General features: G+C 50.9%; 59 protein-coding genes (1 of these 59 running past the window's edge). 36 read left to right on the top strand and 23 right to left on the bottom strand.

Annotated elements, in window-relative coordinates; translation table 11 throughout:
* Positions 1–552, top strand: the 3' portion of a protein-coding gene (locus PsAD13_RS24640; protein ID WP_063319758.1) for a VOC family protein. Its footprint begins 87 nt before the window's first position; the window shows 552 of its 639 coding nt (coding positions 88–639); its start codon lies off the left edge, out of view; it ends in the stop codon at positions 550–552.
* A 128-nt stretch (positions 553–680) separates the two neighbouring features.
* Here PsAD13_RS24640 and PsAD13_RS24635 read toward each other — a convergent pair whose 3' ends face one another.
* Entirely contained in the window at positions 681–1,367 is a 687-nt protein-coding gene (locus PsAD13_RS24635; protein WP_063319757.1) for a YafY family protein, read from the bottom strand.
* Between the two features lie 144 nt (positions 1,368–1,511).
* Here PsAD13_RS24635 and PsAD13_RS24630 point away from each other — a divergent pair, with 144 nt between their 5' ends.
* Entirely contained in the window at positions 1,512–2,000 is a 489-nt protein-coding gene (locus PsAD13_RS24630) for a RidA family protein (protein WP_063319772.1), read from the top strand.
* A 168-nt stretch (positions 2,001–2,168) separates the two neighbouring features.
* Positions 2,169–3,065, top strand: coding sequence for an NAD(P)/FAD-dependent oxidoreductase (locus PsAD13_RS24625; RefSeq protein ID WP_063319756.1), 897 nt, complete (start codon positions 2,169–2,171; stop codon positions 3,063–3,065).
* A gap of 7 nt (positions 3,066–3,072) precedes the next feature.
* Here PsAD13_RS24625 and PsAD13_RS24620 read toward each other — a convergent pair whose 3' ends face one another.
* Positions 3,073–3,759: a YafY family protein gene (locus PsAD13_RS24620; protein WP_063319755.1), complete on the bottom strand. Its 687-nt coding sequence runs from the start codon at positions 3,757–3,759 to the stop codon at positions 3,073–3,075.
* 104 nt (positions 3,760–3,863) lie between these two features.
* Between PsAD13_RS24620 and PsAD13_RS24615 the strand changes: the two genes are divergently transcribed.
* The 16 genes from PsAD13_RS24615 (at position 3,864) to PsAD13_RS24540 (ending at position 22,563) form a co-directional block, all read left to right on the top strand.
* Positions 3,864–4,328, top strand: coding sequence for an SRPBCC family protein (locus PsAD13_RS24615; RefSeq protein WP_208986919.1), 465 nt, complete (start codon positions 3,864–3,866; stop codon positions 4,326–4,328).
* A 167-nt stretch (positions 4,329–4,495) separates the two neighbouring features.
* Positions 4,496–5,281 (top strand): molybdate ABC transporter substrate-binding protein, encoded by a 786-nt coding sequence (gene modA, locus PsAD13_RS24610; RefSeq protein WP_063319753.1) that lies wholly within the window; start codon positions 4,496–4,498, stop codon positions 5,279–5,281.
* Entirely contained in the window at positions 5,278–5,982 is a 705-nt protein-coding gene (gene modB / locus PsAD13_RS24605) for a molybdate ABC transporter permease subunit (RefSeq protein WP_063308292.1), read from the top strand. Before modA ends, modB begins: the two co-directional genes overlap by 4 nt.
* Positions 5,975–7,042, top strand: coding sequence for a molybdenum ABC transporter ATP-binding protein (gene modC / locus PsAD13_RS24600; RefSeq protein WP_063319752.1), 1,068 nt, complete (start codon positions 5,975–5,977; stop codon positions 7,040–7,042). The genes modB and modC overlap by 8 nt, the downstream gene beginning before the upstream one ends.
* An 88-nt stretch (positions 7,043–7,130) precedes the next feature.
* Positions 7,131–8,960: an ATP-binding protein gene (locus PsAD13_RS24595; protein ID WP_063319751.1), complete on the top strand. Its 1,830-nt coding sequence runs from the start codon at positions 7,131–7,133 to the stop codon at positions 8,958–8,960.
* A gap of 1 nt (position 8,961) precedes the next feature.
* Positions 8,962–10,329, top strand: a complete 1,368-nt coding sequence (locus PsAD13_RS24590; RefSeq protein ID WP_063303915.1) for a sigma-54 dependent transcriptional regulator — start codon at positions 8,962–8,964, stop codon at positions 10,327–10,329.
* 179 nt (positions 10,330–10,508) lie between these two features.
* Positions 10,509–11,510 carry a DctP family TRAP transporter solute-binding subunit gene (locus tag PsAD13_RS24585; protein WP_063308290.1) on the top strand — a complete coding sequence of 334 codons (1,002 nt, stop codon included), beginning with the start codon at positions 10,509–10,511 and terminating at the stop codon, positions 11,508–11,510.
* 121 nt (positions 11,511–11,631) lie between these two features.
* Positions 11,632–12,264 (top strand): TRAP transporter small permease, encoded by a 633-nt coding sequence (locus tag PsAD13_RS24580; RefSeq protein ID WP_063290431.1) that lies wholly within the window; start codon positions 11,632–11,634, stop codon positions 12,262–12,264.
* Positions 12,265–12,269: 5 nt separating this feature from the next.
* Positions 12,270–13,670: a TRAP transporter large permease subunit gene (locus tag PsAD13_RS24575; protein ID WP_057460816.1), complete on the top strand. Its 1,401-nt coding sequence runs from the start codon at positions 12,270–12,272 to the stop codon at positions 13,668–13,670.
* Positions 13,671–13,822: 152 nt separating this feature from the next.
* Complete coding sequence (locus PsAD13_RS24570; protein WP_063319750.1) at positions 13,823–14,836, top strand: DctP family TRAP transporter solute-binding subunit; 1,014 nt, start codon at positions 13,823–13,825, stop codon at positions 14,834–14,836.
* Between the two features lie 82 nt (positions 14,837–14,918).
* Positions 14,919–16,103, top strand: a complete 1,185-nt coding sequence (locus PsAD13_RS24565) for a citrate synthase family protein (RefSeq protein ID WP_063319749.1) — start codon at positions 14,919–14,921, stop codon at positions 16,101–16,103.
* Positions 16,104–16,449: 346 nt separating this feature from the next.
* Positions 16,450–17,382 carry a LysR substrate-binding domain-containing protein gene (locus PsAD13_RS24560; RefSeq protein WP_063291799.1) on the top strand — a complete coding sequence of 311 codons (933 nt, stop codon included), beginning with the start codon at positions 16,450–16,452 and terminating at the stop codon, positions 17,380–17,382.
* A 331-nt stretch (positions 17,383–17,713) separates the two neighbouring features.
* Positions 17,714–19,360 (top strand): U32 family peptidase C-terminal domain-containing protein, encoded by a 1,647-nt coding sequence (locus PsAD13_RS24555; protein WP_057460812.1) that lies wholly within the window; start codon positions 17,714–17,716, stop codon positions 19,358–19,360.
* Positions 19,361–19,708: 348 nt separating this feature from the next.
* Positions 19,709–21,088, top strand: a complete 1,380-nt coding sequence (locus tag PsAD13_RS24550) for a methyl-accepting chemotaxis protein (protein WP_063290376.1) — start codon at positions 19,709–19,711, stop codon at positions 21,086–21,088.
* A 484-nt stretch (positions 21,089–21,572) separates the two neighbouring features.
* On the top strand, positions 21,573–22,121 hold the full coding sequence (locus tag PsAD13_RS24545; protein ID WP_153040965.1) for a hypothetical protein: 549 nt from the start codon (positions 21,573–21,575) through the stop codon (positions 22,119–22,121).
* A 1-nt stretch (position 22,122) separates the two neighbouring features.
* On the top strand, positions 22,123–22,563 hold the full coding sequence (locus tag PsAD13_RS24540) for a hypothetical protein (protein WP_057460809.1): 441 nt from the start codon (positions 22,123–22,125) through the stop codon (positions 22,561–22,563).
* 123 nt (positions 22,564–22,686) lie between these two features.
* Here PsAD13_RS24540 and PsAD13_RS24535 read toward each other — a convergent pair whose 3' ends face one another.
* Positions 22,687–23,769 carry a MaoC family dehydratase gene (locus tag PsAD13_RS24535; RefSeq protein ID WP_063319748.1) on the bottom strand — a complete coding sequence of 361 codons (1,083 nt, stop codon included), beginning with the start codon at positions 23,767–23,769 and terminating at the stop codon, positions 22,687–22,689.
* Positions 23,770–24,300: 531 nt separating this feature from the next.
* Here PsAD13_RS24535 and PsAD13_RS24530 point away from each other — a divergent pair.
* From PsAD13_RS24530 to PsAD13_RS24520, 3 genes are all read left to right on the top strand, one after another.
* Complete coding sequence (locus PsAD13_RS24530; RefSeq protein WP_063290372.1) at positions 24,301–24,492, top strand: hypothetical protein; 192 nt, start codon at positions 24,301–24,303, stop codon at positions 24,490–24,492.
* 109 nt (positions 24,493–24,601) lie between these two features.
* Positions 24,602–24,985 (top strand): RidA family protein, encoded by a 384-nt coding sequence (locus PsAD13_RS24525; protein WP_063290371.1) that lies wholly within the window; start codon positions 24,602–24,604, stop codon positions 24,983–24,985.
* 149 nt (positions 24,986–25,134) lie between these two features.
* A complete protein-coding gene (locus tag PsAD13_RS24520; RefSeq protein WP_063290370.1) occupies positions 25,135–25,812 on the top strand; it encodes a carbonic anhydrase in 678 nt (225 codons plus the stop codon).
* 63 nt (positions 25,813–25,875) lie between these two features.
* Here PsAD13_RS24520 and PsAD13_RS24515 read toward each other — a convergent pair whose 3' ends face one another.
* The 4 genes from PsAD13_RS24515 to PsAD13_RS24500 form a co-directional block, all read right to left on the bottom strand.
* Entirely contained in the window at positions 25,876–27,315 is a 1,440-nt protein-coding gene (locus PsAD13_RS24515) for an APC family permease (RefSeq protein ID WP_063319747.1), read from the bottom strand.
* Positions 27,315–28,745: an amino acid permease gene (locus PsAD13_RS24510; protein WP_063319746.1), complete on the bottom strand. Its 1,431-nt coding sequence runs from the start codon at positions 28,743–28,745 to the stop codon at positions 27,315–27,317. Before PsAD13_RS24510 ends, PsAD13_RS24515 begins: the two co-directional genes overlap by 1 nt.
* Before the next feature lie 119 nt (positions 28,746–28,864).
* Positions 28,865–29,200, bottom strand: a complete 336-nt coding sequence (locus PsAD13_RS24505; RefSeq protein ID WP_063319745.1) for a hypothetical protein — start codon at positions 29,198–29,200, stop codon at positions 28,865–28,867.
* Positions 29,197–29,538, bottom strand: coding sequence for a helix-turn-helix domain-containing protein (locus PsAD13_RS24500; RefSeq protein WP_063319744.1), 342 nt, complete (start codon positions 29,536–29,538; stop codon positions 29,197–29,199). Before PsAD13_RS24500 ends, PsAD13_RS24505 begins: the two co-directional genes overlap by 4 nt.
* A gap of 82 nt (positions 29,539–29,620) precedes the next feature.
* On the opposite strand from PsAD13_RS24500, the gene PsAD13_RS24495 reads away from it, so the two are divergent.
* Complete coding sequence (locus PsAD13_RS24495) at positions 29,621–30,511, top strand: DMT family transporter (RefSeq protein WP_063319743.1); 891 nt, start codon at positions 29,621–29,623, stop codon at positions 30,509–30,511.
* 47 nt (positions 30,512–30,558) lie between these two features.
* Here PsAD13_RS24495 and PsAD13_RS24490 read toward each other — a convergent pair whose 3' ends face one another.
* The 3 genes from PsAD13_RS24490 to PsAD13_RS24480 form a co-directional block, all read right to left on the bottom strand.
* Complete coding sequence (locus PsAD13_RS24490) at positions 30,559–32,376, bottom strand: hypothetical protein (protein WP_063319742.1); 1,818 nt, start codon at positions 32,374–32,376, stop codon at positions 30,559–30,561.
* Complete coding sequence (locus tag PsAD13_RS24485) at positions 32,373–32,852, bottom strand: CesT family type III secretion system chaperone (protein ID WP_063319741.1); 480 nt, start codon at positions 32,850–32,852, stop codon at positions 32,373–32,375. The genes PsAD13_RS24490 and PsAD13_RS24485 overlap by 4 nt, the downstream gene beginning before the upstream one ends.
* Before the next feature lie 201 nt (positions 32,853–33,053).
* The gene (locus PsAD13_RS24480; RefSeq protein ID WP_063319740.1) at positions 33,054–34,433 is read right to left on the bottom strand and encodes an MATE family efflux transporter; all 1,380 of its coding nucleotides are present in this window, start codon (positions 34,431–34,433) and stop codon (positions 33,054–33,056) included.
* A 305-nt stretch (positions 34,434–34,738) separates the two neighbouring features.
* Here PsAD13_RS24480 and PsAD13_RS24475 point away from each other — a divergent pair, with 305 nt between their 5' ends.
* Positions 34,739–35,134 carry a VOC family protein gene (locus PsAD13_RS24475; protein ID WP_063319739.1) on the top strand — a complete coding sequence of 132 codons (396 nt, stop codon included), beginning with the start codon at positions 34,739–34,741 and terminating at the stop codon, positions 35,132–35,134.
* Positions 35,135–35,146: 12 nt separating this feature from the next.
* Here the strand turns inward: PsAD13_RS24475 and PsAD13_RS24470 are convergent, their stop codons facing one another.
* Positions 35,147–36,070, bottom strand: a complete 924-nt coding sequence (locus tag PsAD13_RS24470; protein ID WP_084404814.1) for an NAD-dependent epimerase/dehydratase family protein — start codon at positions 36,068–36,070, stop codon at positions 35,147–35,149.
* Between the two features lie 189 nt (positions 36,071–36,259).
* Between PsAD13_RS24470 and leuB the strand changes: the two genes are divergently transcribed.
* The gene (leuB, locus tag PsAD13_RS24465; RefSeq protein ID WP_063319738.1) at positions 36,260–37,381 is read left to right on the top strand and encodes a 3-isopropylmalate dehydrogenase; all 1,122 of its coding nucleotides are present in this window, start codon (positions 36,260–36,262) and stop codon (positions 37,379–37,381) included.
* Between the two features lie 62 nt (positions 37,382–37,443).
* Here leuB and PsAD13_RS24460 read toward each other — a convergent pair whose 3' ends face one another.
* Positions 37,444–38,568 (bottom strand): choloylglycine hydrolase family protein, encoded by a 1,125-nt coding sequence (locus PsAD13_RS24460; protein WP_063319737.1) that lies wholly within the window; start codon positions 38,566–38,568, stop codon positions 37,444–37,446.
* 217 nt (positions 38,569–38,785) lie between these two features.
* Here PsAD13_RS24460 and PsAD13_RS24455 point away from each other — a divergent pair, with 217 nt between their 5' ends.
* Together PsAD13_RS24455 and PsAD13_RS24450 are read left to right on the top strand one after the other, a co-directional pair.
* The gene (locus PsAD13_RS24455) at positions 38,786–39,202 is read left to right on the top strand and encodes a hypothetical protein (RefSeq protein ID WP_063290359.1); all 417 of its coding nucleotides are present in this window, start codon (positions 38,786–38,788) and stop codon (positions 39,200–39,202) included.
* A 73-nt stretch (positions 39,203–39,275) separates the two neighbouring features.
* On the top strand, positions 39,276–39,770 hold the full coding sequence (locus PsAD13_RS24450) for a hypothetical protein (RefSeq protein ID WP_057465107.1): 495 nt from the start codon (positions 39,276–39,278) through the stop codon (positions 39,768–39,770).
* Positions 39,771–39,788: 18 nt separating this feature from the next.
* Here PsAD13_RS24450 and PsAD13_RS24445 read toward each other — a convergent pair whose 3' ends face one another.
* The 3 genes from PsAD13_RS24445 to PsAD13_RS24435 form a co-directional block, all read right to left on the bottom strand.
* Positions 39,789–40,298 carry an N-acetyltransferase gene (locus PsAD13_RS24445; protein WP_063308277.1) on the bottom strand — a complete coding sequence of 170 codons (510 nt, stop codon included), beginning with the start codon at positions 40,296–40,298 and terminating at the stop codon, positions 39,789–39,791.
* Positions 40,299–40,368: 70 nt separating this feature from the next.
* Positions 40,369–40,866, bottom strand: coding sequence for a hypothetical protein (locus PsAD13_RS24440; RefSeq protein WP_208982061.1), 498 nt, complete (start codon positions 40,864–40,866; stop codon positions 40,369–40,371).
* A 199-nt stretch (positions 40,867–41,065) separates the two neighbouring features.
* Positions 41,066–41,827 (bottom strand): murein L,D-transpeptidase family protein, encoded by a 762-nt coding sequence (locus PsAD13_RS24435; RefSeq protein WP_208986918.1) that lies wholly within the window; start codon positions 41,825–41,827, stop codon positions 41,066–41,068.
* A gap of 62 nt (positions 41,828–41,889) precedes the next feature.
* Here PsAD13_RS24435 and PsAD13_RS24430 point away from each other — a divergent pair, with 62 nt between their 5' ends.
* From PsAD13_RS24430 to PsAD13_RS24425, 3 genes are all read left to right on the top strand, one after another.
* The gene (locus PsAD13_RS24430) at positions 41,890–42,657 is read left to right on the top strand and encodes a 2-phosphosulfolactate phosphatase (RefSeq protein WP_063319736.1); all 768 of its coding nucleotides are present in this window, start codon (positions 41,890–41,892) and stop codon (positions 42,655–42,657) included.
* Between the two features lie 160 nt (positions 42,658–42,817).
* The gene (locus PsAD13_RS28535) at positions 42,818–42,952 is read left to right on the top strand and encodes a hypothetical protein (protein ID WP_275078115.1); all 135 of its coding nucleotides are present in this window, start codon (positions 42,818–42,820) and stop codon (positions 42,950–42,952) included.
* Positions 42,953–43,058: 106 nt separating this feature from the next.
* Complete coding sequence (locus PsAD13_RS24425) at positions 43,059–44,096, top strand: aspartate-semialdehyde dehydrogenase (protein ID WP_057465112.1); 1,038 nt, start codon at positions 43,059–43,061, stop codon at positions 44,094–44,096.
* Between the two features lie 51 nt (positions 44,097–44,147).
* On the opposite strand, the gene PsAD13_RS24420 is transcribed toward PsAD13_RS24425, so the two are convergent.
* Positions 44,148–44,786 (bottom strand): DUF2971 domain-containing protein, encoded by a 639-nt coding sequence (locus tag PsAD13_RS24420; protein WP_193777094.1) that lies wholly within the window; start codon positions 44,784–44,786, stop codon positions 44,148–44,150.
* 774 nt (positions 44,787–45,560) lie between these two features.
* Here PsAD13_RS24420 and PsAD13_RS24415 point away from each other — a divergent pair.
* The 5 genes from PsAD13_RS24415 (at position 45,561) to PsAD13_RS24395 (ending at position 49,627) form a co-directional block, all read left to right on the top strand.
* Positions 45,561–46,010, top strand: a complete 450-nt coding sequence (locus tag PsAD13_RS24415) for a GNAT family N-acetyltransferase (RefSeq protein WP_208986917.1) — start codon at positions 45,561–45,563, stop codon at positions 46,008–46,010.
* Between the two features lie 275 nt (positions 46,011–46,285).
* Positions 46,286–46,978 (top strand): TenA family protein, encoded by a 693-nt coding sequence (locus PsAD13_RS24410; protein ID WP_063319734.1) that lies wholly within the window; start codon positions 46,286–46,288, stop codon positions 46,976–46,978.
* Between the two features lie 371 nt (positions 46,979–47,349).
* On the top strand, positions 47,350–48,096 hold the full coding sequence (locus PsAD13_RS24405) for an amino acid ABC transporter substrate-binding protein (protein ID WP_057465114.1): 747 nt from the start codon (positions 47,350–47,352) through the stop codon (positions 48,094–48,096).
* A gap of 128 nt (positions 48,097–48,224) precedes the next feature.
* Positions 48,225–48,899, top strand: a complete 675-nt coding sequence (locus PsAD13_RS24400; protein WP_057465115.1) for an amino acid ABC transporter permease — start codon at positions 48,225–48,227, stop codon at positions 48,897–48,899.
* The gene (locus tag PsAD13_RS24395; protein ID WP_063319733.1) at positions 48,896–49,627 is read left to right on the top strand and encodes an amino acid ABC transporter ATP-binding protein; all 732 of its coding nucleotides are present in this window, start codon (positions 48,896–48,898) and stop codon (positions 49,625–49,627) included. The genes PsAD13_RS24400 and PsAD13_RS24395 overlap by 4 nt, the downstream gene beginning before the upstream one ends.
* A gap of 45 nt (positions 49,628–49,672) precedes the next feature.
* Here the strand turns inward: PsAD13_RS24395 and PsAD13_RS24390 are convergent, their stop codons facing one another.
* Positions 49,673–50,623, bottom strand: coding sequence for a threonine/serine dehydratase (locus PsAD13_RS24390; protein WP_063290349.1), 951 nt, complete (start codon positions 50,621–50,623; stop codon positions 49,673–49,675).
* 74 nt (positions 50,624–50,697) lie between these two features.
* Positions 50,698–51,870 carry a M20 aminoacylase family protein gene (locus tag PsAD13_RS24385; RefSeq protein ID WP_063319732.1) on the bottom strand — a complete coding sequence of 391 codons (1,173 nt, stop codon included), beginning with the start codon at positions 51,868–51,870 and terminating at the stop codon, positions 50,698–50,700.
* Between the two features lie 239 nt (positions 51,871–52,109).
* On the opposite strand from PsAD13_RS24385, the gene PsAD13_RS24380 reads away from it, so the two are divergent.
* Positions 52,110–52,475, top strand: a complete 366-nt coding sequence (locus tag PsAD13_RS24380) for a hypothetical protein (protein WP_063290347.1) — start codon at positions 52,110–52,112, stop codon at positions 52,473–52,475.
* 15 nt (positions 52,476–52,490) lie between these two features.
* Here PsAD13_RS24380 and PsAD13_RS24375 read toward each other — a convergent pair whose 3' ends face one another.
* The 5 genes from PsAD13_RS24375 to PsAD13_RS24355 form a co-directional block, all read right to left on the bottom strand.
* Positions 52,491–53,144: a 50S ribosomal protein L11 methyltransferase gene (locus tag PsAD13_RS24375; protein ID WP_063291781.1), complete on the bottom strand. Its 654-nt coding sequence runs from the start codon at positions 53,142–53,144 to the stop codon at positions 52,491–52,493.
* Between the two features lie 7 nt (positions 53,145–53,151).
* Entirely contained in the window at positions 53,152–53,580 is a 429-nt protein-coding gene (locus PsAD13_RS24370) for an EVE domain-containing protein (RefSeq protein WP_057461924.1), read from the bottom strand.
* Between the two features lie 83 nt (positions 53,581–53,663).
* The gene (locus tag PsAD13_RS24365) at positions 53,664–53,954 is read right to left on the bottom strand and encodes a YciI family protein (RefSeq protein WP_057461912.1); all 291 of its coding nucleotides are present in this window, start codon (positions 53,952–53,954) and stop codon (positions 53,664–53,666) included.
* 85 nt (positions 53,955–54,039) lie between these two features.
* Positions 54,040–55,050, bottom strand: a complete 1,011-nt coding sequence (locus PsAD13_RS24360) for an NAD(P)H-dependent glycerol-3-phosphate dehydrogenase (protein WP_063319731.1) — start codon at positions 55,048–55,050, stop codon at positions 54,040–54,042.
* Between the two features lie 10 nt (positions 55,051–55,060).
* Positions 55,061–55,543, bottom strand: a complete 483-nt coding sequence (locus PsAD13_RS24355; RefSeq protein ID WP_244271790.1) for an NUDIX domain-containing protein — start codon at positions 55,541–55,543, stop codon at positions 55,061–55,063.
* Between the last annotated feature and the right edge of the window lie 292 nt (positions 55,544–55,835).

The following is a 55,835-nucleotide window of genomic DNA, read 5'->3' as shown; positions in this document are numbered from 1 at the left end:
CCGTTTGGGACGCGCCACACCTATATGGGGACGCATAATCACAGGCTCCAGCTTGGAGAGAGTGTTTATCTGGAGATAGTCGCGCTTGATCCGAATGGAGTTAAGCCGCCTCGTGCACGATGGTTTGGCCTTGATGATCAGGAAAAAGTGCGAGCGGACTGGGAGGAAGGCCGACGTCTTCGGGGCTGGGTCGCAAGTTCGGAAGATATCGGCGGAATTTCATCCAAATACACTGGGATCTTTGGTGATGAAGTTTCGCTTCCTTTTGTCGATCCTGAATTTGCATTTTCGATCCCCAAGGATGGTTCCCTGCCGCTAGATGGGGCTTTGCCTTCGCTGATTGACCACCGGGGCGTGCCAACTTCCATGTCGGAAATCCCAGATATGGGTGCACGACTGCATAGTCTGACAGTAGAGCATCCTGATCCAACTGAGATCGAAAGGCTCTACGACGAATTTGCCTTAGACCGTCCACCGTTGGTCACTGATGGGCCAAAAGTGCGTTATCGGGCGCAAATCGAGACGTCTACTGGTGTTAAAGAGCTGAGTTAGCAAACAAAAGAGAAGCTGCCGGTGTTTTGGTCACCATTGGTTTTGTGCAGTGGGACACATCAGCACCAAGGTGTGAGGACCAGAAAAATGCGGTGGCAGCTTAGACGTGGTCTGACTGGGCCCTGTGGTTACTCGCATTCTTTTTCGCGCTCGAAGTAATCGCGCAGCAAGCCTACTCGTTTGGGGCGGAAGGATTCTTCCAGGAAATCGACTGACTGGATCCGGTCCAGCCGGAACATGCGGAAATCTTCTCGTAAACAACACCAGGAGATCAGAGCCTGCACTTCGCTGAAGAAGTAGATGGTGAGCGGCCAGACTTTACGTTTTGACAGGCGGTCTTTCAGGTCCAGATAATTCAGAGACACCGCCTGTTCATTCCAGATTGCTTCGCGAAGGCCGGGGAAGTCTGCCTCGGATGTGGGCGTGTTGCGCAAGATGTGGCTGCCGACGGTTGCATGCCGCAATCGCTGGCGCATGCTTTGCGGAAGGCTTGCTTCCAACTTCACCAAAGCATTTTGTGCTGCATACGTGAATTCTATGTTGCCGAGTTTGGCGACGGTATGCAGGCCAAGGGCCAGCGCTTCTACCTCGTCGGCTTCAAAATGCATTGGTGGCAAGGAGGGGTCTTCTGTCAGCGTATAGCCAAAGCCTGCTTCCCCATCAATGATTGCGCCGGAGGACCGAAGGCTTTGAATGTCGCGGTAGATGCTGCGTTCTGATACTTCCATTTCCAAAGCCAGCCTTGATGCCGTCACTGGTGAGGGCAATCGCCGTAAGACTTGCATCAGGCGAATTAGGCGGTCAGAGCGGCTCACGAACAGTCTCCAGTTTCAACATGTCTACGCATGATTGAGTTTAAGTATAACCATGCTGACAAGAATTGTCAGGAGCTCTTTCGTATTTAGGTGCAGCACAGAGCTAACACATCAAGTTCCAGGAAACCGGCCATGGAGATGGGCATGTCGCACCTAAAGAATATTTTTGTAATTGGAGGAATCCTCGCAATGTCTACTAGTTTTTCAACCAGCACTTCAGCCGCTGAAACTGCGGATAAACTTAGTATTGTCAATCCCCAGAGCCTTTATGATCCGTCTGCCCATGGCTACAGCGTATCCGTGGTTGCGCCAGCTGGTGTGCGGGTTGCTTATGTTTCCGGGCAAGGTGGGGCCGACGATAAAGGCGCTTATTCGCCAGAGTTTTCAGTACAGGTTAAACAGGCTTATGCCAATTTGGAAAAAGTGCTTGATGCGCTTGATGCCACACCAGCTCAGGTTGCCAAGCTCACCGTTTATGTGGTGGACCATGATCCATCGAAACTTGGCGTGCTGACTCAGAATGTCATGGAGATGTTTGGAGAAACGCTGCCGGCACAAACGCTGGTTCCTGTTCCTAAACTGGCAATTGACCCGATGCTGTTTGAAGTGGAAGCGGTTGTTATTCTTCCATAGTTTTTGCCAGGCACGCGTTTCCTTTGGGATGCGTGAGCAACTGCGATGAAGCTCTCTTATTCCTCTCAGAGCAGTCCCTAACTGAAGCGTTTAATGATGCCTTTGCAGAAGTTGAGGCATCATTGCCGGAGCCGAGGAACCGAACGCCAGCAGTAAAGGTCTCTGAGCATGCATGATGTGATTGTGGTTGGGGGGAGTTATGCCGGAATGGCAGCTGCTTTGCAGCTGGTGCGGGCGCGCAGGTCTGTTCTGGTGATTGATGCTGGTGAGAGGCGAAATCGATTTGCTGAGCATGCCTATGGCTTTCTTGGGCAAGATGGTGTGCCGCCTGATGAGATTTGGAGACAGGCGCAGCAGCAGCTTGAGGCTTATCCTAATCTGAGCTGGCATCACGGAACGGTTCAGGAGTTCTCTGGTGAGATTGGTGCGTTTTGCGTGCGCACGGACAAAGGCGAGGCTTTCACCGCACATCGTATTTTGCTTGCAACGGGAGTTCGTGATGAACTGCCCGATATTCCGGGTTTGGCAGAGCGGTGGGGCAAGTCGGTTTTGCATTGCCCGTATTGCTATGGTTATGAGTTGAACAATGAGCCAATCGCTGTGATTGCCTTTAATCCCGTCTCACTGCATCAGGCTGAGATTATGCCGGAATGGGGCCCAACGACCTTCTTCACGAATGGTGCGCCTTTACTTGAGGACGAGCAACGCGCACATCTGCTTCGTAGAGGCGTTACTCTCAACGATACTGAGATCAGTCGTATTGAGGGCACTGCCGATATTGTGCTTGAGGATGGCCGTAAACTTGAGTTTTCTGCCATCTTCGTTGTTTCCAACACGTATCCGTCCAACTCACTGGCTCAGTCTGCTGGCTGTGCGTTGGAGGACCATTCCATGGGGCAACAGCTTGTGACCTCTGAGTTCAAGGAGACCACCGTTCGCGGTGTTTTTGCCTGTGGTGACGTCGCCCGTGTGCCGCACTCCGTCTCATTTGCTGTTGGGGATGGTGTTTGGGCCGGAATGCAGGTGCTCCGGTCTTTGATCGATCCGCAGATGTCGAGCGTCTGAGTGAAGCTTAGTGTTTTGACGCCATTGCTTCTTCCCAGCCCTTGATGAGAGCCTTGCGGCGTCCAGGGTATTTGTCGGGTTGAACTTCCATGGAGTGAACCCTGTCTGTTCGGAAGTGCCTGTAATCCTCTCTGGTTTCGCACCAGGCGACGATGTAACGGGCTTTGTTCAGGTAGGCGATGAGCAGAGGCCAGATGATGCGCGTGGTTGGTTTGTCGCTACCATCCTTATAGGTGAGTTGCAGCTTGGTGCGGTCTCGAATAGCACGCCGCAGGATGACACCATCGAACCGCTCAATGGCGGCTGGTGTTGTTGCGATGGGTTTGAGGCCAGCATCCAAAATAATCGGGCGCAGCTCTGGTGGTACGGCAGCAGATAGTTTGGCCACTAAATCTCTTGCAGAGCGCGCAAGGGCTGGGTCTGCTTGTGTTGCGACCCATGCGGCTCCAAGAGCGGCTGCTTCCAACTCATCTGCTGTCAGCATCAAAGGTGGCATGTCGTAGCCATCATCCAGCACATAGCCGGTTCCGGCTTCTCCGGTGATAGGCACCCGCTGGGCCATGAGCTCTGCCATGTCACGGTACAACGTGCGTAGAGAGATTTCGAGTTCGTCTGCAAGAGCACGCCCCGTCACTGGAGACCGGCTTGACCGCAAAATCTGGATGATGTGGAAAAGGCGGTCCGTACGACGCATTGTGGGCTCCTGCTGTCATGCTGCTGCCATAATGGTGTCAGCAGCGCCACTGTATCAATGGTTCAGCACCAAGCAAGATGTTTGAGATGACTGAGGAGAAACCGATGATACGCTGCGAAAGAACGATGGTGATTGATGCCAGCCCGGAAGCTATTTGGAATGTGATTGGCCGGTACATGGACCTTGATGAGTTTGCCCCCCTTGTGAAGTCTGTTGAGGCGTTGACCGAAGGGGCTGATGGCGTTGGTTCTGCGCGGCGTTGCCACTTTGAGAATGGCACCTTCATCGATGAGGAAGTGATGGAATGGGAGCCTAATCACAGAATGCGGGTGCGTCTCTCTTCTATGGAAGCTTTACCGCTGAAAGAAGCGCAAGCAGAGATTTGCATCAAGCCTTATGCCGGTGGGAAATCACAGATCATCTGGTATCTGGAGTATCGCATGAAGTACGGGGCGTTGGGGTGGTTGTTGGGCCAAACGCTCGTGAAAAGCGGGACGGGTAAGGTTATTGATGGCAACCTGAAAGGACTTGCCGAGAAGGTGAAATCCCCCCGTGCAATCGCGGCGTAAAGCATTGAGCGTATCATATTTTAGAAACCGAATTCCAGTTTCTCGGGATACGCTTCAGAAAGAAAGATGCTTGACGAAACCCACGTGGGCCTTGATATGAGTCAGTGGTTCGGGTGGGTTAGGTCCTTATAGTTCAAGCCGGACTCGCGAAATGGAGTATTCTGGCTGTGACTGGTTTCTGGCGTTTTCTTTCTGCTGCTGTTGTAAGCCTCGCGCTGGTTGTTGGCGGCGGGGCTGCATCGTTTGCGCAGGAGCCGGAGCGTATTCTGGTGTTTGCAGCTTCCAGCCTGAAAGATGTGTTGGAAGATGCCGGTGCGCAGTTTGATCAGACCCACAACACCAAGACCGAGTTTTCCTTTGGTGGGTCGCAGACCATTACACGCCATGTTGTTGCCGGTGCGCCTGCTGATTTGCTGGTGACAGCAGATGATGCGTGGATGGCGTATGCCGTGAAGAATGGTGTGCTGGTGGATGACAGCGTTGTGGAGCTGGCATCCAACGGGCTTGTGCTGGTTGGTTCTGAAGCGCTGGCTTCAGAAGCTGTTGAGCTGAAGCCGCAAGCGTTGCAAGCCGCGTTAACGGATGGGCGTTTGGCGATGGGGGAGCCGGAGACAGTGCCTGCCGGGCGCTATGGCAAAGAGGCGCTGATTAATCTTGGTTTGTGGGAGAGTGTTGCTCAGCGTGTGGCGCCAATGGAGAATGTACGCATTGCTCTGGCTGCTGCTGCGCGGGGGGAAGTGCCTTTGGCGCTGGTGTATTCTTCTGACGCAAAAGTGGAGCAAGGTGTGCGGGTGCTTGCGGAAATACCGCAGGACAGTCATCGTGCTATTGTGATTCCGGGAGCCTTGACCTTAGCGCACTCCAAGAGTAGCGGAGAGTTCATGGCGTTTTTGAAGAGTGCTGAGGGGCGCAAGATCTTTCAGGCTCATGGTTTCAAAGTGAGCGGCGATTGAGCTTTTATCTGACGGATGCAGAATGGGCAGCTATCCAGCTGTCGCTGCAGGTTGCGAGCCTTGCAATTGCGATTGCGCTGCCGCCTGCGGTTCTGCTCGGCTATGCTCTCGCGCGCTGGAAGTTTCCCGGTTATACGCTGGTGAATGCCTTGGTGCATTTGCCGATTGTGCTGCCGCCTGTGGTGACAGGTTATGTGCTGCTGGTGCTGTTTGGGCGGCAAGGCATGCTGGGCAGCTTTTTTGCGGATGTTTTCGGCATTGTGTTTGCCTTCCGCTGGACAGGGGCCGCGCTGGCGGCTGGGATCATGGCGTTTCCGCTGATCATCCGTCCGGTAAAGCTTTCCTTTGAGCTGTCAGATGGCCAGCTGGAAGAAGCGGCGCATTCGCTGGGTACGTCTCGGCTCAAAACCTTTCTGCTGATTACGCTGCCGCTGGCACTGCCGGGTATTCTGAGCGGTGCGATCCTCGGGTTTGCCAAGGCGATGGGTGAATTTGGGGCGACGATTACGTTTGTTTCCAACATTCCCGGAGAGACACGGACGCTGTCACTTGCGCTTTATACCGAGATGCAGAGCCTTTCCGGTGATGCGGGGGCTATCCGTCTGACTGTGATTGCGGTTGTGGTTTCCATCGGTGCTTTGGTGTTTTCCGAGGTGATCTCGCGGCGGCTTTCCCGCAAGTTGGGAGGTCAACATGATTGAGGTTGATGTTGCCAGCCGGTTGGGTGATTTCTCGCTTTCCGCCAAGTTTGCGGTGAACAGTGGGATAACGGCGATCTTCGGCAAGTCCGGTGCTGGCAAGTCCTCGTTGATCCGCATGATTGCGGGCTTGAGCGCGCCGGATAGTGGACGCATTGCGCTGGGCGAGCGTGTTGTGTTTGATCGGGCAGCTTCCATCAACATGCCAATTCAGCAGCGCGGTGTGGGCATGGTGTTTCAGGATTCCCTCCTGTTTCCGCATATGAATGTGGAGCGGAACCTGCTCTATAGCCAATGGGCAGCGGGGCGTAAGTCTGCTGTCAGTCTGGGTGAAATTGCAGAGCTGCTGGGGATTGCTCATTTGCTGAAGCGGCGGCCTCATGGGCTTTCCGGCGGTGAAAAGCAGCGGGTGGCGATTGGGCGGGCGTTGTTATCCAATCCGCAGCTGCTTGTGCTGGATGAGCCGCTGGCCTCGCTGGATGCTTCGCGTAAAGCGGAGATCCTGCCGTATCTTCTTAAGCTGAAGAACGAGTTCGGCATTCCTATGCTGTATGTGAGCCATAGCCTGGGTGAGATTGAACAACTGGCGGATACGCTGGTGTTGCTGGATGCAGGTAAAGTGGTTGCGCATGGACCGATTGCGCAGATGCTGAGCAATCTGGAACTACCTCAACTGGCAAGCGGGCCGGATGCTGGCTCGCTGCTGTTTGCCACGCTGAACCATTATGATGAGCAATGGCAGATCACCGAGTTTGGTTTAGAAGGGCAGACTCTGCAACTTCCGGGGTTGCTCGGCCAGGTGGGGCAGGATGCGCGTGTTCGCATCAAGGCCAAGGATGTTGCTCTTGCGCGTAAAACGCCAGATGAAGCTTCCATCCGCAATGTACTTTCTGTCGTGATTGAAGGCATTACGGAGACCTCCGGCCCATATGCCGAGGTGGACTGCCGTGTTGGAGAGCAGCATTTGCGGGCGCGGCTGACACGCCATTCTGTGCATGAGTTGCAGTTGGCTGCCGGACAACAGGTATTTGCTTTGATCAAAAGTGTTGCGCTAGACCAGTGAACGAACACGGGTTACACCGTAAGTGATTAGGCGCATTTGGTGATGTCTCGGGAGGCATCACGACGATATTCAAAACCGGATAAGCGACGTGAACAGGACAAGCAGATCTGAGCGATGGCAGCGGGTCTCCAGTGTTGCACTGGTGACGTTTGCTGTGTTTGCGCTTGTGGTGGCCTGGGTCGCGATGCAGTTGAGCAGCCAGTTTTATCTGGCAGACTTGCAAACGCGTGGGCAGGCGACTTTGTCTGTGCAGGCGGCAGGGCTTGAGAAATACCTCGATAAATATCGCTTGCTGCCACCGTTGTTGGCGCGGCGCTCTGATATTGTGCAGATCCTTGCCAATGATGAACATGAGCGCGGGCAGAATGTTGCCAAGGTAATTGCAGGGATGTCTGGCGCGCAGGAGGTCTGGTTTCAAAAGCCTGACGGCCAGATTGTTGCGTCCAACCTGATCGACAACGCCAGTATGGCGGAACAGGGCATGTCCTCTTATGCGGATGCGTTGCAAGCTGCGCGGCAGGGGCGTCTTGGGCGGCAACTGGTTCTTTCCCGCAGTGGTGGGCCTGCCAGCTATGTGTTCATCGCTCCGGTTCGGCAAGGGGAGCACGACTACGGCTTTATTGCGGTTCGTGTGAGCCTTGAAGGGGTTGAGCAATCCTGGGCGCTTTCAAAAGATCGCCTTGTTGCTGTTGATCAAAACGGCATTGTGGTTGCCACCAACCAATCCACTTGGCGCGGAGAGCGGTTGTTTGCACAGCGCACAACGCGACGTGGGCGTGTGTCCGATACTCTCAATGGTGTGATTGAGCAGCGTTGGTATGATCTGGACTTCCAACTTGTGCGATTAAGCCCGCCTTTCAACAAACCCAACTTCCAGATGATTGAGCAGGAGCTGCCTGTGCTGAACTGGAAGGTGGTGTTGTTTGCCGATACCTCTCAGGTTCGGCAACAGTCCATCTGGGCGGCGCTGGTGGCTTTGCTGCTGTGTGTTGTGAGTGGTGGTCTGTTCTGGATGGCGGGTGAGCGGCGGCGGCGTTTGCTGGAGCGTATCCGGCAGGACAAGGTTTATGCGGCGCGGCTGGAAGAGCGTGTGCATGAGCGTACCCGTGAGCTTTCCACCATGAATGCTTTGCTGGCACAGGAAGTGAAAGAACGTGAGGCCGCAGAAAAAGGCTTGCAACAGGCGCAGGCCAGTCTGGTGCAGTCTGCCAAATTGGCAACACTGGGCGAAATGTCTGCTGCGCTTTCTCATGAGTTCAACCAGCCGCTGGGTGCGATCCGCACGCACTCCGAAAACGCTCAGGTGTTGATTGAGACAGGCAAGTCAGACCGCGCACTGAAGAGCCTGGGCAAGATTGTTGCTATGGTGGAGCGGATGGCGGCGATCAGTCAGATCCTGAAAGGGTTCACCCGTAAAGCGGGACGTGACCTTGTTCCGGTGAAGGTTTCTGCCGTTGTTGGTGAAGTGCTGATGCTGACGGGGCCACGCTGCAAGCAGATGGGCGTGCACACTGAGGTGGTGCAGGACGACAAGTCCATTGAGGTTCTGGCTGGGCAGGTTCGGCTTGCGCAGGTGCTGATGAACCTGATGAGCAATGCGCTGGATGCCATGAAAGCGCAGGCTGAACCATGCATCCGGATTTCGGTTACTCATCATGAGCAGCAGGTGGTCATTCGCTTTGAAGACAATGGACCAGGCGTGCCAGAGGATGTTGTTGCGAGCATTTTCGACCCGTTCTTCACTACAAAGGATGTGGGTGAAGGATTGGGGCTTGGCCTTTCCATTGCCTATAAGATAATCGAGGATTTGGAAGGGCAGCTGCGCTATGAGCAGTCTGAGCTTGGCGGCGCATGCTTTGTGATTGTGCTGAAGGATGCCACGGAGACTTCCGGCGATCTTGAGGAAGAAGAAGTTTAGTATGGACGTATGGGCAATCGATAAAGCCACCATTCTTCTGGTCGATGACGACGAAGATATGCGTGAAGCGCTGGTGGAGGGGCTGGAACTGGCCGACTATCACGTGGTGTCGTTTTCTCGCGCTGAAGAAGCGTTGGAGCACATCACGCATGAGTTCTATGGCGTTCTGGTCAGCGATATCCGTATGCCCAAAATGGGCGGCTTTGACCTGATGAAAGCTGCCTTCGAGATCGACAGTGCGTTGCCTGTAGTGTTGATCACCGGCCATGGTGATGTACCGCTGGCGGTGGAAGCCATGCGCGCCGGGGCCTATGATTTTAAAGAGAAGCCGTTTCCGGTTAGTGGGCTGGTTGCCGTTGTTGAGCGTGGGCTGGAAAAGCGCCGTTTGACGCTGGAAAACCGCGTGCTGCGTGAGGAGCTGGGCAAGCTCTCAGGTCTGGAAGAGCGCATTGTTGGCAAGTCCCCGTCCATGGAAGAGCTGCGGAGTACGATTACCGCACTGTCTGGCACGGATGCGGATGTGCTTATTCTGGGTGAGACTGGTTCTGGTAAAGAAGTCGTCGCGCGTGCTTTGCATGAGGAAGGTCTGCGCAAAGACGGGCCATTTGTGGCGCTGAATTGTGGGGCGCTGCCTGCTGATATTATCGAAAGCGAGTTGTTTGGGCACGAGAAAGGCGCCTTTACCGGTGCAAGTGGCCTGCGGATTGGCAAGCTGGAGCATGCGCATGGCGGGACGGTGTTTCTGGATGAGATTGAGTCCATGCCACTGGACTTGCAGGTGAAATTGCTGCGGGTTTTTGAGACGCGGACGATTGAGCGCCTAGGGTCGAACAAATCCATTCCGCTGGACCTGCGTTTTGTGGCAGCGACCAAGGAAGATCTGGAAGCGGCCTCCAACCAAGGGCGGTTCCGGAAGGATTTGTTTTACCGCCTTAACGTGATCACACTGGCTATTCCGCCGCTACGAGAACGGCTGGAGGATATTCCGGTGTTGTTCCATTACCTCACCCGTGGGGCTCGTGCACGTTACCGGAAAGAAGTGCCGGAGATTTCGCGAGAGTTTCTCGGTGAACTGATGCAGCGGGAGTGGCCGGGTAATGTGCGCGAACTGCGCAACGTGGCAGACCGGTTTGTGCTGGGGCTGGAAGGTCAGCCAAAGGCAGCTGGTGCGGCGGCTGCCGTTTCGGGCTCGCAGAGCGGTACTCTGGCTGAGCGCGTAAGCACCTATGAGCGCGATATTATTGCTGCCGAGCTTGAGAAGAACGACGGTAAGATTAAACCGACCTATGAAGCGCTGTCAGTCTCCCGCAAGGCGCTTTATGAGAAGATGAAGAAATATGGGCTTGGGAAGGATGAGATTGGTGAATAGAAATGTGTCGAATTCGACACATCTTTGAGTAGTCAATGTTACTTATTCGTAACAAATGTAAATCGAATAATTAGGTAAATATTCGTAAGTAGCTGAAAATACTAATAGTATTAAAACTGGCACGCAGATTGCTTTTAGTATCGTGAGGAGCTTCGCTCCGTTCCATCTGGGAGGATACTATGAAGAAATTGGTTACTGCTGCCACAGTTGCAGCTGGCATGTTCACCGCTACTCAAGCCGTTGCTGCTGAAGCGTGTGATCCGGGTGAAGTTGTTATCAAGTTCAGTCACGTTGTGTCTGCGACCGGCCACCCAAAGGGTGACTTTGCGACTGCATTGGCAGAGCGTATCAACACTGAGATGAATGGTAAGGCCTGTATGCAGGTTTTCCCAAGCTCCCAGCTGTTTGATGATGACAAAGTGATGGAAGCTCTGCTGCTCGGCGACGTTCAGATCGCTGCGCCTTCTCTTGCTAAGTTTGAAGCTTACACACTCAAGTACCGTGTGTTTGACCTTCCGTTCCTGTTCTCTGACATGGATGCAGTGAACAACTTCACGCAGGGTGAAAAAGGTCAGGAACTGCTGGGCGCGATGTCAGACATCGGCTTTGTTGGTCTCGGCTACGTTTACAACGGCATTAAGCACTTCTCCGCCAACAAGCCTTTGCTGACACCTGCTGATGCTGCTGGCCTGAAGTTCCGTGTTCAGACCTCTGACGTTGCTGTTGCGATGATTGAAGCAATGGAAGCAAACGCGCAGAAGCTTGCGTTTAAAGAAGTATACGGCGCGCTGCAGACCGGCGTTGTTGATGGTCAGGAAAACACCTGGTCCAACATCTACACCAAGAAGTTCTTTGAAGTTCAGGACGGTATTACAGAAACCAGCCACCAGCTGCTGTCTTACCTTGCTGTGACCTCTCAGGAATGGCTTGATAGCCTTGATCCAGAAGTTCGCGACCAGTTCATCACTATCTTCACTGAAGTGACCAACGATGCGAACGCTCGCTCTTCCGCTATCAACGAAGCGAACAAGCAGAAGATCATTGAATCTGGTGTAGAAGTTCGCAGTTTGACACCTGAGCAGCGTCAGCAGTGGGTTGACGTGATGAAGCCTGTATGGGGCAAGTTTGCTGATGACATCGGTCAGGATGTGATCGACGCTGCCGTCGCAGCAAACAACTAATCCAATACATCTTGATAGGTCTGTCCGGCTATTGGTCGGGCAGACCCTGAAAAACCACAATGGTTTCTTTTTCGGTGCCGCAACACACTGAGAAATGAGAGTGCTGTTGGGGGAGGGCGCTTTGTCTCGACTAAATAAAATAATAGATGCTTTCGAAGAAGGCTTTATCGCCACCATCCTTGCGGTGATGACGCTGGTCACCTTCTGGCAGGTCGTCATGCGGTACGGCTTTAACTCGGGTTGGGGTGGCGCGCTACAGTTCACCCGCGTGCTGTTTGCATGGCTTATTCTCTTCGGCATGAGCTATGGCCTGAAAATTGGCTCGCACCTTGGCGTTGATGCTTTCATCCGCCTGTTTCCGAAACCGGTCTTCCGCACCTTCGGGCTGATTGGTGCGCTGGTGACGTTGCTGTATGCGGCGCTGCTGTTTGATGCAGACTGGTTTGGCTGGTTGCTTGGGCTTGATAACCGCGGGTCTTCCGGCGGTGCGTTTGATTACGTTGCCAAGTACTACAAGCTTCCAATCGGCATGGAAGATCTGAAGTTTCCTGAGTGGTATCAGGAGATGTTTGGCGTGAAAGAGCGTGTTCCGCGGTGGTGGGGCTATGTCATCTTGCCAATCGGTCTTGCCCTTCTGGCTTTCCGGTCGCTGCAGATGTGCTGGTTCATTCTGACTGGCCAACGCGACACGATGATTGCCGCGCACGAAGCTGAAGAGCTCGTTGAAGAAAACAAAGACGTGCTGAAGGACTAAGCCCAATGGAAACCGCTGTTCTCTTTTTGCTGCTCTTTGGGCTGCTTCTTATCGGGGCACCAATCGCGATTGCGCTTGGCTTGTCTTCCGTTCTCTATATCGCATTGTTCTCTCATGACTCTATGAGCTCTGTGACCATTCAGATGTTCAATGCGTCGCAGAACTTTACACTGCTCGCGATCCCGTTCTTCATTCTGGCTTCCAGCTTCATGTCTACTGGCGGCGTTGCCCGCCGTATTGTGAACTTTGCTGTGGCAACTGTTGGCTGGGTGCGTGGTGGTCTGGCTATGGCTGGCGTGCTGGCCTGTATGATCTTTGCTGCGCTTTCTGGTTCGTCTCCAGCGACCGTGGTTGCGATTGGTACCATCGCGATTGCTGCGATGCGTCAGGCTGGTTACTCCAAGGAATTTGCTGCAGGCATCATCGCCAATGCTGGTACGCTGGGAATTCTGATCCCGCCTTCCATCGTGATGGTTGTTTATGCGGCTGCAACCAACGTTTCTGTTGGACGCATGTTCCTGGCGGGTGTCATCCCGGGCATTGTTGCTGGTCTGATGCTGATGGTGACGATCTACATTATCGCCCGCAAGAAAAACCTGCCTGCGCAACCGTTCCCAAGCATCAGGGTGCTGTGGTCCACGTTTGCTGAAGCTGCGTTTGGTATGTTCCTGATTGTGATCATCCTTGGCGGTATTTACGCAGGTGTGTTTACTCCAACAGAAGCTGCGGCTGTGGCAGCTGTGTATGCGTGTCTGATTGCTCTGTTCATCTATCGTGACATGGGGCCGCTGAAGGACAAGAAATGGCGTAAGTCTGGTGAAGGACTGCTTGAGGCAATTGTCCGTAACATTGGATTGAGTGTTCTTTACTTCTTCCCTGCCTTCTTCCACCGGGATACCCGCAAGGTGCTGGTTGAGAGTAGTAAGACCACGATTATGTTGATGTTCATCATCGTGAATGCGCTGCTCTTTGCTCACACACTCACTGCTGAACGTATCCCGCAGGTCATTACCGACTGGATGTTAGGTGCGGGTTTCAACTGGTTCACCTTCCTGATTGCCGTCAATATTATCCTGCTGATTGGTGGTCAGTTCATGGAACCATCCGGTTTGCTGTTGATTGTGGCGCCTGTGGTGTTCCCGATTGCTGTGGAGCTGGGCGTTGATCCAATTCACCTGGGTATCATCATGGTGGTGAACATGGAGATTGGCATGATCACACCGCCTATCGGGCTCAATCTGTTTGTGACCTCGGGCATAACGGGTATGAGTCTGGTGCAGGTGGTGCGTGCCGCTGCACCGTTTGTGATGGTTCTGCTGGTGTTCCTGGTATTGGTTACGTACTTGCCATGGCTCTCCACGGCGCTGCCGACCTATATGATGGGGCCAGAGGTTATCGTCAGGTAGCTGGAACCAAGATATGTTTTGAAAGGCCGGGGCATTTGCTCCGGCTTTTTTGTTGCTGCTTATTCGAGGCAAATGCAGAGCAATAGCTTAGGCGGATTTTGGGGGGAAACTGCGATAATAGGCAGGTCTCATAATGTTGCCGTGAGGAGCTGATGAGGAGAGCGATCACCGCTGTAATTCTTGCTTTGGGCGTTGCTTTCGCCACACCTGCGTTCGCCCAGATTGACTGTAAGCCTGGCGAAGTTGTTATCAAGTTCAGCCATGTTGTGCCGCCGAGAGGCCATCCCAAAGGGGATTTCGCGCGCATGCTGGCCGAGCGGGTGAACACCGAGATGAACGGTGTGGCCTGTATGCAGGTGTTTCCCTTCTCCCAGCTTTATGATGATGAGAAGGTGATGGAAGCCCTGATACTGGGTGATGTGCAGCTGGCGGCGCCTTCTCTTTCAAAACTGGAAGTTTACACCAACAAGTTCCGACTCTTTGATCTGCCTTTCCTGTTTGAGGACATGGATGCAGTACAGCGTTTTACTGCCAGCGAGAAGGGGCAGGAACTGCTTGATGTCATGTCTGATTTCGGGGTTGTTGGACTTGGGTATCTCTATGATGGATTAAAGCACTTTTCTGCCGATAAGCCGTTGCTCGTGCCTTCTGACGGGGCAGGGCTGAAGTTTCGGGTACAGAACTCTGATGTGGCCGTTGCAATGATTGAGGCGATGGGAGCGAGTGCGCAGAAGTTGGCGTTTAAAGAGGTCTATGGGGCTTTGCAGTTGGGGGTTGTTGATGGTCAGGAAAACAGCTGGTCCAACATTTTCACCTCGCGGTTCTTTGAGGTTCAGGACGGGATTACTGAGACCAACCATCAATTGCTGGCTTATGTTGTGTTTGCGCCCAAGGAGTGGTTGGAAAACTTGAAGCCTGATGTGCGGGAGCAGTTTCTGACGATCTTCAAAGAAACGTTGGCCAAGGCCAATGCGCAAGCTGCGCAGACGAGCGACGAGAACCGGCAACGGATTGTTGATGCCGGTTACACTGTGCGTGAGTTGACGCCAGAACAGCGCCAGCAATGGGCGGATGTGATGCGACCTGTTTGGGGTGAGTTTGAAGATGAGATCGGCAAGGATCTGATTGCTGCTGCTGAGGCCTCTAATGCGACCAAGGGCAACTGACAGTCTTCTGATTGAACATCTATAGTATTGCGTGTGCCTGTCTTATTCGTATGATCAACGTTGATCATGTAATAGGTGCGCCATGTCTGAAGTTATTTATCTTTCCGCTAAAGAAGCTGCCAATGAGTTGGGGGTGCGCCCGGCCACGCTGTATGCCTATGTGAGCCGTGGGTTGGTCCGCTCGGTTCAGGGGCCGGGAAGGACGCGGCTCTATGATGCTTCAGATATCCGCTTTCTGCGAAGTCGTCGGGCTGGAGAAGGCTCTGAGGAACGGGATGGGCAGTCCCGCAATGCTGCTGCAAAGGGCGTGCTTGAGACCAAGCTGACGCTTTTGACAGATGAGGGGCATTACTACCGCGGTCAGTCTGCACTGGAACTTGCAAAGGCTGGTACGCTTGAAAGTGTCGCCACGCTGCTGTGGGATTGTGAGAATGATCCGTTTGCCCAGCCTGCGCCTCATGCCGTTGAGGTGATGAGCGGGCACCAGAGACCCGCTGAGCGGGCGATTGTGGCGCTCTGTTCCTGGCCGGAACAAGACAGCGCTGCCTACACATTGTCTCAGGAGCTACTCAAGCGGAAAGGGGCGAGCCTCATTCGCCTTGCAGCAAGTGCGTTGCTGATGCAAGCGCCGAGCACTGAGCCGATGCACAGACAGATTGCGCAGGCATGGGGTGTGAAGAATGAAAAGGCCATCGATCTGATCCGTGCAACGCTTGTTTTGTGTGCGGACCATGAGCTCAATACCAGCGCATATGCGGTGAGATGTGCTGCTTCGACTCGGGCGCCGCTGCATGCTGTTCTTGTTTCCGGACTTGGGGCGTTTATGGGGCCCAGACATGGAACAAACGCAGAGCGTGTGCTGAGTTGGCTGAAGCATATTCATGTAGTTGACGATATAGAGAAGGTGTTGCAAGAGCGATGTATGAACGGAGAATATCTGCCGGGACTTGGGCATTCCGTATACGGCGGGCCTGATCCAAGGGGCGAATTTCTATTAGACAAACTCATGCAAAGTGAGTTGGATCACCCGCTTGTTGAACTGATTCCACCGTTGCTGGAAAGATCTCGTGAGCTTTTCGGAAAGCACATGAATGTGGATTTTCCACTAGCACTTTTGGAGCAGATTTTGGGCTTACCAAAAAATTCTGCAGGAATTTTGTTTTGTATTTCAAGAATTAGCGGCTGGATTGCTCAGGCGCTCGAACAGTATCAAATGCAAGAACAAATACGTCCGCGCGCTGCATATGTTGGTATTCGTCCGACCTAAAGCAGGCGTCAGTTGAATAGTTAATTTTTTTGATCTTTAACCTAGGCGTGTATCTAGGAGCTATTCTATGATCTCCTAGCGTAAAATTGATAATGTTATGTTCTTTCTCTGTAATGAAATTTATATCGATTATTTTATCTGTATATCTAAAAGTATTCCGTAGATTATCAATAATTGAGTAGTTCATGTGTGGTGTTATCTATTGTGGAAATGTGCTCTTTTACATAATTTTTGACGTGACCTAGTTGATTTGAGGGTGTTCAAATTGGGGAGGCGCTATGTTACGTCTACATCATTAATCGGAATATTGGTTGTATCTCTCACTCTATCAAGAATAAGGCATTTCATGAATCGTTTGCCCCCTTTGAATGCTTTGGTCGCGTTTCGTGCAGTTATGGAAACTGGGAGTTTGGTTTCGGCGGCCCAAAAGCTAGCAATTACCGCTAGTGCGGTCAGTCACCGGCTCAAAGCGTTGGAAGATCACCTGGGATTGGAGCTGTTTGAGCGCCGTTCCAGAGCGGTTTTCCCGACTGCAGCGGCCTATCGATATGCCTCGGAGATTGCCGAGGCATTTGACAGAATCTCAACTGCGACGCGCACTATTGAGGCCGTCGGGAACAGAGATACCTTGAGTATCCATTGTTCCTCAAGCTTCGCCAGCAATTGGCTGCTGCGCCGCCTTCGCTCTTTTACTGCGCATAATTCAGAGATCACGGTGACTGTTTCCAGCAGTGGCTCTGATCAGAATATTGAAGGCGGGCTTTATGACCTTGTCTTCACGCGCCAGTCCAATACTCCAGAAGAGTTTCAGGAGATCTCTTTGGGACGCGAGAAGTTTCGTCCGCTGATTTCACCTGAACTGCTGGACAATCTTGGCTACCCGAAAAAGCCGAATGAGCTGTTGAAGCTGCCGATTATTCGCAGTGAAGGTGCCACGGTTTCCTGGGAGACATGGCTGTCTGAAGCTGGTGTTCCAAACCCGATCGTCAACGAGATGATGGTGTTTGAGAATGCGGCTCTTTCTCTTGACGCTGCCGAAAAGGGGTTCGGCATTGTTCTAGAGTCCAATCTGCTGAGTGCCGAAGCTGAAACCGCCGGACGCCTTGTTCCGATCTTCCCTGAATATCAGCGGGATGGTCGTGAACATAAGTTGATGTGGCGTGAGAAGCGTGGAGCTGAGCCAAAAATTCGCAGCTTCCGTGATTGGTTTGAAAATCAGTTGCGCTACGATTTCGTAGATGAAGAAGCTTATGAACCAGTGGCTGCGCTCGTCGATTAAGCGAGTGTTGCTGTTTGTAGTTGACGGCGGGGGCAATTAACCGTCAGCTTACATGAGTGTTCTTATGATTTGGGTGGGTACTTAGGTATCCGCCCATTTCTTTGTAAGCATAGTTATACGGATTTGTTGGAGTGGTGTGTTGCTGAGCAATGGAGTTGCTGGAGCCCGTCAAACTGGGTGAGACAAAATTGTTCTGTTCATCCTTGATGAAATCCCTTAGAAGCACCCCTAAATACGCGCCCTTTTGCTGTTTCCCAAAGACACTGCCGAGGCGCTGGTCAATAGCTCGACAACAGAGCTTTAGAAAACACCAGAGAATTTGGTCGCCACTATGAGAACTTCAGAACTCCTGATGCCTGCGGGCAACCTTCAGAAGCTAAAGATTGCTGTGCTTTATGGAGCAGATGCGATCTACCTTGGTACGCCAGATATGTCCCTGCGTACGAAGGCAGAGTTTACGCTTGAGCAGGTTGTTGAGGGGATTGAATTTGCGCATAAGCATGGCAAGCGTGTTTATCTGACGCTGAACCTGTTTTCTCATAACAAAGATGTTCCTAAACTGAAGGAATATGCTGAGACCATTCGCGATATTAATCCGGATGGGTTGATCATTGCTGATCCAGGTGTGTTCCAGTTTATGCGTAAAGAGCTGCCAAATGTGCCGCTGCATATTTCCACGCAGGCGAACGTTTGTTCGTGGCTTTCGGTTGATTTCTGGAAAGAGCAGGGCGCTGATCTGGTTGTGTTGGCGCGTGAAGTGTCCTTTCCTGAGCTTTCTGAAATTCGTGAGAAGTGCCCGGACATCCGTCTGGAAGCATTTGTTCATGGTGCGATGTGCATGACCTATTCTGGTCGCTGCCTGCTTTCCAACTTTATGGCAGAGCGTGGCGCGAACCAAGGGAACTGTGCAAACTCCTGTCGTTGGAATTACAAAGTGCGCATGCGCATGAAAGATGGCACGATCAATGAGCTTGAGCTGAATGAAGACAACATGGACATGTTTGAGTTCTTGCTGGAAGAGGGATGCCGCCCCGGCGAGTTGATGCCAATTCTGGAAGATGGTCGTGGTTCTTATATTCTGAACTCCAAAGACCTGTGCCTGATGCCGAAGCTGAATGACTTCCTGCGCATCGGTGTGGATTCGCTGAAGATCGAAGGCCGTGGCAAGTCCATGTACTACGTGGCGGTTGTTGCACGCGCTTACCGCATGGCGATTGATGATTACTACCGTGATCCTGAGAACTGGAACCCGCAAAAGTACATGGATGAGATGTACAGTGTTGCCAACCGTGGCTACACAACTGCGTTCCATGAAGGTCGTTTGAACAACTACGCCCACAATTATGAGGACACACACTCTATCGGTGAGTGGGAGTTTGCCGGCATTGTTGAGAAGGTGACTGACGAAGCGTTCTACATGAAAGTGAAGAACAAGATTGTTGCCGGGGAAGTGCTGGAGTTTCTGCAACCTCTGTCCGACGACAGCGTCTTGCTGCGCATCTATGAGTTTGAAAACGCTAAGTCTGGTGAGATTACAGAGGAAGTGCACGCTGGCAAGCAGCCGCTGGTGCGTATCCCGTTTTCGCTGTTCGACAAAGACGATGCAGCTGACTTTAAAGATCGCTTCCCGGTGAACACTGTGGTGCGTAAAGAGCGTCCGTTGACACCTGAGCAGTGGAGTCGCCTGAAGCTGGACCGGACAGCAGAGCGTATTGAAGCGCGTGGTGAAGCGACGAATGCGCAGCAGAACAAGTATGAAAGCCAGCGCGACCGATTGATTGATGCGATTGCTGAAGGCAGTCAGGATCGTAAACCGAAGTCTCCTCGTCTTGGCTTGGAAGGTTGTTGTGGTCGTGGCTGTAACGGTTGCATGATCTTCTGGGAAGATCCGAAGTTTGAGAAAGCTCGCGAGATCCTGAAGACCAAAAAGCAGGGTGTGATGTTGGCGCGGAATGCGTTGAAGCACGAAGTGAGCTGATAGCTTAGTTAGATTGATGTATTTGAAGCCCCGGCCCGAAAGGTCGGGGCTTTTATTTTGTCTGACCCTTATGAGAACCCATTGAATCTCAAAGCTAAAACCATGCTTATTAAGCGAATAAGCTATTATTAGTAATAATTTATGTATGTTTTAAGCATGAGTCTTTCAAGCTCATGAGTTTGACGTTGGGATAGTTGCGCTTGTTGTCTTGAATGACCTGTTGTGGGGTACGTAAATACGCTGATCTTACTTGCTCAGTCTCTCGTGACTTGGCTGGGTTGTGGTGGTGAGAGATTGGCGGCTAGGGAATTATCTGCACTGAATGTGCAGTTTGGAAGGTAATTCAAGATGAACTGGTCCGGAATGTTGAAGAGCGCACCTAAGGCTGAGGGATCACATCAAGCAGATGTGGGCGACATCAATCGTGAAGGAATTGATGCACTTCTGTCGGCTTTGATGGAAGATCGTCCACTTCCCGAAGTGGAAGGAGTTCCTGTAGATCTTTATGAGCGCTTTGAATCGCTGAAGCAGAAGCTTGATGATCAAGACGAGCGTACCCTTGGTCAAACGGTAGAGTACTCCCTGCAAGCCAGTGAATCGATGGCCGCGATCTCCCAAATCACATGGCATATCCGCAAAACGGATGAAGGTGCGCAGACAATTGCGACTGGTGTTGAAGAGCTGAACGTTTCCTTCTCTGAGATTGCCTCCAGCGCTCAAGGAGCTGCGGATGCGGTGGAATCTGCAAATGAGGCCATGCAGCAGGGAGAAACAGCAACTCGAGAATCTGCAGATGCCAGCCAGCATATTGGTCGGTTCTTTGAAAGTATGACTGCTGCTGCAAATGAGTTGACCGCTGCCGCTGTTCAGATTGGGACCTTTGTTGGTACGATTGAAGGACTGGCCAAGCAAACAAATCTGTTGGCACTGAATGCGACGATTGAAGCCGCGCGTGCTGGCGAGGCGGGCAAGGGCTTTGCTGTCGTGGCTTCCGAGGTGAAGGATCTATCCGGTCAAACACAGCAGGCAACCGATGATATTCGTTGCCGGATTGAGACCTTGCAGGCTCACGTGAACGATGTGAACTCAGCTGTGAGCGATGCACAGTCTCTGGTTGGCAAGAGTATTGATAATTCACAGAATGCCGAGAGTTTGATTTCCGAAGTGATGCGCGATGTAGGAGTTGCGAGTACGCAGATGCGTGAAATTGCACACCAGCTGACGCAGCAGGAAGAGGCAACCAGCGAAATCAATCGCGGTGTCCATGCCATTGCAGGGCATGCACGCGATGTGAATGAGCGGATTGAACATGTGATCCAAACGGTTGCTCAGTCTGAATCCATTGTGGAAGAGCAGTTTACTGAATTTGATAAGCGCGGCGTACCGAACTTTATTCTGCATCGTGCTAAGGCTGATCACATAATCTGGAAGAAGCACCTTGCCGAAATGTCAGTTGGCCTCAGTCATTTGCAGGTGAGTGAGCTTTCGGATCATCATCAGTGCCGTCTTGGTAAGTGGTATGACAAGGTAGATGATGCTCGCGTTCGCGATAGTCTGGCGTTTAAGAAACTGTTGCCTGTTCATGCTGAAGTTCACGAACAAGGCAAGGAATGCGCACGCCTGCTGGGAATAGCAGATCATGCAGGCGCAGACGCTGCTTACAAACGCATGGAAGACGCTTCTGCTGAGGTACTGCGCTATCTGGACGAGTTGTTGACCGAGCGGTGATTGGCGCCGGTCAATCCAGAAACGAGTGCGATTGCGTAATGTGACTGCCTTCGTTGCTGAGTTGAGCTAACTGACATAATGAAAATCACTGTGGTGTCAGACAAATGCTACAGTGATTTCTATTTGTGTTTGCTTCGATGAACTCAGGATCAAAAAAAGTAACTTAAATCACCACTCGTGTTCAGGGAAGAATGCGATAACATTGTAAGATGCTGATTTTTAACGTTATTTTTTCTCGAGCGTGAATGTTCGGAAATATGTGTTATGCTTCAATTTAAATGCACTCTGTGTATTGATAGTCAGTGAAATCGTGTTTCTTATCTCGTCTGCAGCAATTGCTGAATGAATGAATGAATGAATTCTGAATTCTATTTTTGGACGTGGAAATGCTACGTCATATTCAGCTAATCTCTTTTAGTAGATACTAAAATAATGAGGTGTGTATCTCAATCTAGCGAAGTTTCGTGCTGATTTGGGATCACACATGAAATCAGGATTTCATATATTAACTGGCTGTACTTTACTGCTGACAGGCGCTTGCGCGCAAATGCCTGATGATGTTTTGCAAGTGACAGAGCAGCACAAAGCCATGAAAGTGGCTCAGTCCAGAACCATCGCCACACCAAAGAAAAAAGAAGTGCTTCTGGCTGGGGCCGCGGCTCTTCAGGATATGGGCTTTTCCATTGACAAAACAGATCCAGAGTTAGGGCTTGTTGTTGGCTCGAAGCAACGTGATGCGACAGAAGGTGAGCAAGTTGCTTTAGCCGTTGTTGGTGCTGCATTGACGACATTACTTGCTGGACCGATAGCAGGGGCAAACAGTTTTAAGTATGATGATGAGCAGTTTGTACGCGCTTCTATCACCGCTGGCAGTGAGGAAAATGCGACTGACCTGCGGATCAGTGTCCAGCGTATTGTGTTGGACCAAAGGGGTGAAATTTCCAAAGCAGAAACAATTAAAGATGAGAAACTTTACAGCCAGTTTTACGAGACACTAGGCGCATCCATCCCTTGGGATGTCACAGGAGGTTAATATGATGCTAGATCGATCTAAAGCCCTTGTGAGCGTTGCTGTTCTGGTTTTGACATTTGGTGTTACTGGCTGCCAAACGTCTTCAAAAGACAACGTGTTTGACATTGCAGTCGAAGAACAGAGCGGACTGCGACAAGTTCAGTCCAGAACTTTCAAGACCAAAGATAAAGAAAATACGATCCAATCGGTTATGACAACTATGCAGGACATGGGGTTTGTTATCGGTAATGCCGATAAGGAACTAGGGACTGTAAGTGGGATGAAGTTGGATGGATACCAATTGCGAATGACGGTGAGTGTCGTTCCGAGGATGGATGGTGAGATGTTGGTGCGTGCGAACGCATCCTACAATAATGAACCGGTAGATTCAGAGGCTGCTTATACTGATTACTTTAAAGTTCTAGAGCAAGAGCTGAAGCTTCCTGCTCAGGAACTGGGATAGTAGGAAGCGTCAGAAAAGCCCGGGCAGGTGATGCGCCGGGCTTTCTTTTTGTGTTGTTTTATTTTTGTCGTTTGGCCCTATCCGTTATTGAGAGGTTTTGGCTTCTCAAGGATACGATGAAGATCAAACCGGAATGACGACCCAGTAATCCAGATCAAGGATCACGCCGTCTTGGTACTTCCCGTCTTCATTCTTGTATGGGAAATCTCCGCAAATAAGATCTTTTGTTGCAACGAGGCGCAGGCGTAGTGCTGCGATATCGCTTCTTCCTTCAATCCGTTTTTTATCCAGAACCTCAGACCATGCATAAACAGTGTCACCCGCGAAGAGCGGTGCAACGTGTCGTCCTGCATTGATGCCCGTGATATGGAAAGCATTGCCTAGTCCGTTGAAAGACAAAGCACGCGCAAGCGAGATGACATGGCCACCGTAGATCAGGCGTTTGCCAAAGCGGCTGTTTTTCTCGCTATGATGATTGAAGTGGACTTTCGCTGTGTTCTGGTAAAGACGTGTTGCGAGCTGGTGTTCAGCTTCTTCCACGGTCATACCGTCGACATGGTCGATCTTTTCACCCACTTCGTAGTCATCGAAGCGGAATGGTGAACCGGACAGGTCAAAGTCCCAATTATCGATTGAAAGCTCTGGAACGGCTTGCCCCAAGCAGTTCTCGGAAATTCCGTCTGGCAGATCCGGCAGGGTGGTTTCTGGTGCAGACGCATTTTCATCGCGCTTTTTCACCATGACCCAGCGGGTGTATTCCAGAACCTTTTCAGGATTCCCTGGCTCTTTGTGGCGATAGCCAGTAGAGCGCACGTAAACAACACCGGTTTTGCCGTTTGAATTTTCTTTTAGCCCGATGACTTCTGACGTAGCAGAGACTGTATCTCCGGCATAGACAGGCATCAGGAAACGGCAGTCGGAATACCCTAGGTTTGCGACGGCATTCAGTGAGATATCTCCCACTGTTTTACCGAAGACCACATGGAAGACTAGCAGGTCGTCCAACGGGTAATACGGGTATCCAATGGTTTCTGCAAAAGCAGTTCCCGACTGTACCGCAAATCGAGATCCGTATAATGCAGTATAAAGAGCTGTATCTCCTTCGTTTATTGTCTTTGGTGTTCCATGCCTTATGACCTGGCCCACGTGAAAATCTTCAAAAAAGTTACCGCAAGACGTTTTTGTCTTAACCGCAGTTAACGTCATGTATGTAGTCCCCCAACAACAACACGGCAGGCATTGAATAAGAAGTATTTTTAGTTATCAAGCAACACCTTAGAAGGTTGACACTTCGCATAGTATGTGTCGCTTTTGATCTTTTTCTCGTGCCTTTGTATTTTCCTTGGTTGTCCAATTGACTTGTTTAATTGAACAAATTCAATAGGTTGACGGATAATGTGGTGGTTTCCGCAATCCGTGCTCCAGATGATCGACAAAAATACTCGAGAGAAACAAGCAAGCTTTCTGTCCGTTTGAGACCCTTTATATCTCAGAATCAGTAGGAATGAGCAAATTAAATGTAGATTATGATTAGGTAATTGTGTCCTGTTTTTAGCTAAAGCTACATCCTGACGTTGAAATTGTAGGATTGTGCAAGCGAATCAGTAAAAATGTTAGCAAATCTCGACTGATTCACTTTGAATGAGTGTGCTGAGTTGTTCACTGTTTGGCCCCCTAAAACCGTAGGTTTTTCTTCAAGATCAAACCGTTACTATGGGTGGTAGGAGGTTTTCGCCCATGGTGAGCTTTTTCTGGCGGATTGTAGGTGTTGTTTTGCTGTCGTGGGTCGCGTGGGATCTCTATGCAGGATACACGCTTCTTTATGATGTCATCTACCGGACAGAAGACCCGCTGATGTACTGGATTGGTATCGCTTTATGGACCGCACTTGGGCTGAGCTGCTTTTTCTCATCAAGTCGTCAGGAATAAGGCGCCAATTTCTCAATTGATCTGAGCTGTCCCGGTTGTATCCTACAAACAATAAATGCTGTTGGTGGTTCTGCCACAGCGTGTTGAGTTGTAGTCGAGGGAGGTTGTTATGTCGGAGAGAAGCCTAATTTCTTCAGGATCACCCTTTGAAAAGGCCGCTGGATATTCTCGCGCAGTTGTAGATGGCGACTTAGTCCATGTTTCTGGCACAACCGGATATGATTATTCGACGATGAAAATGCCAGAGGATGTGGGCGCACAGGCCGTTAATGCGTTGGAAACAATCAAAAGTGCGCTTAGTGAAGCCGGATGTTCACTCGAGGATGTGGTTCGTGCACGTTATTATGTGACTGACCGGAGTAACGTTGAGGCGGTTTTTGCTGTACTTGGTGAGTATTTTGGTGAAATCCGTCCTGCTGCAACCATGGTTATTTGCGCTCTCATCAAGGAGGAGATGAAGGTCGAAATAGAAGTTATGGCTCGAAGGAGCTAATCTGGCTTTTGGCTTTCGAGAAACTGGCAAGGTACATTGTGGGCGTATATGCTGAGAGACTTTTAAGTTTCTGGTCTTTTCGCCAGTTGAAAGATCGTTTGCCTTAGCTATATAGGCAGACAATACCGACACTAACGAGATGGCGACGCATGACTGATTTTCCGAAAGAACTGCTGACTGGATACGGCCTTTATAAAGAGCGGATTTATCGCCAGTTTGAAGAGGAATATCAAAACCTCGCCATCTATGGCCAAGAACCTGAAGTGATGGTGATTTCCTGCTGTGATAGCCGGGTTACACCTGAAGGTATCTTCCATGCGCAGCCGGGTGAACTTTTTGTAGTTCGTAACGTGGCAAACCTGGTGCCTCCATTTATCCAAGGCGGTGGCACGCACGGTACCAGTGCAGCGCTTGAGTATGCAGTGACTGGCCTGAAGGTGAAGCATCTTGTTGTGCTGGGCCATTGCAAGTGTGGTGGTGTTCAGGCTTTCCGCGAAAGTAATGGCAAACTCAGTAAGACTGGTCAGTTTGTTGGACCGTGGATCAAGATGTTGGAACCAGCTGCGATCACGCTGGCTTGTACTCCTGTCGATAAACATGAAGATCCGCAACTTGCGCTGGAATATGCTGGTATTCGTCAGAGCCTGAAGAATCTGATGACGTTCCCGTTTATTGAAAAGCTTGTCACACAGGGGAACCTGGACATTCACGGTGCGTGGTTTGATATTGGCTCGGGTTCTTTGCGGGTTATGAATAAGGAAACCGAAATCTTTGAAGACGCACAGGATCTGCGCGCGCGTTTGAAAGAGCAGGAAACAGAGGACTAAGCCTTTGTAGGGTAAGAGAGCCAATCTGAGTGTTGGTTTGATAGAGTTTTGGAGGGTCGCGTTCTATGGTGTAGGGCGCGGCTTTTTTGTTTGTTTACTGGCTTTCCAGTTAGGGCGGCGTACCTTCCAGAGAATGAACGGAATACTGAGTGTGAGGAACACGCCGGGGATGATGATTGCCAGGTAAGTTGTTGCCGGAAAGTCGGGTTCGTCGGGAGGTCGGAAGCCGATCATGAAGGCAATGAGTGAGATGCTGAAGCCGATACTGCCCAACACCCAGATGCCCCAGTTGCCGAACGGGACCTTATAGGTCCGCGGAACATTGGGGTATTTGTATCGGAGCCGGATTGCAGTGCTGTAGAGCAGCAAATACATGACGGAGTAAAGCAGGACGGCTGTTGAGGTGAGGTACAAAAACACTTCGTTGGTCTTCACGTGAAGTAGGAAAGCGGTTGCTATGAGTGTGGCGATGGTAGCCTGCACCAACATGAGTGGTACAGGCATATCGTGGGTGTTTGAGCTATGTAGGAATTTGGGAAGCATGCCATCGCGTCCGGCGACTGCGAGGCTTTTCACTGGTCCTGCAATCCAAGTGCTGACTTGTCCGGCGGCGCCAACAGCGATGAACACGGCCGCAATGGGTAAGATGTTCGACACACCATAATGATCCAGCAGTATTGTGAAGGTCTGCAGGACGCCAAGGGTGTTCGAGATTTCTGTTACCGGGATGATCATAGCGATGGTCAAACCACCCAGAAGAGAAATTGAAAAGCCGATGAATGCTGCGATGAGGATTGCGATTGGGTAGGTGCGCCGAACGTTCTGAACTTCTGTCGCGTGGCCCGCTGAAACTTCCATTCCAATAAAGCCAAAGAGGAAACTGAGGAAGAGGAACAAGGTTGAGGTTTGAGAGAGGGATGGGATGGTATTGGCTGTGGTGAGGCTGATATCAATAGCGGGTTGTGCTGGTCCAGTCACATAAAGCAGGCCCAGTGTGATCATGGTGAGGGATGGAAAGATGGTTCCCGCCAACAAGCAAATGCCAGCAATACGTTTTGTGATGCGAGTGCCTTTGAAGTTTGCGAAGGTTGCACCCCAGTAGATGATGATGACACCCGTGAACATGAGCCATGGGTTTTCATCAAGTGGACGGTCAAACACAAATGCGAGGGCTGCGGTGGTGTAGGCAACGGTTGCGACCATGGCGAAAATGGCCTGAAACCACTGCAGGAAGATTGCCATGAACCCGAATGGGGCGCCGAAGGCTTCCTGCACCCAGGTGTAGACACCATGTTTGGGCCAACCTGTTGCCAATTCTGCTGAAATGAGGGCGACTGGCAGGATGTAGCAGAGGATCACTGCTGTGTTGAAGAACAGGATCTTCATGCCGGTTTGTGCCATGAGCGGCATATTCAGCATGGTCATGAAGAGCGCTGTGGTCATAAACACCAAGTGCCAAAGGGTTATGTGGTGCTTTGGCTGATTGCGTGGTGTTTTGGCCATCACTCTTGTCCTCTACTTTTCGAGGCGTGCGAGATTTTCTTGCGGCGCAGGAACCATATGCTGAGTGGAACCAGCAGGGCGAGAATAACAGCCACAACCATGAGGCCTTCAAAGCTCTTTATTGAGAATGGCAGGGATGGTGGGGGAATGAAGCCGATCGCAAAGCAGCTTATGGCAGTCAACATGCCGATGATACCGAGCAGCCAGATGCCCCAATTGCCGCCGGGCACTTTGTAAGGGCGCGGGATATGCGGATGAGTGTAACGCAGGCGAATGGCTGCTACGAACATCAGCAGGTACATCAGTGAGTAAAGCAGTACTGCTGTTGAGGTGAGGACGAGGAACACCAGATTGACGTTCTCGAAGAGGATGAAGCTCAGGGCAATGAATGAAATGAGAGAGGCTTGCAGAATCAGCAGTGCTGTAGGGACGTTGTTTTTGTTGGCTTTAGCGAAATGTGCTGGCAGTAGCCCCTTTCTGCTGGCGGCCCACATGCCTTTTACCGGACCAACTATCCAGGTGCTGACCTGACCGGCTGCCCCGACTGCGACCAGCAGTGCGATGAAGGGTGTTAGAATGGAAAGGCCGTAGGCATTCAGATAAGCGGAGAAAGCCTGAAGGGCGCCGTTGATGTTGGAGATATTGCCTTTTTCGAGGATGAGTGAGACGGCAAGTCCACCCGCAAGGGTGATAACAAAGCCTGCGATCGCTGCTGTGAAAATTGCACGCGGATAGTTCTTTTGCGGGTTTTCTACTTCGTTTGCATGGCAGGCGGAGACTTCGATACCGACAAAGCCGAACACGAAGCTCATGAAGAAGACGAGGCTGGTGGTGTCGGAGAGTGATGGAACCCAGTTTGAGAGTGTTGCTGAGGTGTCGAGTGCAATGGTTTCGCCAAAAAGCAGATAGTAGATGCCAAAAAGGATCAGCAGGGCTGAGGGAAAGAAGACGCCGATGGAGACAGCGTAACCTGAGATCTTCTCTGAAGTTTCTGTTCCTCTGAAATTGATTAGTGTTGCAGCCCAATAGAGGGCGAGCACCGAGAAAGTGATGTAGTAGCGATTTGAGCCCAGCTCCGGATCAAAGGCATATGTGAGTGTAGCTGTGGCATAGGCGACGATTGATGTGACGCCGAAGATGGACTGTATCCATTGCAGGAACACTGCCACGAAGCCGACGGGCGTGCCGAAAGCTGCTTCGACCCAATGGAACACACCGTTTTGCGGCCAGCCTGTTGCAAGTTCTGCTGAGATTAATGCTGTTGGAATGAGGAAAGCAAACACGGTGATGGCGTTGAGCAGGACCATTTGCATACCGGTCTCTGCCATCATTGGCATGTTTCGCAGAGTCATAAACAGTGCTGTGGTGATCAGCACCAAAGGGATGAATGCGATTTTGTGTTCAGCGCTGGGCGGTTTTTCCTGCTGCATGGGCCACCGGCATAGTCTTTGATGCTCTAAACTTTAAATTGAGGGCCTGAAAAAAGACTGAGAGTGCAGGTGGTAAGCGACTTGGTGGCATTAAGTTGCTGTTAGGTGTGAGCGCTGGGCTAGATGTCTTCTTTGCAGACGGTACGATCAACTTCCATCAGCTCAACAGGTGCCCCATTTACCTCGATAAAGGCCACGGTTAGTCCGAGGATGGGGGAGTTGGGTTCTATGATAACCTTCTGGTCTTTCAGCGCCTCTTCCAAATCGTCAACTTCAAAGGCCACATGTGCCACTGTCTTCACGATCTCGGGGTAGGGGGCACCTTCGTCATAGCGTTGCCATTGAATACCGAAGGGATTGTTTTTGTGGTCGCTGACGGTCATGTGCAGGTGAGGCAGCGGAATCTCTTCCTTGAAGTATCCCTTGGTTGGAATGCCGATATGGTTGAATTTCATTGGTCATCTTTCAGTTTGGCTGCATGGGACCATGTTTGAGACCAGTGGCCTAAGGGTTGCAGGTAGGTGAACAGATCTTCGCCTTCTGCTGTCAGTTCGTAGCCGTTTTCTCCATTCATGACGATCCCGCATTCTCTTAGTTCTTTCAAGCGGGTATTGAGCACAGTCGGTGAAACAGAGTCGCAGTTGGACTGGAGGGCGCGGAAGGTTTGCGGGCCGGTTGAAAGGTTCCAGATGATGCCAAGAGCCCATCGTCTGCCCAGCAAATCAAAGAGAACCATGATTGGTTTGCCGGACTTTGAGCCGCGAACCGGGGTTCCTGCCTTAGGTATTTTCACAGATATAGGGCTTTCCTTTTTGCTAGGTTTGTTATAGCGATATGTTGCTACAGATATTGTAGCATATTTGGAGAGTTTTGCTATGGTTGTTTTCGCGGTGTCGTCTGCTCTGGCGGCATCATTAGGGTGGGCATGTGGATCAATGTTGGCCCACCGACCGCTACAACGTGTTGGCGTTTTTGAATTTACGCGCATTCAACTGCTAACATCCGGCGCTATCCTGTGTGTGCTTTGCTCTGTGTTGGGGTACTGGCAAACAGTTGATTGGAGCCAATGGCCTGCCTTTGTGGTGAGCGTTGTTGTCAGTGTGATCATTGGCAATTTGGCTTTGATGGCGTGTTTGCGTCGAGCTGGGCCACGGCAAACAGAGTTGTTGCTCTCTCTCAAAACGCCGATCGTTGCTGTGCTTGCCTTTGCGTTTCTTGGTGAGGAGCTGAGCTTTACCGAAGTTGTTGGCATCGCAATCGCTCTGTTCGGCATTTGCCTGGCGATTTTGTTTGGAAGTTCTGATCAGGAAACAGAAGCTACTCGTCGCAGTGGTGGGTTGGTTGTGATTGTGCTGCTGGCGCTTGTTGCAGCTGCTTCGCAAGGGATTGGAATGCTTGTCCTGAAACCATTGCTTGTTGCTGGGACTGAGCCGCTGGCAGCATCTGCTGTGCGGGTTACCGGCGCTGCGTTTATTGTGGCGCTGGTTGGATTGATGCCTGTCTCTGCGGTGCAGGCTTCAACTGAGATGAGCTGGATGCTGTTGTTTCGCGTCGTGCTGCCCGGGTTTATTGGATATGGCATATCTGTTTCGCTGCTGCTTTATGCCTACGCTCATTATGATGCAGCAGTTGCCAGCATTCTTGGTTCGCTGTCGCCTGTCTTTATTCTGCCATTGCTCTGGATGCGAACAGGAAACATGCCAAGACCTCTGGCCTGGGGCGGTGCTCTGCTATCGCTCGGCGGAACAGCAGTGATTTTGCTGTAACAGGACTGGTGCCAGCAGTTGGATGTTTGCTGGCACACTTTGCTAGATCAGAAGCTGAGCTGAAGGTTGTGCTTCTCAAAGAGATTATGGAAGCTCTTTACAAGACCGTTTGCAATTTCAGCTGCGTCTTCCGGCGGATCACTCGGGAAGAAGAAGGCATCTGTTACTGCCTGCTTTTGCTCCAGGAATTCGCCTTCTGAGACTGTGTTTTCATCAGGGGAATCTAGCGAGTCCAGTAAAGGTGCAAACAACTGAACGAATGGGCCTTTCAGTGTGGATGAGATCACTGAAGCGGTTGCATAAGCTTCTGTCGGGTGTTTGCCTGCCTGCTGAAGACGGTTGACCAGTTGATTCTCGACCTTTTTCGTGATGAGCTCGATAGCCTCGCTCACCACCTGAGAGTTCTCTTTGAGCTTTTCGGAGCGGAAAGCGGTGTTCAACTGTTGCTGGATCTCCGGGCGCTCATTGAAAATCTTCGTGAAGTGACGTTCTGCGGCAAACTTGTTGTCGTCACCGCCCAAACCATCCGCGTTGTTGGAGTGCTTTGCTATGAACTCGGTCAGCAGTTCTGGATTGATTTCATCAGCCGTCAGGTGTTCTACAAAGCCCTTGATGATTTCATTGGTGCTTTGAGCTGTCTCTATCTGCTTGCCAAGCTCAGCCTTTGCTGCATTGACGATTCCGCCTTGCTCCTGAAAGTCATTGTCGTCTTTTATTGAGCGTACAATTTCTTTGGCAGCCAGATCAGGCAACCATTTCTGCGCGGCTTTTATTTCTTTTGGGGTTCCTTCAGGAATAAACGGGGCAATCTGGGAGCTGAACTCATCTGTTTGGGCTGCTTCTCTCAGTGTCGATTTCAACACGTCCTGAACAGCGCTGTTGATGATGCTTTTCTGAAGAATATCATCGATTTGATCTGTAATGTCGTTCGTGCCTTCAGGACCGGAAACCGTGTTGAAGACGCCATTCAATACGGTTGCGATTTCACCAAATGCCGCTGCGCTCACCTTCTCTGCTGGCAGGCCCAACTCTGAGAAGACGCTTTCTAGTGCAGCTCCGCCTGCGCTTATTGACTGCAGCGCTTCGATGGCGCGCAGCTGATTACTTACTGCCTGTTGTACCTGTTCATCTTTCAAACTGCCGCGAATAGATGAGTTTGATTTGTCTGGTCTGGACTGCTCTTCCAGTTTGATTTTCGTGTTTCCCTGCAGTTTTGTGATCTGCTCAGGGGAGACATTGTCCCAGTCGATCTGGATGCCAGCCTCTGAAGCAGCTGCTGCCAGGTGTTCACGGTCGCCCAGTTTCTCAATGTGCTGAGTGATGCTGGCGTCTATTGCTTCCAAATTCTTCGCAACATCTTCTGCAATCTGTGAGACAATTGGCTTTATTTGCTCAGGATTTTCGCCAGCCTTTGCAAACTCGCTTGAGCCTTCCAGCAATTTGGTGACATTGGCTGCGACCTCTGCTCCATGCGTATTGGTGATGCTTGCGAGGATAGCCGTTTGTGTAGTTACATTGAGCTCTTCGGCTTTATTTTCCTGAGTTGTGAGTGCTAACTCAACTGTGTCCAGTACCTGTGCTTTGGTCAAGCTGTGGGCTTTCCCATCACCTGGTGCGAAAGCCTTGTAAGCGGCTTCACCGACTTCTTTGCCGAATTCTGATTTCAATGCTTCCTGAAAACGGGTCTGATCTGCAGATTTCTGGCCATCTCCAGTGATATGGAGCTTGGCCCAGGAGAGTACCTTTCCGCCAACCGATGTATGAGAGGTGCGTTGTGTAACGGCCTCTTGCGTGGTGTGCAGTTTGTCCAGACCGTTGTCGAATTGGGCTGCAGTTACAAAACTGGAGAGTTCAATGGTGCTCATACTCTTGCTCCAAAATCTGCGAAGTTATCGGTCTGGCAGGGGTTGGCGTGGCTTGGGTTATCCCAATTCGGGCTGAGCCCTTCTGGATTTTTGAGGCGCTCGTGCCAGGAGGCAGCTGTGCGGATGAACATGTCCAGCTTGTTGTGCAGGGCAAAGGAGGATCTGTCGGAGATTGTCACCACCATGGAGAGATTTATGCAGCTTGCTTTTGGGTTGATGTTAAACGCCATGGCATGACTGTCTGCAAACACGCAATTGGCCTGCATCAAAGCCTGAAGGACTTGCGGGTTGTTGGTGTTGCGCTTGCTGACAACAGCATTGAAAAGGAGGGTCTGGCTTTCATCTCGCCAGACGATGCTCATGGCGAGGTCCTGATCAAGACCGAGGAAAATCTGGTCGTCTTCGTTCAGGGAGAAGTTGTCAAAGCCAATTCTGTTGCCGAGTTCGATCAGCAGTGCGTTTACCAAATCAGTCATGCAGTCTCGCGCGCCTCACCATAGAACGTGTATGCCGTTGATGCTGTTTCTTGCAATAAAGACGGTTCGTCTGTTGCAAGGGGATGCATCCATGAGACTAGATTTAGTGGAGGTGAGGAGAGGCTGCTGTCTTGTTTGGTACAGGTTGCCAACAAACTTGTGCCCCTCGCATACCGTGAAGAGTGTGCGAGGGGGTGGTGGTTATGTGTTCGCGAGAACTGTGGCTGGAGTCGCAGCTCGTTTATGAGCCAGCACGACGACAAAGGTGAGGCCCAGCAGCAGAACTTCTGAGAACACACTGGCGTACCAAATACCGGCTTCTCCCATTGCATAAGGTAGGATGAGGGTAAGCGGGACTGCGAACAGGTAGGTTTTGGCCAGCATCAGAATGCCTGCGCGGGCGGCATCGCCGATCGCCTGAAAGAACGTGCCCACCATCATCAACGGACCAGAGAGGAAGAACATCATGGACACGATTGGTATGATGCGCTCTACGTCTGCGATTGTGGCTGCGTCATCGACAAAGATAGCGCCCAGCTGGGAGCTGAACAGGAAGTAGATTGCCTGAACACCGCCACAGTAGATGAGCGAGATTATGATCGCGATCTTCAAGGTTTGTGCGGTTCTGTCGTGCTTTTGGGCGCCGTAGTTGTTTCCTGAAATGGATTGTAGCGCCATGCTGAGACCTAGCAGAGGCAGGAATGTGAAGGTCATCATTCTGGTGATGATGCCATAGGCACCAGCGGTGACTTCATAGTTGCTTCCGGCCCAAAGCTGAATTGCAAACAAAGTGACGGCAGCTGCCAGCGAGACGCCCGTGTAGCCAAGGCTTTGGGGAACGCCAAGAGCGATGAGAGACTTCCATTGGAAGCTCACTGGCCGCCAATTCAGGAAGGAAAGTTCTCTGCGCTTGGATGTGTAATAGACGATCAGCGCCACCAATGAGATCAGCTGTGCTGTCAATGTTCCATAAGCAGAGCCTGCCACGCCCCAGCCGAACTGCACCACATAAAGCCAATCGAAGAAGATGTTCAGGAATGCGGAGCTCAGAGTGATGACTGTCATCAGAGGCAGTAATCCCTCACAACGCAGCCTGTCGATGTTGATGGATAGAACAAACCCCAGCGGCGAGCCCAAAATGAGGATCGCCATGTATTGATAGCCAATTCCAGCTAGCTCGTCAGAGCCGTTGGTCAGGAACAGGGCAAGCTGAAATCCTGCTATCAGAAACCCCAGAATGAGGATGCCGCAGACGATCAGGGCAAGGGCGATTGCGCTGTCGATGATCTTCTTTGCGATGCGGTGGTTGTTAGCGCCAAAGGCCCTTGCATAGATGCTGGCGAAGCCGTTGGACACGAGCGTGAACAGGGAAACCAGAATCATGAAGAGAGGGAACATGAGGGTGACGCCAGTCAGCGCTTGTGTACCCACATAGGTTCCCAGAAAATAGGCGTCGACGACGGTGTGTAAGCCATTGACCATCATGACAAGGCTGAGGGGGATTGCGGTTTTTGCAAAGAGAATAGGTATGGAGCCGGACAGAAAAATATTGTCCGGTTTGGAAGAAGAAACGTCAGACATCAAAACTGCTTTCAGTTCAGAAGCGGGAAAGTGCTGGAGCTCGCGTTGCCAGTAAACCGCTGAAATTATGCGGTTTGATGTAGAAAAGATGGAGCTTCACCAGAGCGGTATGCTTGCGAGCGGCGGGTGTCCGAACCACACCGCGATCATAGGTGGCGTGCATTGTTACTGCAAGTGGCCCAGCTCAATTGAGCAAGATTTGTGAACTGGTAAAGGGCAGTTCGGATATGTGTCATGTTGCGGTTGACGACGGTGGCTTGTGCGACCTACTCCTCTTGCAGTTAATTCTGCTGAGAGGTCCTTCCATGGCAAAAGCAATTCACATGATGATCCGAGTTCTGGATGAAGAGCGTTCGCTTGCGTTTTATCGTAGAGCGTTTGGTCTGGAAATTGCCGAGCGGCTGGATTTTGACAGCTTTACGCTGGTTTATCTGCGCAATGCGGAGAATGATTTTGAGGTTGAGCTCACAGTCAACAAAGACCGCAGCGAGCCATATTCATTAGGTGATGGGTACGGGCACATCGCGTTCTGTGTGGATGGGCTGGCTGCTGAACATAAGCGTTTTCAGGAGGAAGGGCTTGCGCCGGAGGACATCAAAGAGTTCTTCGTGGAAGACACTCTGCTGGCACGGTTCTTCTTTGTGACTGATCCCGATGGATATCGAATCGAGATGTTGGAGCGGCACGGGCGATACCAGTAGCCGCTTCCCAACTTAGTACTCGATCGCCTTTTCAGCCAGTGTAGGAGGGGAGCTTTTGGCGAGCTCCTCTTTGCTGTGGCTTTTGAAGGTGTGGGTGAAGCCATCACGTAGTTTGTAATGCGGTTGCCAATCGAAGTTTTCCAGATATCTGGTCACATCGAGTGCGCAATCGTAATCGCGGAACGGGAAATACTCACGGGCTGGGATGCTGGGCGCCATATCATTGCCGTAGAGAATTTCTGGTTCGACCTCTGCAATATCGCAGAGCATCTTCACCCATTTTTCGATGGTCAGGATATGCGGGTCCGCCAGATTGACGGCTTCGGTCGGCATGGCATGCATCGCCAGCAGATAGAGGATAAAGCTTGCGAGATCTTCTTCGTGCAAAAACTGCAGTTTGGTCTGGCCATTACCGGGCAGGATGATCGGGCGTTCTGTTAAAGCACGCGCCCAGACAAATTGCTCTCGGTCGATATCATTGTTGGGGCCATATAGATAAGGCGGGCGGATGGCGACGGCTGGTGTGTGTTCCTGATTTAGCAGGAAGTGGTCTGCTTCAGATTTATCTCTGCCATAAACGCCCCACACGGACGCTCCGCCGATCGGGTCTTTTTCGCTCGGTAAGTGCCCTTTGGTTTCTTTGTAAACCGCTGCGCTGGAGAGGTGAATCCACTTTTTGGCATGGATGCCGAAGGTGTTGAATGCAATCCTCGACTGCTCTCGCGTATAAGCGCTTGTATCGATTACCGCTTCGAATTTATCGGTGATCTGCTGCATGGCAAAAGGATCGTTTCTGTCTGCAACCAACTGCTTGGTTCCCGGAACCGGGCGTGTGCCTCTGTTGAGCAGGGTTACATTATATCCCTTCGAAAGTAGGGCCGGGATGAGAGATGCACCCACAAAGCCCGATCCACCTATGACTAACAAGTTATGCATATTTTGCAGTGCCTTAGAACTGTCCACTCTCAGTTTGAAAAATCTAGCATAGTGGGATTAAAGAAACCTGTCTGTGTGGCAATAGTTGAGCACCCATCCATTTTCGTTGAAATATTGAACCTTGCAATGAGTGAGGCGAGGCGGCACAAATGGTCAACTTCAATTTGCAGAAAACGGGGATATTGACCCATGGCATCCAACAAGCTCCTGCTTCTTCCTGGTGATGGAATTGGTCCTGAAATCATGGAGGAGGTGAAAAAGGTTATCGCCTGGCTCAACGAGCAGGGCGAAGATACTTACGAGTATGACGAAGGCCTTGTTGGTGGCAGTGCCTACGATGCACACGGCGTTTCCATCTCTGAAGAAGATATGGCGAAAGCACAGGCAGCTGATGCTGTTATCTTCGGTGCTGTTGGCGGTCCTAAATGGGACGATGTGCCTTATGAGGTGCGTCCGGAAGCTGGCCTGCTGCGTCTGCGTAAAGATCTTGGTTTGTTTGCAAACCTTCGCCCTGCGATTTGCTATCCAGCGCTGGCTGATGCGTCTTCTTTGAAGCCGGACGTCATTGAAGGATTGGATATTCTGATCGTTCGCGAACTGACCGGTGGTGTTTACTTCGGTGAGCCGAAAGAGATCATCGATCTGGACAACGGCCAGAAGCGCGGTATCGACACGCAGGTTTACGACAGCTACGAAATTGAGCGTATTGCTGGCGTTGCATTTGATCTTGCGCGCACCCGTGACAACAAAGTTTGTTCCATGGAAAAGCGCAATGTAATGAAATCCGGCGTGCTTTGGAACGAAGTTGTGACTGCCACTCACAAAGCAAATTACGCAGATGTTGAGCTGGACCACATGCTGGCAGATGCTGGCGGCATGCAGCTGGTGCGTTGGCCAAAGCAGTTTGACGTTATTGTAACTGACAACCTGTTTGGTGACATGCTGTCTGATGTTGCGGCGATGCTGACTGGTTCTCTGGGTATGCTGCCTTCTGCTTCTCTTGGTGCGCCTGATGAAGCAACCGGTAAGCGCAAAGCTCTATATGAGCCAGTGCACGGTTCTGCTCCTGACATCTCTGGCACAGGTGCTGCTAACCCAATTGCAATGATTGCAAGTTTTGCAATGGCGCTGCGCTACTCTTTCCAGAAGATTGCAGAGGCCGACATGGTTGAAAAAGCAATCTCCAACGCACTGGATAAAGGTCTGCGCACAAAAGACATTGCGAAGGATGGTGAAGCCACCATCACCACCGCACAGATGGGTGATGCCATTGTTGCCGAGCTGACTGCTCTTGCAGGTGTTTCAGCATAAGCTGGCAGTTCAGAGTTTAAAGATTTGAAACAGGGCTTCCGTTGGTTCGGGAGCCCTGTTTTTTATTGCATGGGTGGCAGCAGCGGTTGAGTGGGTTTGGGACTTGGCAGATTCACGTACTGTATCTGTGACCCTGTGACATCGAAGTCTTCAAAACTCACGCCATGCAGCGTTGGGTTCTCGTAGGTTTTGATGAAGTACTTTCTGTTTTCAATGTCAGCAATGGTCGACCACTGGGTGTAATCGTTGGCTTCCTGTTCCTGCTCAACTGGTGAAATTGCAGGCCTTACAAACCCTTTTGGAATGTCGAAGTTGTTGAGCACATGCTCCATAGTGACAAGCCGGTTCTTGTTTAGTTCAGCGGCGTCAATGGTGGAGATTAAACCCAGAGCACGGATAAACCGGGAAGGCGGCGTTGGGTCACCGGGGATGCCAAGCAAGCCAGAACCCTGACCGAAGGGGGCTAGTTCCTGTCCCATGATCTCAGTAGAGCCAATGTTGAATGGAGAGAGGAACAGGTAGTTGCGGATGTTCTGGACATGCCACTCGAAGTCTGGCGAATTGGTGAGCACGGTGTAAGGATTGTCGTAGACTTTCAACTCGCCATTTATGGGCTCGATGATGATGGAAAAGCCAGCTGCATCATGCAGGGTGTAGTGAAGCGGCGGGATCTCATCCATGCTCTCGTAGAAGGTTCCGACTAATGAGACCTGATCCAGATTGACTTTGATTTCTTCGACTGTTTTGAAGGTTGAAAGCATCCAGACGAGGAAGTCTACCTGATTGATTTCCTTAGCGCGCTGCGCTTCATCATCTGACGGGTTTTTGTAGGCTGCAGAGCCGGGGAAGTAGAGGGCGCCACCGGACAGACCGTATTCGTTCATGCCATCAACCAAGGCGGGGCTGTCGAAGATGCTGGCGCCAATCACAGCAATTTTGCCAGTCCAGCTGTGGCCCACTTCATCATTGATTTGAGATTGGAACTTGTAACCGCGTGGGATGAGCCCAATTTTAGTGGGGATCTGCTTGCCGAACTCCATCGTGCGTCCATACATTTTGATGTTGTCGACGGTGGACAGGACGAAGCTGGTGCAGGCATTTGCGGCCATCGGCTGAAGAACAAAAGCGAGTAGGGCTAAGCTGATCTTGAACAAGGCAATTGGTTTGCTGGCAAAGCGCTTGAGCATGAGGCCTCCGGAATGAGTTCTTTTGCTTGTGATTGTCTGCGAAGAGCGCAAAAGTTCCGTTAGATGTGCCTGCTGCTTTAAGATTGGTTTTTTGGAAGTTTGGCTACTGGATGTTAATCACGGGAGTTAGCCGTGTGATTTGGTTGCGCGAAAAACCCGTGTGCGGCATAAGCCTGAGCCAAGACAAATTTTGAGAAGCATTGCTGAAAGACAGAGCATGGATGAACGTTTAAGACCCTTCCTCGGAACCTGGATTCTGGATCCTGATGCCTCAAACTATGAGCAGGGTTCTGTGCCTTGGGGCGGCAGTTTGAAAATTGTCGAGAAGAATGGCGAGATCGGTTTCTTCATGAAAACCGTGGAAGGCGAAGGCGAGACCGTTGAGGCCAACTTCTCAGGCATTCCTGATGGGGAAGATCGCCCTATGCCGCAAAACCCGTTTGCGGATACGCTTTCCCTCTCTTTGAACACGGATGGTGATCTGGTTTCTGAAGCAAAGCGCGGCGGCCTAAGCATTATGGTTGCCAAGCGCGAGCTGAATGAAGACGGTTCTCAGCTCACGGTTTATCAAACTGTACACCTGTTGGATGCCGGTTCGTTTACCAACGAAGCGGTCTATATGAGAGCACAGTGAGTGGTTTAAACCTGCATTAGCTTGTCTTTGTTGAACTTGGTTGTGTGATTTAAAAAAGTAACAGGACACAACCATGTTCAATCGAAATCGGCTTGCCGGAGCCTGCGCAATACTGGCGGTTTGTGGTGCATCGAGCGCTAATGCCCTGGTGTTTGATGGCATTCCTTACATGGATGACCGCAGCACACCCCAAGCGGTGATTGAAAGCTATTATAATGCCATCAACCGCAAAGAGTATGTGCAGGCGTATAGCTACTTCAACACCCCACCTAAGAACTTTGAGGAGTGGAAGGAAGGGTTTCGAACAACGGAGTCCGTGCAGCTGCGCTATGGGTCTACTCAGCCAGATGCAGGCATGAGCCAGCTCTATTGGCCACTTCCGGTAGCGATTGAAACACATCTTTCCGACGGCACTTCGCAGGTTTATGCGGGCTGTTATGTTTTACATATGGTGGTGCCGGGCACGATTACCGATCCGCCTTACTCACCCATTGCGATTAACAAGGCTGAGTTGAAGCCAACGGATAAGCCTTTGAGCCAGGCCCTGCCCGACAAATGTGATGAGTAGCCGTAATTCTTCATCATATTAGCTTGCTGCGAAGGCCCCGGAATAAGCGAGGGTGCCTGTTGGTGTCTCTCCCTCAAAGGTATGCTGCATAAAGTACTGCGCTGGCACGCCGGGGAAGACGAGGTCTTCTGTTTGTTGAAAGCCGAAGCGGCTGTAATAGTCCGGCTCCCCAAGCAAAACGACACCTTTGGCATCAATCTGCTTGATTTGCTGCATTGCCTCCATGATTAGGGCTGAGCCAAAGCCCTTGCCCTGATGTTTCGGAGCAATGGCCACTGGGCCAAGGCCATACCAACCTTTGTCCTCACCATCGATTGTTACAGGAGAGAAAGCGATATGACCTACCATGCCGCCAGCTTGCCCTCCGATGAGTGACAGTGTCAGCTCACCGCTGGCACGCAATTGGTCGATGATCAGGTGCTCTGTTGGCTTTGCGCCGGGTTCATGGTGTGGGTGGTTTTCGAAAGCTGCATAAACGAGATTGCGGATTGCTTCGACATCAGATGGTAGCTCTGTGCGGATGATCATCGGTTTTGTCCGTTCTGTTTAGCTTAGCTTCTGTGCCACGAAAAATAGGAAAGCTTACTGATTTATCGGACTAGAGGTACCCGAACATTCTCCCGCAGATCAGGACTCCGAGCCAGCTGAACAGCGAGATGAAGCCAGCGGATTTGAAGCGGGGGATGGTGCCGCGGGAGTCGACTTGTGCCAGATAGCGCCATGGTTTGTTGAAGCGCAGGAACAATGCGTTGAGCAGGGCGAGTGTGAAAAAGCCTGACTTGGCCCAGAATATGGGCGCGTTGACGTATACTTGCGCTTTGACTGAAAGCAGGAAGATGCCAGTGGTGATCGCGATCAGGCCGCCCAGAAGGGCAATGCGGGTGAGGGGGCGTGCAAGGTCGTATAATGGTATGGAGCGCCACATACCCATCATACGCAGGTCAAGCGGGACGAGGGAACCGAATAGCATGGCCAGCCCGACGATGTGGCCTGTGTTGATTGCCGGATAGACCCACCATGCATACTTGAAGACCTCTGGCAGCTGAGAGCGTTCGAGATCGACAGCAAGTGCTTGCAATTGAGAAAGGAGGTCCATCATTATTCCGTTGTGACTTTTGATCGCCCTGTTCAAACTGAGTGCAGACGCGATACCATGCAAGGATTGATTGGCCCACTTTTTCCGGTGCCCACGGTTTTATCATTTTGAGGTTGTTTATGGCTGACTTTGTGCACTTGGAATGGGGACGGAACGCAAGCAGCGATGGCTTTGCTGTGGCTGAAGGCGTTGGTAACATTCATTGAAAGGCGTATGACTTTGCCGCAACTGAAACTCTCGGTGGGACGCCTCTATCGTTGAAATGAGAATACCCTTCTCGTAAATTTTTCCAGAAGGGTAACCAACGGCTGTTGGCATGGATAGCCATGTTGGTCTCTGTCATATGGAATGGGAAGATGTGAACGTCCACGGAAGCTTGACCACTTAGCAGGGCATTTTCGACCAGTAAGTAAATTTCTTCCATTCCCTTGTCAGTCATTGCATAACAGCCTGCTGATAAGCAGTTGCCGTGAACCATTAGGAATGATCCAGTCCGACTATTAGATTTGTCAAAGGCGTTTGGGAAACCAAGATTGAATGCAAGGTGATTTACGCTTTTAGGATTTAGCTGACGTGTTGTTACTTGATAAAATCCTTCAGGCGTTTGCCTATCACCTTCTTTTAGTTTGGGTCCTAATCCTCCAGAAAACGAGCAAATATCGTAGGTTTTGAAGAGTTCATAATCGCCGTTTTTTTGCTTCCAAACTTCTAACTGAGCCTCTTCTTTGAAAATACGCAGAAAAACAGGCTGTTTGAGGCTCAAATTCTTCTCTCTCAGTTCTGCTGCAAGATATGGAGTGAGAGTCTTTCTTACGTCTTTGATGTTCGCTGATTTGGCAAACCAATAGGACTCTGATGAGAAGTAGGGCTGTGAGGAGTCATATCTAGTTACGATTGTGACTGATAGTACAGTGACAATGGCAACCATACTGATAGCGATCAGATATTTAACGAAACGCATTGAGAAATCTTTCAAAAGAAATTTATAGAGAACGAAAAAAATATATCATTTTGAGGTTGTTTATGGCTGACTTTGTGCATTTGGAATGGGGACGGAACGCAAGCAGTGATGGCTTTGCTGCGACTGTGATTGTTGATTGCCTGAGCTTCTCGACAGCGACTTCTGTTGCTTGTGGCAGAGGAGCGAGGGTGGTGCCCGTTGCTGATCGCGATGAGGGGAAAGCGCTGGCTGTTGAGATTGGCGGAGTTTGTGCCGGGAAGCGCCGGGAGGGCGGTTATTCATTGTCTCCACCAACGCTCATGGAACTCTCTGCTAGCGATGTGTTGGTGTTGCCCAGCCCCAACGGTGCGACGCTTTCTGCTTTGCCGAGAGAAGGGCGGGTGTTTGCTGCTGCACTTCGGAATGCAGTAGCGGTGGCGGCTTATCTTAAGGTGATTTCCGGCAAAGTCTTACTGGTTGCTGCGGGTGAGAAGTGGCCGGATGGCAGTTTGCGGCCTACCTTCGAGGATCAACTGGCCTGCGGTGCACTTGCACATATGCTGGACTGCGCGATGTCGCCAGAAGCCTCGATTGCTCGGGCGGGTTATCTTTCGTGTGCCGATGATTTGCTCGGTGCGCTAAAGGGCTGCGCGAGTGGGCAGGAACTGACACACCGTGGTTACACAGTTGATGTGGAGTGGGCAGCTGACCTGGATTCGGAAAACTGTGTGCCTGAACTGCGGCAAGTTGAGCTTGGCGGGAAGGTGGTGAATGCGTTTATTGACGTTTCGCGTGCAAGTCATGGTCGTTCAAAAGTTGAGCTTACATCAGGGTTTATTTTGCCTGAATGAAGATTCTCATTGGTAAAACCCTGTTTTTCGGCGGTTTTGCTGGTGCGTGCGTGTCACGCTTGAGTGATGTTGAAGCTCTGCCATAGCAAAGACTGTTGACAAATCTTTCGTGTGAAGGCATGAAACCCGCGATCTATTTATTGGGAAAGAGTTACGCGGAATGTTCCTTCGCAAGACCGACACAACAAAATTCATGCGCACTGCGGCGAAAACCGCGGGCATGATGTCGGCTGCAAAAGTGACCGCGACTACTACCAAGACAATCACCATGAAAACGACAAAGACCACCGTCTAAGGTGCCTCTCTTTCCCGCGCTCTCCCCGGGACGGAGGGCGCCAGAGGGCTCACCGGGCGCAGTCAGCCTCCGGAAGCCAGCGGGGGAGACGAAGAGGACAAAACCAATGGGTTATAAGATTGCGATTGCAGGTGCTACCGGCAATGTGGGTGCGGAAATGCTGGATATTCTGGCAGAGCGTGGTTTCCCAGCTGATGAAGTGATTGCATTGGCATCTCGCCGCTCTCAGGGCAAAGAAATCTCCTTTGGTGACAAGACGCTGAAAGTTAAAGCGATGGAGAATTTTGATTTCTCCGATGTTGATATCTGCCTCATGTCTGCTGGCGGTACCATCGCGAAAGAGTGGGCTCCGAAGATTGCTGCCAAGGGCTGTGTTGTCATCGATAACTCTTCTGCATGGCGTTATGATCAGGATGTTCCGCTGATCGTGCCTGAAGTGAATGCTGATGATATTGTTGACTTCAAAAAGAAGAACATCATCGCTAATCCGAATTGCTCCACTGCACAGCTGGTTGTTGCTCTTAAGCCAATTCACGAAAAAGCTGGTATCAAGCGCCTCGTTGTCTCCACTTACCAGTCCGTTTCCGGTGGTGGTAAAGATGCGATGGATGAATTGTTCAACCAGACCCGCGCTGTTTTCGTAAACGACCCGATTGAGCCTCAGCAGTTCACCAAGCGCATTGCGTTTAATGTGATCCCGCATATCGATGAATTCATGGAAGATGGTTACACCAAGGAAGAGTGGAAGGTTCTCGCTGAGACCAAGAAGATGCTCGACCCTACCATCAAAGTGACTTGTACAGCTGTTCGTGTGCCTGTGTTTGTTGGGCATGCCGAGTCCGTGAACATGGAACTGGACAGTCCACTTTCTCCTGAAGAAGCTCAGGACCTGTTGCGTGAAGCGCCGGGCATTCTGGTTGTCGATAAGCGTGAAGACGGCGGCTATGTCACTCCTTATGAGTGCGCTGGCGAAGATGCGACTTACGTTTCCCGTATCCGTGAAGACGCGACCGTTGAGAACGGCCTGAACATGTGGGTTGTTTCCGATAACCTGCGTAAAGGTGCTGCGCTGAACACAGTTCAGATTGCTGAGGTCCTGGTGAACCGCGGCCTGATTAAGCCAAAAGCAGAAGCTGCTGCATAAGCTTTTCAGCTACTGATGAGATTAGGGAGGGCACCTTTTAGGGTGCCCTTTTTATTTCACAAGGCGAGGCGGGTTATAATAGACTTCTAAATCATTGTATTTAAAGTTATCTGGCAGATCTAGTAACTTGAGGACAATCATTTTGACTTCTGGAGGAGTTCTAACACCAAACAGAACCTCCTTGATTGGATAATCACCTAAGTGAAAGTAGTTTGGAGCGTTGCGCCAGATTCGCCACTCATTTTCATATTCCCAATCTGGTGCCTTGACGCTTAAATTCTCAATTAGTGGTGTAAGATCCCTAGTTTTGCCCGAGTGAAAGTCAGTGAAGTGTTTTAGATCAACTTTATTGGGCTCATCAAGGTATCTGACTTTCTTGAGGTGCCCATTTATATCATCTGGAAAATCAATCCCAATTACACAGCCTTTGTGACCATTCGCATAGTGTGACCACATCAGGATATCGAGGGGGTTTTCACTTAATGCGCAAAAGGCAAAGCCACTGATTATTTGATCTCTAAATGACTTAATTAGTTCTTGAACTTCGATATCTTTCAAATCGCGCCACTCGCCTTTTTTGTTGCCAATGAATGGTTTTGATTTAGGGGAAAAGTTTTGGCGAAAATACTCAAACTCATCCTCTGAGAAATTAGGTTTGTGAGAAATCATACACTCAAATGGATCGTTCATGTCCATTGTACCACCACACCACAGTGCTGGTACCGAAAGAGATCTGAATGTGTATTCATTGCAAGGAAGGTATTTATATAGGCGCGGGATTGGATGAGAGTTCATGTCGTAAAGATGCTCTTTGTTGATGGTGTATAATATATCTTAATCTCTCTTTAGTTGTATTGGTTCTTTATAGAATATGCTTTCTTCGATAGATGGCATTAAACTTATCCCCCTCGTGTTTTCTTCCCTTACTTTGAAAGACATGCCTACGTAGCGGGCTGCTGGCGGAGCGACCGTCAGTTTGTCGTAGGCTGGGTTGGGCTGTTGGGAGACGTAACGCACCTTTCAGTGGTCCGGTGAACCGAACTTCAAACGTGACCGCATGGTTTGAGGGGAAGGGCCCAGGACTATAGGGTATCACGCGGCGATAGATCCAAGAGCACCGGCAGTAAAACCTGCTTTTGCGAAAGTGTCTATCAAAGACGGAGGAACTGTTTGGGCATGGAAACGTGTCTGGATAAGCCACTTTCTTTCCGGGAAACCGGCTATCGTGCCTTATAGGCAAAAGAGGCGACGTAGTTCATTACAAGAAAGCCCGGGCAAGGCGTGTAGCCAATGCCGAAGACTCATTACTAATAAATAGCGCAGGTATTGCCTGCCGCCTTGCTCATCCCGACTTCCGGGAATTCTGGTTCAACACTGCATGGGATGCCATGTGGTGCTATTGGTGTTTGCGGGAATACTTTACGTAAAGGTTATGCTAGGTTTTTCCCAAATTATGGGGGGAATATGCAGACACTTGAAATTAGAGCAGCGCAGTATGAAGAGTTGCCTGAGGTCGCTCGCATGTATCGGCATTCGCGAGACCGATGCCTTTCATTTATACCTAGACTGCACACGCCAGAAGAAGATCTTTGGTTCTTTCAGAATATTGTTTTTAAAGAGAATGAACTGACAATAGTCATGGGAGATGAGCAAATCATAGGTATGATGGCCACCAAAGATGACTGGGTAGAACAGCTTTATCTGGATCCGCGGCACCTGCGGAAGGGCGTTGGTACAAAGCTCTTAAACCAAGCAAAAGCTCACTCTTCCGGAAGTCTGAAGCTTATGTGCTTTGTTGAGAATGTGGATGCGAGAGCATTTTACGATGCGCATGGGTTTAAGGAAGTGAAGCGGACAAGTGGTTCAGAGAATGAAGAAGGTGCACCAGATATTTTGTATGAGTGGAAGGCTTAGTTTTCCCGCCAAAGTAGAGGGTGCAGTGTGGTGCAGTACGACGGGCGCGAGATGATACCCCTAAAATTGCAGGGGGCATATACGGTGATCTCCGTCTAGTGCAGCGTAACTCTGAGTGGCATTGTTCGAAGTAGATGTAAGCCAGAGCACTTTGCGTTTCTCAAGATTGACGCTTCCTGCTCTTAGCGTTTTTGCCATGCGTGTCCTTTTTGGGAATATCCGAACCACTTTTAGGAGGATGCGCTTCAGGACAATGTGTTGGGAGGCACACGAGAATGCTGAACACTGCAAGTTATGCCAACTACAAGATCACTCATACGGATGAGACCTTTACGGATTGGCTTGTGAAATCTGCAGGACCTGCTTGGAATAAGGCGATCAATCACCCGTTTACCAGTGCTGTTGGTAACGACACAGTGAGTGCCGAGGTGTTCACCCGTTACTTGTTGGAGGATTACCACTACATTCAGGACTTGGCATCTGCGCTTGGATTCCTGATTGCCAAGGCGCCGACAATGGCTGCTAAAGCACGGTTGTCTGGCTTTGCGCAGCAACTGACTTCTAATGAACTGGGCTATTTTCAGCGCACCTTTAAAGAACTGGGCATCGCGCCTGAGGTTTATGAGGCTGCAAAGCCCAATACGATTACCCGGGCAATTGGCGCAACGCTGTTGTCGACAGCTGGCAAAGGTCACTACGTTGATGGCATGGCAACATTGCTGGCTTCGGAGTGGATCTATCGCGAATGGGGCCATCGGGAAGCAGCCAAGCCACGACCTGAGCGGTTCTACCTTGCTGAGTGGGTTGAGTTTCTGGCGACCGATGAGTTTGGAGAGTTCATTGAGTGGATTAAGCGGGAAGTGAACTCGATTGGCGAAGAGGAACGCGTGAAGCGCCAAAGCGAGATCTCAGAGAGCTTTACTCATATGTGTGAGCTTGAAGCCGAGTTCTTCGATATGGTGAGCTGACAAAAGGCTTCAGATCTGGACCAGAAATGCTCTCTGTTTTACGGGGAGCATTTTTTTTCAAAGGGGGAGGTCCCTAGTTATACGTATTGGCTAAAAACTAGGGGTAACTGCACGTTTTACCTGTAACATCTCCGTGATATTGCTGGAAAATTGCAGAAAGTGACAAGGTGTTCTCAAATGAGATTTTGTCTCGGTACGCCTTATGGGAAGTATTTTTTATGCATGTGAGATTCTGTGGCATCTAATTCTAATAAATTCCAGTATTGGTAGTTTATTTGATTTAAATAAGCTTACAGCTCCGCTAATTGTAGAAAATTTTCCTCATTCTGATAGAACGAGCTCAACAAAATAATAGTAATCAGGAATAGATTATGTTCTCTCGTTCTACTGTTGCTGCACTTGCCCTTCTCGTGGCTGTTCCTGCTCAGGCTGAAACAATCCGTGTGGGCATGTCTGGTGGGTATTTCCCATTCACGTTTGTTAAGCAAGATGTTCTGCAGGGCTTTGAAGTTGACGTTGCTCGCGCAATTGCCAAGCAGACTGGTGATGAAGTTGAATTCGTTACCATGAGCTTCTCCGGCCTGATTGGTGCTTTGGAAGCTGGTCGCATTGATACTATTGCAAACCAGATCACCATTACACCTGAGCGTGAAGCCAAGTTCACCTTCTCCCAGCCATACGTTTATGACGGTGCGCAGGTTGTTGTAAAAGCTGGCAACGAAGAAATCGGTGGCGTTGAAGACCTTAAAGGCAAAAGCGTTGCTGTAAACCTTGGTTCCAACTTTGAAGAGCTTCTGCGCGGTTTGCCGTTTGCTGATGAAATTGACATCCGCACCTATGAAAGCAACCTGGCTCAGGATACCGCTCTTGGCCGTGTTGATGCGTTTATTCATGACCGCATCAGTGCAACTCAGGTGATCAAAGAAACTCCACTGCCGCTGGCGCTGGCTGGTGCCCCATTCTCTGAAATTCGCAACGCAATGCCGTTCCGTACTGATGAAGATGGTAAAGCTTTGGCTGCTAAGGTAGACGTTGCAATCGACGAACTGAAAGCTTCTGGCAAGCTGGCTGAGATTTCCGACAAGTGGTTTGGAGCGGACATCACCAAAGCTGACTAAGCTGTCCGTTCAGAATTAGTAAAGCAGTTCGCATCTAAGAATCTTTGGTGGAACTGCTTTTCCTTTTTCATGCCTTCGGGAATTTACTCCCGTCGTTCGAGGGCATGCTCTAATAATAAGAACTGATTATGCGCGCCTTAGATCTGGACTACATGCTCGGCCTTTTGCCGATCCTTTTAAAGTACTTACCCCTAACCTTGGGTATGGCAAGTGTGTCCATGATTTTGGCGCTTATACTTGCATCGCTGTTTGCAATTATCCGCGTGGTGCGCTTTCCTGTCTTGGATGCAATCACGCGGCTCTTTATCAGCTTCTTTCGTGGAACGCCGCTGCTGGTGCAGCTGTTTTTGTTCTACTACGGTTTGCCGCAGCTCTTTTCGTTCCTCACTGCGATTGACGGAGTTTCAGCTGCGATTATCGGTCTGACTCTGCACTTCTCTGCTTACATGGCTGAGAGTATCCGTGCGGCGATCCTTGGTGTTGACCGTAGCCAATGGGAAGCAGCAAAGTCGATTGGTATGTCTACCGGTCAGATGATGCGCCGGATTATTCTGCCGCAAGCAGCGCGTGTTGCTGCGCCAACGCTGATTAACTACTTCATCGATCTGATCAAAAGCACCAGTCTGGCCTTTACGCTTGGTGTGACTGAATTGATGGGTGCTGCGCAGAAAGAAGCAGCAGGAAGCTTCCTGTACTTCGAGACGTTTATTGTCGTTGCCGTTATTTATTGGGCTGTGGTTGAGAGCCTTGCTTTCGTTCAGACCCAAATTGAAAACCGACTTTCAAAGGCTGTTTCCAGATGATCCAGATCCGCGGGCTCACGAAAATCTATAATGGTGTCCCTGTGTTGAACGGGATCGACCTGGATATCAAAAAAGGCGAACGCATCGCCATTATTGGTCCGTCCGGGACCGGTAAATCCACTTTGCTGCGTTGTCTCAACTTCCTTGAGACACCAGAGCAGGGTGAGTATGTTCTTGATGGCAAAAGCATTGATGTTCAAAAGGCGAATGCCGCGCAGATCAAAGAGATGCGTCTGAGAACTGCGTTTGTGTTTCAGAACTACGCCTTGTTTGCCAACAAGACGGCACGCGAGAATATTGCTGAAGGCTTGATCACCGTTCGTGGTGAAGCCAAAGAGACTGCGTTTGAGCGAGCGGATGAAATTCTGCGGGATATCGGTCTGGCAGATAAGACTGCTGCCTATCCTGCGTCTCTTTCTGGTGGTCAGCAGCAGCGCGTTGGTATTGGCCGTGCGATGGCGAGCAACTCAGAGCTGATGCTGGTTGATGAGCCAACCTCTGCGCTTGATCCTGAGTGGGTTGATGAAGTGCTGCAGCTGCTTACCCGCGTTGCGCAGGCTCATCAGACGATGTTGATCGTGACTCATGAGATGGCGTTTGCAAAAGAGATTGCTGATCGTGTTCTGTTTATGGAAGGCGGGCGCATTGTTGAGCAGGGCCCACCTGATAAGATCTTCACGAGCCCAGATGATCCAAGAACCCGCAGTTTTCTGCGTAAAGTTCTTTAGAGAATTCCAAGAGCGGTACCTCCCTACGGATGTACCGCTTTTCTTTTATCGGCCAGACAGGGTGTTGTTGACCTGAATGAGTTCAGCGTTACCACCACACAATAAGACACCGATGCGCTCGCCTTCTTCTGGCTTGTATGCACCGGAGATCAGAGCTGCCAGTGCCGTTGCGCCGCCTGGTTCGACGACGAGCTGCATCTCTCTCCAGAGCCGGCGTTGCGCGGCGAGAATGGCGTCATCCTCGACAAGGATGGATTCTGCGATGTGGTTTCTTGCGACCTCAAACGGGAAGGTGCCGCATCGCTTTGCACCAAGTGCGTTGGCTGCGATGCTGTCGAGTTCTACGTCAACTGGCTCGCCGGCTTTAAGCGCTGCGTTCATGGAGCAGGAACCAAATGGCTCTATAGCAATGACTTTGGTGGGGCTGTTTGCATAGTAGCTTGCAACACCTGCTGCGAGGCCTCCGCCGCCGACAGCCACAAGGATGGTATCCAGGTCTGAGCTTTGTTCTGCCCATTCTAATGCTACGGTGCCCTGACCGTTGATTGTATCTATGGCGTCGAATGGATGAATATCAATTGCGCCGGTTTGCTGCTGGTAGCGGGTGCAGAGTGCTGCAGCATCCGCATAGGCGGCACCTTCGACATGGACGTCCGCGCCGAAGCTGCGGATCTTATCGATCTTCGCTGGATTGGAGATCTCAGGGACAAAGATCTTGGCTTTCTTGCCAAGTGCATGAGCTGCACAGGCAACGGCAGCACCGTGATTGCCACCTGAGGCTGCTGCTATGCCAGCTTCCGGGATTGAGTTGTTTAGTAATGAGTTGAATGCTCCACGGGCTTTGAAGGAACCTGAATGCTGCAGGTGTTCCAGTTTCAAAGAAATGGAGTACTTCAGGCCAAAAGTGCCGTTACCGCTCACAATAGACGGAGTTTTGCGAATGTATTTTTGAATTCGTTTATGAGCGACTTCAATGGCTTGCTTTGATATCTGCACGGTAATGGCCTGAATATTTAATATATAGAGAAGCCCCGGAAAAATCCGAGGCTTCGAAAATTGCAATGTGCACTTTAGGTTGCTGGCATTGCAGTTTCAATCAATTTAATGAAATAGGAACAGCCATATGGAATAGCTTCATCGTTGAAGTCATATTTCGGATGGTGCAGTCCAGCAGACTCTCCGTTTCCAAGGAAGATGAAAGCACCCGGCTTTTCTTCCAGGTAGTAAGCAAAGTCCTCGCCGCCCATGGTTGGGTCGATGTTTTCATCAACTTTGTCTGCGCTGCCAGCAATGTCAGCAGCAATCTGGGTTGCGAATTTGGTCTGATCCGGATGGTTTGATGTGGATGGGTAACCATCTGCAAAATCGTAGTCCACACCAGCACCGTTTGCAGCACAAACGCCCTCGACAACCTGCTTCACGCGTTGAGCAGCTTGCTTGCGGACATCCTGATTCAATGTGCGGATGGTACCACCCAGTTTCGCTGTGTCTGGAATGATGTTGTATGCAGTGCCGGCCTGGAAGAAAGTCACTGAGATTACAATCGACTGCAGTGGTCCAACATTGCGGGATGCGATGGACTGCAGGGCAGACACGATCTGTGAGCCAACCACCACAGGGTCGATTGTGTTGTGTGGGTATGCTGCGTGGCCGCCGACGCCTTTGACTGTGATGGTGAACTCATCGGTGGATGCCATCAGTGGGCCAGAGCGGGTTGCGAAGTGGTCAATCGGAGTGCCTGGCTGGTTATGCAGGCCGTAGATCTCGTCAACGTTCCAACGGGTAAACAAGCCGTCGTCCATCATTGCTTTTGCGCCAGCGCCGCCTTCTTCAGCTGGTTGGAATACGAGAATGACTGTGCCGTCGAAGTTGCGGGTCTCGGCAAGATATTTCGCTGTACCCAACAGCATTGCGGTGTGGCCATCGTGACCACATGCGTGCATTGCGCCTTCGTTTTTGGATGCGTATTCCTTGCCGGTTTCTTCGGCCATTGGAAGGGCATCCATGTCAGCGCGAAGGGCGATGGATTTGCCAGCGCCGCCGTTGCGGCCTTTGATAACACCAACTACGCCTGTGCGGCCAACACCTGTGGTGACTTCATCAACACCGATCTCTTTCAGAATTTCGGCTACTTTTGCTGATGTCCGGTGTGTCTCATAAAGAACTTCAGGATGTTCATGAAAATCACGGCGCCAAGCGGTGATTTCATCGTGCATTTCTGCAAGACGATTAATGGTTGGCATCGGAGTGCTCCCTCAAATACTTCGGATTCTTATTGAGATTAGAAAATGAACCTCACTTTGGCCCAGTGCAGTGAAATATTGCAAGAGCAAATCAATCGCAAAAGGGTCAGTTGAGTAAAATTAAATGAACTGCCAATGTGGCTCCTTAACTAACCCAAGGACAGCTTAATCACGCTAAGTTATCGCTGACGTCAGGTCACATATTGCAGTTTGTTCAACTTCAACAGCGGTGAGGCAGTATGGCGATCTATCGGAGTGTTTTTCGGAATGTCACAGAGGAGAAACAGCAATGGATGTTTCTCAACAAAGCCAATCGATACACCAGCCTTTTGCCTGCCAAAGCCGAGTTTGAAACTGGTCCTTTTGATTTTCGACGCAATGTCTCGATCAATCTTCTCGTGAATGGTGGTCTGTTCGGGACTTCTTTGCGTTACAACTCCTTGCGGGACAGTTGGAGTATGTGGCCGCTGACCAGTGATTTCTCGCTTCAGATTGATAAGCGGAATGTGATTGTCGAGTGTGCTTTGACATCCCCCTATAAAACCGATGCGAATGTGGAATCGCTTGCTCGGTTCTTTGAGGAAATGAGCCGACCTAGCCGGTAATTGATACTCAGAGAGTCAAGAAAACGCGTAGACGGGTGTCTTTTTTGTCTCGTTGTCTTCCAGCTCTCGCTGTACTGGAATTTCATAGGTTTGCAGGTGGGTGAGACGTGAGGTTGGGAAATAGGAGCGTCGAGGGTCTCCTACCAAAACCGGAATTGGTTTTTCCTTAGGACTGGTGTCTAGCCAACTAAGAACCCTTGTGGTCATATCCGGGTCGTAAAAGACATCGCCGCAGCAAATCAGGTCGTAATTACCAAGAGAGCTTCCCAGAAGGTCTTTAGTGCTGACTTGAATTGTAACCTGATTCAGGTTTGCGTTGATAAGTGCGGCATCTGCAGCGAAGAGATCGATGTCTGCTGCGATAGCTGAGGCTGCTCCGGCTTTCATTGCGGCGATAGCGACGAGGCCTGAGCCGCTGGCGAAGTCGAGGATGTGTTTGTCCTTAACAGTCTCGGGATTGTCGAGAACGTAGCGTGCCAGTGCTTGTCCGCCTGCCCATGCAAATGCCCAGAATGGTGAGGGGACTCCGCGCTCTTCAAGCTCCTCTTCACCCATGCGCCAGAGATCGACGCTTTCGTCTGCCAGGTGAAGGAATATGGACGGCGCATGAGGAACAGGGTGTTGCCGTGTCTGTTCCAAAATAAAAGCGCGCCGGTCCGTAATTTTCATCGTGAGATCAGACTTCAGATGGGTCCATTCCTGCCATTTCCAGAACCACGGCCCATTCTTCCGGCTTTACTGGCTGAACAGAAAGACGCATGGAAGTCACGAGGGCCATATCGGAAAGGCGTTCTTCGGCCTTCACTTGCGCCAGTGTTACTGTCTGCGGGAGGTCTTTGACGGCTTTGATGTCTACGCATTCCCAGCGTGGGTCATCGGTTGTGGAATCCGGGTGTGCGAGCGCGCAGACCTCTACGATGCCGACAACTTCTTTGCCGATGTTGGAATGGTAGAAGAAGCCTCGGTCTCCGATCTTCATGTCGCGCATGAAGTTGCGGGCCTGATAGTTGCGTACACCGTCCCACTCTTCGCCTTCTTCGCCCTTGGCTTTTTGATGATCCCAAGACCACTTGTTAGGTTCGGATTTGAACAGCCAGTATTGCAACTTTGCCTCCATTAAAAAGAGCACCTGTCTACAATGAGAGGCTGGTGCTCCAGAATTGACGTGTTGTAATACTTACAACAAAATTAGGCTTCCGGGTTCTTAATTACCCAGTTCCAAGGACGGATCTCAACAGATTCAAAGAGGCCTGCGAGTGAATAAGGATCTTCATTAGCTACTGCCAATGCTTCGTCCCTGTTCGCAGCTTCTACCAAGACCAGCGAACCCGTCGGAGATACGAGGTCATCACACATAAAAGGACCAGCTGCCTTCAAGCGATCACCAAGACCCTTGAGAAAATCGAGATGGTCTTGTCGTGTTTTCTGGCGAAGGTCTTCAGAATGCGCCTTATCAGTGCAGATGAGAGCGTACAGCATATTGGATACTCCAGTAGCAGGTTTTCAACCTAACCATTTGATCCCTGATATACAACCAGGCAATTCCTAGCTTAAAAGGATTCTACTAGGGGTGTGTCTCTCGTTTGAGGGGGCGCGTCATTAAGTCGCTCAAAGCCTGTGCGACGTCGATTTTCCCAGCTACGATTTGTGACACGGTGTTTGCAATTGGCATGTCGACACCATGTTCGGCTGCCAAGGCGACCGCGATATTAGCGGAGTGAGCGCCTTCTGCAAGCTTTTGTCCCGGTGCGACCAATTCCTGCGGTGTTCTACCCTGTCCGATCTTTAAGCCGAAGGCAAAATTTCGTGATTGGGTTGAGGAACACGTGAGGACCAGGTCGCCAAGACCAGACAGACCTGTGAGCGTTTCGCTTCTGGCATTGAGTGCCATGCCGAGGCGGGTCAGTTCTGCGAAGCCACGGGCCGTCAAAGCTGCCTGTGCACTGGCGCCAAGGCCATAGCCGACCGCTGCGCCGCATGCGATTGCGAGCACGTTTTTGAGAGCTCCACCAATTTGCACGCCGATGAGATCATCAGTTGCATAGGGGCGGAAGCTGTTTGAGGCGAGTGCTGCGGAAAGCTGATCTGCTACTGCACCGTCTTCAGCCGCGATTGTGACGGCTGTTGGCAAGCCCTTTGCCACGTCATGTGCGAAGCTTGGGCCGGACAGCGCTGCCGGGATGGCATCAGGCGCCACGGACTTGATCACCTCAGACAGGAGCTGGCCGGTTGATTGCTCGATGCCTTTTGCGCAGAGAACGATTGGTGTTGCAGGCTTTAAGAACGGCTTGATCGCTTCTGTCATCGCCCGTGTTGTTTGTGCCGGGGTGACGAGTAGGAGCGCGTCAGCACCGCTGACAGCATGCTTGAGGATGCCGGTAGCGGTGATTTGCTCTGTCCACTCGATGCCGGGCAGGTATTTCGGGTTCTGTTTGCTGGCGTTTATTGCGGCGATGGTTTCCGCATCGCGGGCCCATAAGGAGACTTCCCGACCTGCTCTTGCGGCTGCCAAGGCGAGCGCAGTTCCCCAAGATCCTCCGCCAATTACAGCGATCTTGTTTAGAGCAGTGGTCATGTTGTTTTCCTTATTGGGTGATGTTCAGTCGTTCACACAGTTGCTCAAGAGGGATATCGAACCCTCCGTGCATTGTTAGCTTGGACTTAGTTTCGTTGTCTGCCAAATCAACCCAGAAGAAGCGAAAGAGGATAGGATCTCCACCGTCATTTGGGCTCATTTCGTAATGATCCCAAGTCTGCTTTGCTTTTTCCTGAATTTTGAGATGGAAAAATTTGCGGCGGTGTAGCTCCGGACCTGAGGTGAGGGCATCGTCATACAGGAAGTCATGCCCTGTAAACTGTTCGAGTGCGCCGGAAACACTCAGACCGGTTTCTTCTTCAAACTCGCGTTTGGCGGCCTGTAGATAGCTTTCGCCCGGATCCAGTGTTCCACCTGGCACCTGCAATGTGCCTGCGATGTCTGTTTCCGGTTCGTCAAAAACGAGAAGATGTGTGCCGCAGGTCATGTAGACGTAGGCTTTGTGCCGAGGCTGCAATGTCGTTTCCACCATGAATCAATCAAATCAATGTTGTTTGAATTTGGCAGATGTTATTTGCAGGAGTTTGTTGCAAGCAAGGCGTTATAGCAGTTTGCACATAATAAGCAGCATGACACGCGCTTTAGCGCCGCATGGTTTTACCTGCAGCGTGGAACGGAATGCCCCGAAAGTTCGGGTGTGAGCAAGGCGAGCAGGCAGTGCCTGCGCATTGTAAGTAAATTAGTTTCTTCGGCATTGGCTGCTCGCCTTGCCCGGGCGTTTTTGTATGAAACAAGATCTCCTCCGAAAGGCATTGGGAGCAGGC

The sequence above is a fragment of the Pseudovibrio sp. Ad13 genome (assembly GCF_001623225.1).
Lineage (GTDB): Bacteria > Pseudomonadota > Alphaproteobacteria > Rhizobiales > Stappiaceae > Pseudovibrio.
Note: the sequence above shows the minus strand (reverse complement) of the source record. Positions and strands in the feature narration are given on the sequence as shown.

Bases quoted from the DNA above. Each gene is read 5' to 3' on its own strand.
- PsAD13_RS24360 (WP_063319731.1), bottom strand. From the start codon at position 55,050: ATGACCACTGCTCTAAACAAGATCGCTGTAATTGGCGGAGGATCTTGG.
- PsAD13_RS24530 (WP_063290372.1), top strand. From the start codon at position 24,301: ATGGTGAGCTTTTTCTGGCGGATTGTAGGTGTTGTTTTGCTGTCGTGG.
- PsAD13_RS24365 (WP_057461912.1), bottom strand. From the start codon at position 53,954: ATGCTGTACGCTCTCATCTGCACTGATAAGGCGCATTCTGAAGACCTT.
- PsAD13_RS24550 (WP_063290376.1), top strand. From the start codon at position 19,709: ATGAACTGGTCCGGAATGTTGAAGAGCGCACCTAAGGCTGAGGGATCA.
- PsAD13_RS24510 (WP_063319746.1), bottom strand. From the start codon at position 28,745: ATGCAGCAGGAAAAACCGCCCAGCGCTGAACACAAAATCGCATTCATC.
- PsAD13_RS24480 (WP_063319740.1), bottom strand. From the start codon at position 34,433: ATGTCTGACGTTTCTTCTTCCAAACCGGACAATATTTTTCTGTCCGGC.
- PsAD13_RS24430 (WP_063319736.1), top strand. From the start codon at position 41,890: ATGGCTGACTTTGTGCATTTGGAATGGGGACGGAACGCAAGCAGTGAT.
- PsAD13_RS24505 (WP_063319745.1), bottom strand. From the start codon at position 29,200: ATGAAATTCAACCATATCGGCATTCCAACCAAGGGATACTTCAAGGAA.
- leuB (WP_063319738.1), top strand. From the start codon at position 36,260: ATGGCATCCAACAAGCTCCTGCTTCTTCCTGGTGATGGAATTGGTCCT.
- PsAD13_RS24375 (WP_063291781.1), bottom strand. From the start codon at position 53,144: ATGAAAATTACGGACCGGCGCGCTTTTATTTTGGAACAGACACGGCAA.
- PsAD13_RS24385 (WP_063319732.1), bottom strand. From the start codon at position 51,870: ATGCCAACCATTAATCGTCTTGCAGAAATGCACGATGAAATCACCGCT.
- PsAD13_RS24560 (WP_063291799.1), top strand. From the start codon at position 16,450: ATGAATCGTTTGCCCCCTTTGAATGCTTTGGTCGCGTTTCGTGCAGTT.
- PsAD13_RS24555 (WP_057460812.1), top strand. From the start codon at position 17,714: ATGAGAACTTCAGAACTCCTGATGCCTGCGGGCAACCTTCAGAAGCTA.
- modC (WP_063319752.1), top strand. From the start codon at position 5,975: ATGATTGAGGTTGATGTTGCCAGCCGGTTGGGTGATTTCTCGCTTTCC.
- PsAD13_RS24485 (WP_063319741.1), bottom strand. From the start codon at position 32,852: ATGACTGATTTGGTAAACGCACTGCTGATCGAACTCGGCAACAGAATT.
- PsAD13_RS24450 (WP_057465107.1), top strand. From the start codon at position 39,276: ATGTTCAATCGAAATCGGCTTGCCGGAGCCTGCGCAATACTGGCGGTT.
- PsAD13_RS24520 (WP_063290370.1), top strand. From the start codon at position 25,135: ATGACTGATTTTCCGAAAGAACTGCTGACTGGATACGGCCTTTATAAA.
- PsAD13_RS24620 (WP_063319755.1), bottom strand. From the start codon at position 3,759: ATGCGTCGTACGGACCGCCTTTTCCACATCATCCAGATTTTGCGGTCA.
- PsAD13_RS24585 (WP_063308290.1), top strand. From the start codon at position 10,509: ATGAAGAAATTGGTTACTGCTGCCACAGTTGCAGCTGGCATGTTCACC.
- PsAD13_RS24575 (WP_057460816.1), top strand. From the start codon at position 12,270: ATGGAAACCGCTGTTCTCTTTTTGCTGCTCTTTGGGCTGCTTCTTATC.
- PsAD13_RS24420 (WP_193777094.1), bottom strand. From the start codon at position 44,786: ATGAACGATCCATTTGAGTGTATGATTTCTCACAAACCTAATTTCTCA.
- PsAD13_RS24380 (WP_063290347.1), top strand. From the start codon at position 52,110: ATGGCGATCTATCGGAGTGTTTTTCGGAATGTCACAGAGGAGAAACAG.
- PsAD13_RS24570 (WP_063319750.1), top strand. From the start codon at position 13,823: ATGAGGAGAGCGATCACCGCTGTAATTCTTGCTTTGGGCGTTGCTTTC.
- PsAD13_RS24630 (WP_063319772.1), top strand. From the start codon at position 1,512: ATGTCGCACCTAAAGAATATTTTTGTAATTGGAGGAATCCTCGCAATG.
- PsAD13_RS24615 (WP_208986919.1), top strand. From the start codon at position 3,864: ATGATACGCTGCGAAAGAACGATGGTGATTGATGCCAGCCCGGAAGCT.
- PsAD13_RS24400 (WP_057465115.1), top strand. From the start codon at position 48,225: ATGCGCGCCTTAGATCTGGACTACATGCTCGGCCTTTTGCCGATCCTT.
- PsAD13_RS24355 (WP_244271790.1), bottom strand. From the start codon at position 55,543: ATGGTGGAAACGACATTGCAGCCTCGGCACAAAGCCTACGTCTACATG.
- PsAD13_RS24425 (WP_057465112.1), top strand. From the start codon at position 43,059: ATGGGTTATAAGATTGCGATTGCAGGTGCTACCGGCAATGTGGGTGCG.
- PsAD13_RS24460 (WP_063319737.1), bottom strand. From the start codon at position 38,568: ATGCTCAAGCGCTTTGCCAGCAAACCAATTGCCTTGTTCAAGATCAGC.
- PsAD13_RS24495 (WP_063319743.1), top strand. From the start codon at position 29,621: ATGGTTGTTTTCGCGGTGTCGTCTGCTCTGGCGGCATCATTAGGGTGG.
- PsAD13_RS24515 (WP_063319747.1), bottom strand. From the start codon at position 27,315: ATGGCCAAAACACCACGCAATCAGCCAAAGCACCACATAACCCTTTGG.
- PsAD13_RS24405 (WP_057465114.1), top strand. From the start codon at position 47,350: ATGTTCTCTCGTTCTACTGTTGCTGCACTTGCCCTTCTCGTGGCTGTT.
- PsAD13_RS24415 (WP_208986917.1), top strand. From the start codon at position 45,561: ATGCAGACACTTGAAATTAGAGCAGCGCAGTATGAAGAGTTGCCTGAG.
- PsAD13_RS24475 (WP_063319739.1), top strand. From the start codon at position 34,739: ATGGCAAAAGCAATTCACATGATGATCCGAGTTCTGGATGAAGAGCGT.
- PsAD13_RS24490 (WP_063319742.1), bottom strand. From the start codon at position 32,376: ATGAGCACCATTGAACTCTCCAGTTTTGTAACTGCAGCCCAATTCGAC.
- PsAD13_RS24445 (WP_063308277.1), bottom strand. From the start codon at position 40,298: ATGATCATCCGCACAGAGCTACCATCTGATGTCGAAGCAATCCGCAAT.
- PsAD13_RS24470 (WP_084404814.1), bottom strand. From the start codon at position 36,070: ATGCATAACTTGTTAGTCATAGGTGGATCGGGCTTTGTGGGTGCATCT.
- PsAD13_RS24540 (WP_057460809.1), top strand. From the start codon at position 22,123: ATGATGCTAGATCGATCTAAAGCCCTTGTGAGCGTTGCTGTTCTGGTT.
- PsAD13_RS24535 (WP_063319748.1), bottom strand. From the start codon at position 23,769: ATGACGTTAACTGCGGTTAAGACAAAAACGTCTTGCGGTAACTTTTTT.
- PsAD13_RS24395 (WP_063319733.1), top strand. From the start codon at position 48,896: ATGATCCAGATCCGCGGGCTCACGAAAATCTATAATGGTGTCCCTGTG.
- PsAD13_RS24440 (WP_208982061.1), bottom strand. From the start codon at position 40,866: ATGGACCTCCTTTCTCAATTGCAAGCACTTGCTGTCGATCTCGAACGC.
- PsAD13_RS28535 (WP_275078115.1), top strand. From the start codon at position 42,818: ATGTTCCTTCGCAAGACCGACACAACAAAATTCATGCGCACTGCGGCG.
- PsAD13_RS24590 (WP_063303915.1), top strand. From the start codon at position 8,962: ATGGACGTATGGGCAATCGATAAAGCCACCATTCTTCTGGTCGATGAC.
- PsAD13_RS24625 (WP_063319756.1), top strand. From the start codon at position 2,169: ATGCATGATGTGATTGTGGTTGGGGGGAGTTATGCCGGAATGGCAGCT.
- PsAD13_RS24410 (WP_063319734.1), top strand. From the start codon at position 46,286: ATGCTGAACACTGCAAGTTATGCCAACTACAAGATCACTCATACGGAT.
- PsAD13_RS24545 (WP_153040965.1), top strand. From the start codon at position 21,573: ATGAAATCAGGATTTCATATATTAACTGGCTGTACTTTACTGCTGACA.
- PsAD13_RS24455 (WP_063290359.1), top strand. From the start codon at position 38,786: ATGGATGAACGTTTAAGACCCTTCCTCGGAACCTGGATTCTGGATCCT.
- PsAD13_RS24435 (WP_208986918.1), bottom strand. From the start codon at position 41,827: ATGCGTTTCGTTAAATATCTGATCGCTATCAGTATGGTTGCCATTGTC.
- PsAD13_RS24565 (WP_063319749.1), top strand. From the start codon at position 14,919: ATGTCTGAAGTTATTTATCTTTCCGCTAAAGAAGCTGCCAATGAGTTG.
- PsAD13_RS24525 (WP_063290371.1), top strand. From the start codon at position 24,602: ATGTCGGAGAGAAGCCTAATTTCTTCAGGATCACCCTTTGAAAAGGCC.